Below are 57671 nucleotides of genomic sequence, written 5' to 3' on the forward strand. Positions count from 1 at the left end.
AGTATGCACTAAATTAATTCCGCCAACAGGTTTAGTATAGTTCATGCCGAGTGCATTGCGGCCCTCATCTATCATGGCTTCGAACTCGGGATGTGAGCGTACGTTCTTGCGTGCCTCTTCCAGGCTGTCTTTCAGAAAGCAGTAAATGCGCGGATATTCTTCCGGGATATTCTTGAAGAAAGTGCTGAATGGAGGAGTGGCAAATTGAGGGGTGTCCTCTGTCACCGTAAAACTGTAGGTTGGGCTCCAGGGCATTTCCTCGCCCGACTTGCTGACCGAGCGGAAACGCCAGTACCAAGTGCCGGAGTCAAGTATCTGGTGCGGATTGAATACGCACCAGGGCACCGGTTTTGACAAGATGCTGCGGCTGTCTTTGAACTCTTTGTCCATTGACAGGTTGAACTGTAAGAAATCTGACTGTTTTGAAGCTTTCGGAACCAGCAACGGAGCGGGATTTATATAAATGGTATGTTCCTGTTGCGGATAGGGGATTGTGCGCATAGGGTTATTCGCACATACTTGAGTGAACAATGTGCATAATAAGAACAATGTCGTAAACAGGTTTTTCATAATATAACTTCTGTGTTTTAGTTCATGGGCAAATGTAGAGAATCGGGAGGTAAGGGGCTTCTCGGTTTGTGTGGGCGTGTTTTGATATGGCGCAAAAAGCTTTCAATTACGTCCTGCATGGTTGCACTTTTGTGTAATATGCCTGTTGCGGAGTAGCCGATACCCCTTTCTAAAACGAAATCACCCCTGTCACGGTCTTAAACCTGTGACAGGGGTGATCTTTGTATTGGAGGCGTTTTGCCAAGCCTTTCCGCTGTATTTTCAATCTTGTTGATTCTCTCCTTTCTTTCCGTACTCCGACGGCAGGCAGCCGAAATACTTCTTGAAGCTGGTCGCGAAGTAAGAGGCGGTGTTGAACCCTACCATCGTGCTTACTTCCGATACCGTATATCGTCCTTCTTTCAACAGCTTGCAGGCCTTGTTGAAACGTATCTTCCGGATGAATTCATTGGTAGATTCACCGGTCAGGGCTTTCATTTTCAGATGCAGGTTGGACCGGCTCATAAACATTTCTCGGGCAAACTCGTCGGTAGAGAATCCCACGTCATCCAAATGTTTCTCTACCACCTCTACCGCCTTTTTCAGCAATTCCTCATCCAGCGGATTGAGGGCTACTTTCTCCGGTTCTATTTCCAGGGAGTTGGAATAATGCTCGATGGCGCGATGCCTTGTGCGGAACAGGTTTCTGATTTTGGTCGTAACCAGCGCCATCGAGAAAGGTTTGGGTATGTAATCGTCCGCACCCATCTGCAAGCCCTCTATTTGCTCCTTCAAGTCTGTTTTGGCGGAGAGCATTATCACCGGGATGTGGCAGGTGTACAAATTCTGCTTGATGTGCTTGCACAACTTCAGACCGTCCATAACAGGCATCATCACATCGGTCAGGATAAGGTCTATCTCTTGCTCCTTCAGTATGTTCAGGGCTTCTTCGCCGTTTTCCGCTTCCAGTGTCCGGTAAGATTTCCCGAGTTCGCGGCTCAGGTATTGGCGGATGTCGGCATTGTCCTCCACGATAAGGATGCTTTCACGGTTGGGCTTGCCTGGCTCTTCTGCGAAGCCTTCCGCAGCGCCTTTCGCAGCGGTCTCTTTCGCAGCCGTTTCCGTTTCTCCGGTCTCTGCGTCTGTCATGAACATTTCCACGCTGTTGGCGGAGCGAATGGGCTGTTCGTTTTCCGTATCGGCTTCAGTGGCGAACTCTTCGGTTTTATAAGCCTCCTTGCGGCAGGGCAGATAAATGGTGAAAGTGCTTCCGGTTCCTTCCGCACTTTCCAGCTTGACTTCTCCGTGATGCAATTCCACCAGGCGGTGTACCAGGGAAAGTCCGATGCCGGTGCCGATATGTTCGCTATCCACCTTGTAGAATCGTTCGAAGATTCTGCTTTGCTTGTGCAGGGGAATGCCTTGTCCGGTATCCTTTACTTGCAGCATCAGTCTGTCGTTTTCTTCTTTTAGCGTGACGGTGATGGATTGCCCTTCATTGGTGTATTTGAATGCGTTGGAAATCAGATTATTGGTAATCAGCTCTATATAGTTGGGATCACACAAGACTTCCCGGCCTTCCAATTCGGAGCGGAAGCTGTAAGTGATGTTCCGGCGCAGTGCCGTTCTGTCATAAAGCAGGAAGTTCTTTTTGACTACCTGGTGTATGGAAGTATATCTTACTTTGAGGTGGAACACCCCCAGTTCGGCGCGGCGGTAATCCATCAGTTGGTTGACCAGATGCAGCAAGCGGTTGGTATTCTTCTGTACATGTTCCAGTTGCTTGTGTATCCATCGGTCATTCACTTTGTCGAGTACCTCTTGCAGAGGAGCCAGTATCATGGTAAGTGGGGTACGCAGCTCGTGTGAGATGTTGATGAAGAACTGGAGTTTCATTTCGTTCAGCTCCTGCTGCCGTTTCTTGTCGGCAAGTTCCATACGTATCTGCGCCTGCATGCTCTTGCGCATCCAGAAGTAGTAGAAAACGAAAGCCGTGGTCGCGACGAAGAGGGCTATGAACAACAGGATGGCCCACCAGGTCTTGTACCAGACGGGAAGAACTTTGATTTCCAGCTCCGTGGGAACTTCATTCCATTTTCCGTCACTGTTGGCGGCTTTTACCAGAAAGCGGTAAGTGCCTTGCGGCAGGTTTGAATAGGAGACGATGCGGGAATTGTTGGCATAATACCATTCCCGGTCATACCCTTCCAGCATGTAGGCAAAGGTGTTGTGATTGCCGGATATGTAGTTAGACACCACGAACTCCAATGAGAACATGGACTGTGTGGCAGCCAGCGTAATGCTTTTGGTCTCGTTGATACTTTTTTTCAATATGCCGCTGCCGTCTCCCGGACTGACCGTTTTGTTGAACAGTTTCAGGCGGTTGATGACGGCGGACGGTGTATAGGGATTGTCCGGCAACTGTTCCGGTTGGAAGGCCGTAATCCCGTTGATACCTCCAAAATACATCAGTCCCTCACGGGTGTGGCAATAGGCGTTGTTGGCAAACTGGTTGCTCTGTATGCCGTCATTGCTCGTATAGTTTCTGAACTTCTCTGTCTGCGGTTGGAAACGACTCAGCCCTTTGTCCGTGCTTAGCCAAAGATAGCCGTATGAGTCTTCCATGATGCCATGCACCATGTTGTTGGGAAGCCCTTGTGACGTGGTGTATTGTTTCAGTTCTTGGGTTTTCTCGTCGAAACGGTAGAAGCCGTCACGGGTACCTATCCAGAATACACCGTTCTGTTTGGATTCGCGTACGCAATTGATGATTTTGCGGGTGACGGGAGATTGTTCCGGCAGGATGGGGCAATGCAGCAACTGTCCATCCTTTTCGGTATATACAGCCAGTCCTTTCTCGCCTATCATCCAGAGGCGGCGTTTGCTGTCGCGCAGGATGTCGGTTACTTGGTTATGCTGGAAGGGAGTTCCGTCTGCTTGAGTGTTGACTTGCGTGTATGTCCTGTTCTTAGGGTTGAAACGCAGCAATTGGCTTATTCCGCTCACCCAGAATTCACCGTTTTCTGTAGGCTCGAGTGTGTAGATGTTGTGGCTTTTGGGTTGGTTGATGGTTTCGATATGCCCCGTTTTCCGGTTCAGGATGCTGAGGCCGCCGGTATGCGTGCCTATATACACCAGGTCGTTCTTTTCGTCTATATAGATTGCCTTTATATCGTTGGATCCCAATCCTTCTTTTTTTGTGTAATGCCGGAAGCTGCGGGTACGAGGATTGTAGAAATTCACTCCACCGCTGTTTGTGCCTATCCAGAGGTTTCTTTGTCCATCTTCCCGGATGCATCCTATGATGTTGCAGTTCAGTGAATTTCCTTTGGCGGTGAATTGGATATTGGTGAAACGGTCTTTGAAGGGATGATAATAATTCAATCCTCCGAAATAGGTACCCAGCCACATACCGCCTTGTGCATCCATGAAAATGTCCCGCACGGAGGTTTGTGAGAGGCTGCCGCTTTCCAGCGGGTTGCTGGCATAAACGTAGAAATTGTCGTTTTCCTCGTTATAGATGTTCAGTGAACTCAGCGTTCCTATCCACAATTCGTTTTGCGAGTCGAGGCAAAGCGAGCGGATATAGTTGGAACTGATGGAGTTCTTGCTTTCAGGCTGATGGGTATAGCTCTTTATTTCCCGGGTTTGGGGGTTGATGCGGAACAGCCCGTTTCCTTCGGTCCCTATCCATAGGCTTATGGGAGACTGTTGCAGGATGGAGTATATCTCTTTGCCTTTCAGTGCTTCCGGTGCAAAGCTTTCCAGTTTGCCTGTTTGGGTGGAATATATGAATAGCCCTTGCATGGTGGCTATATAAATATGCTCGTCTTGCCGGTAAATGGTGGTGGGCACAATGGAGGAGAGGGCGGGGGAGGGCAGTTCTTCGGAGAACTGCCGGGTTTTCGTGTCAAACAGCAACAGTCTCTTTTTCCGGATGCAAAGCAGCAGTTTGTCGTCTATTTCCACGATGCTGTTTACCGTAAGTTTTTCTCCTTCCTCCGTGAAGCTGAAGTTCTCGAAGCGATTCATGCCGGCATCATAGAGGGACAACCCTTCGTTGGTTCCTGCCCAGATGCGGCCTTGCCGGTCTGTGATGCAGGTACGGATGACGTCGTTGCCTATGCTGCAAGAATCTTGTTCGTTGTGCTGATAGACGGTAAAGTCGTAGCCGTCGAACTTGTTCAGCCCGTTGTGGGTAGCGAACCACATGTTGCCTTGTTCGTCTTGTGTGATGTCGACTACGGTGCTTTGCGATAATCCCTCGTTGAGTCCGATATGCACAAAATTAATGGGAGCCGGTTTTTGTGCACGGAGTGAGAAAACCAGCAGATTAATCCCTAAAAGGCATAGTAAGATTCTTGTCATTTTACGGTGCGTGTAAAAGTTCTGTCACAAAAGTAGAAATTATCGGGGAGAATGGCAATAAAAAGGTGTTTTATCTTCATTCTTTTCTTCTTTACTTATATGGGATAGAAGATGCCGGCATAGGGGGATTATAAAAAGACAAGAGGAACTTTGGTTTCCGGGAACTATATGCCGATATTGTCTGTGCCCTCACTGCAAGGTTGGTGCATATCATTTGCAAAGTTTTTTAGTGGTAGTACATTGAATGATAATGTATTGACGATGGAAGGAAACCGAATCGATTGCCGGTTTTAAAGGTTAGTGATTGAATCGGCTGCCTGCTTGTGTTTGCTGAGGAAAGCGCAGAGCCGGTCTGCTTGTTGTGCTGATAATACAGAAGAGGCTGTCTTGGTTTTCTATTTTGAAGTGACAGCTTCTTCTGCATTATAAAGGATTAAAGTCTGTTTAGTATCCGTTATTGTTCTTTCCCTCCAGTTTCGGGTTACTTTGTATTTCGGCCAAGGGGATGGGCAGCAGTTCGTGCTTGCCTGTCACGAAATTCTGATAAGCGGGATAGGGTTTGTTATCTTTCTTGTTGACAGAACTCTTCTCGCCAAAAAGTTTCAAAGCATCGGCAAGTACTCCCCAACGAATGAGGTCGAACTTGCGTTGTCCTTCAAAGGAAAGCTCGAAACCGCGTTCCCAGTAGAGGGCGGTGCGGAACTTGCCTTGTGCATCGCCGTCGCTGATGAAAGGCAAGGCATGGGTTTTCTTGCGGGCAGCCATCAGTTCTTCGTAGTTGGCATCGGTGTAGGCGGTGGCTCCGGCACGCTGGCGCACGTTGTTCAACAAGCGCCAGGCTTCAGGAGTACTGCCTGTTTCGTTGTAGGCTTCAGCAGCCATCAGCACTACGTCGGCATAGCGCAGTACACAAAGGTTCACGTCACCATAGTTCATGTTTTTGTTACGTGTTTCGGGAGTCATCCATTCACGTCTCCATTTGCCCGGATACCACGAACCGGCACTCCGTTCTTGTTTCGTATGTTGATTGTTCGCCCATGTATAGCGGTAGGTGCAGATACTTACGTCGCGGCGGGCATCGCTCTCCTCAAAGAAGGCTTTCCATTCGGGCACGGTAATGAAAAAGCCGTTGGCACGTCCCATGTAGTTGTTCGCTTCGGTAGGAGAGATGCCGGTTGGCTCGGCTACCTGCGGTCCGTTATAGATTCCCCATGCGCCACCGTTACGGCTGCCTTGCTGATGGAAGAAAGCTATCTCGAATATGCTTTCCTTGCTATTGAGTACTCCCTCGGAATAGGATTTGAATAGAGCCTCGTAGCCGCCGTCATAGAAACCGTGATAACCGTTCTTCTGAATCTCTTCCCACTCGTTGAGCACGGCTTCAAAGTAGCGCTTGCGAGTGGCATCATCTGGGCGGGTCATTTGCCCGTTTTGCTGCAAGCTGTAGCCGGCACGTTGTAGCCATACACGCATCAGCAAGGCGCGGGCAGCACCCTGCGTAGCCCGTTCGGGCGACGAGGCGGCAGTGGCCCACTCCAAGTTGCTCTTGGCAAAGTTGAGGTCTTCGATAATTTGGTCATAGATAAGCTCACGGTTTACTCTGCCACCGAAAGCGTCGTCATAACCGGAAGAGTAGTCGGTCTTAAAAGGTACGTCACCCCAATACTTCACCAGATCAAAGGCAAGAAAGGCACGCAGGAAGCGGGCTTCGCCTTCCAGGGCATACAGGTTCTTGTTCTCTCCATAACCGTCCATACCTTGAATACCACTGATGGTCATGTTAGCACGGTCGATGCCTTGATATTTCAGCGCCCACAGCCACTTTACCCATTCGTTGGTAGAGCTTGTGGTATAGTGTACCATGTCACAAATCTGGTTGTCCGAACCCGTACGTGCCAGATAGTAAGTGTCGTCTGAAGCGTGTGCGGCCATTTCGTAATACCCGTAGTGGCGGTAGTCTGAAATGGAATTATAAATACCCATGATGGCCATGTCCGCTTTTGCCTCCGTACTGAAGAATCCGTCTTTGTCATAGCTTGAATTAGGCTTTTCAGTCAGCATGTCTTCACATGAAGCAAAGAACACGGTCAGCAGCGTGAGTGCTGTATATAGTAAGTTATACTTTTTCATATCTTGTAATGGTTAAGAGGTTAGTATGCAATGTTTATACCGAAAATGAAGGAACGGCTGCGTGGATAAGCACCGAAGTCCACACCGGGGGTCAACGGACTTCTCATGTTGGACACTTCAGGATCAAATCCTGTATAGGGAGTCCAGACAAAGAGATTGCTTCCGGTTGCATAAAGGCGGATGTTGCTAAGTCCTACTTTCTTAATCATCTGTTTGGGAAATGTGTATCCCAGTGTCACATTGCTCAAACGCAGGTAAGAGGCATCTTCCACTGCCCATGAATGGACATACATGTTGCCTTGTTGGTTGTCGTGCCAGGAGGCGATGGTCTTTCCCGCATTCATGGTGGTCAGGGTTTCGGGGTCGGTCACCTTGTTGCCCTGCGCGTCGATGGTTATCCAGCGGTTGTGGCTGTTCATCATTTCCAGTGCATTGTAGTTCTCGCGTCCCACTTTGGTTGTGACCAGCTTGGTGGCGTTCAGCACCTCGTTGCCGTAGCTGAAGGTGAAGAATACGCTCAAGTCGAATCCCTTGTAGGTGAAATTGTTGTTCAGACCTCCGTAGAACTTCGGAGAGGCATTGCCGATGACGGTCATGTCATTTGCGTCGATTACGCCGTTACCGTCCTGATTCTTGAACTTCCAGTCACCCGGCTGCACGTCCTTGCGGTGGGCGGCGATACCTTCTTTCAATGTGTAGGTCTTGGTAGCGGCATCGTAGTCGAAATCGCTTACTTGATACAGCCCTTCGGTAACATATCCGTAGAACTGGCCGAGTGACTCGCCTACGGCAATGCGGTGCGTGCTACTGTTATAACCGAACTTGGCTTCGTAAAGCTGTATCTGTTCGCCGGTCAGCGCCTCTACGGTATTCTTGTTGTGCGACAAGGTCAGCGTGGTGTTCCAGCTGAAGTTCTTGGTCACGATGTTCTGTGTGTTGATGGATAGGTCGATACCTATGTTCTTGGTTTCGCCGGCATTTACCACCATGGTTTCGTAACCGGAAGACAAGGGCAGCTTGGCGTTCAACAGCAGGTTGCTGCTTCGGTTGATGTAGAATTCCGGAGAGACGGTGATGCGTTGGTTCAGGAATCCGAAGTCAAAACCGAGGTTGAAAGTCTTGTTTGCTTCCCACTTCAAATCATCGTTGGGAATAACAGCCGAGGCATAACCCGGTACCAGACTGCTGCCCATAGCGGTAAGGATGGAGTTGAACAGAGCCAGACTGTTGTAACTGCCGATACGGTTGTTGCCTGCCAGACCATAGCCGATGCGGAATTTCAAGTCGGAGAAGATGTTCAGGTTTTTAATAAACTCTTCTTCGCCCAAACGCCAGGCTGCCGATACGGCAGGAAAGATACCCCACTTGTTGTTCTTGCTGAATTTGGACGATCCGTCGGCACGAAGCGTGGTGCTGAAGAGATACTTGTCTGCATAGTCGTAGTTGACACGTCCGAAGAAAGAGAGCAGGTTGTCGTCGTCGTTCAAGAAAGAGTCGGAGGCAGACGGAGTGCCCAAGCCTATGTCGTCCAGTTGGAAGTCGTCGGTAGGCAGGTCGCTTACCTCGGTATGCACGTAGCGGGTCCAGCGGTGTACATACTCCTGACCCAGTTGGGCGGTCAAATCGTGTTTCTTATTGAAAGTCTTCTCGTAGGTCAATACGTTGGATGTCTGGAAACTGCCTTCCTCGGTATTGCGGATGGAGCCGTAAATGCCGTTACGCTTGCCCATGATGGACTGGTCGCCATAGAACAGTTCGCGACGCTGGGCGCGGTAGCGCATACCGGTGGAATTGCGGAAAGTCAGCCCTTTCATCAGTTTGAAGGTCAGTCCGCCGTTTGCCTGGAAAGTACGGATTTCGCGGTCGTCCTTCTCTTCGGCAGCATTGATAAGCGGGTTCTGCATCGTATTGCCTTGCTCGTCCACCAAAACCGGGTCTTCGCCTTCCAGCAAATCCTGGTCGCTGCCCTGTATGCCGATGGTGGGACGGTATTGCAGAATCTGCGCCATCTTGTTGAAACGTGCATCGGTGTTGCTGCCGCCATCGTTGGTACCGTTGCCGGCAACCCCTGCACCGTAAATGCTGCGCTGGTCGTAAGTGATACGTCCGTTCACGCTCAGGCGGTCGTTCAGTTTGCTGTTCAGATTGAACGAGATGTTATGCTTGTCGCTTCCGCTATGTACCATGGCGCCCTCGTCTTTGTTGTAGTTGTAGGAAAGGCTGTACTTGGTACGGTCGTTTCCGCCACTGAAGGCTGCACGATAGTTCTGTGTCCAGGTGGTGCGTCCCATGGTTTCGTCCAGCCAGTCCAGTCCCGGACGGTTATGGTAGTTCTCGCCTATCTCCAGAAAGCTGCCGTATCTTTTTTGCCAACTGATCATTCCTTCCTCATTGAGAAGATACATGCTGCGTTCGTAGTCTGCCAGCACAAACTCTTCGGGATTAAGTACTTTCAGGGGATTGGCGAGTTTGCGGAAGCCTACGTAGGCATCGAATGTCACGGTTCCCTTGCCGCCATCGTTACTCTTGCCGCCTTTGGTGGTAATCAGGACTACACCATTGGCACCCCGCGCACCATAGATGGCAGTGGCAGAAGCGTCTTTCAGTACGTCGATGCTCTCGATGTCAGCGGGATCAAGGCTTGACATGCCGTCTTCTGTGGGGAATCCGTCAATGACGTAGAGCGGCTCGTTGCTTTGTGTGATAGAGATACCACCGCGCACGCGGATGGATGCTTCGGCACCCGGCTGCCCGTCGGTCTGTATGATTTGTACACCTGCCAGACGGCCTGCCAATGCTTGTGTGGCATCGGCTGTGGGGGTTTTCAACAGTTCGTCGCTCTTGACGGAAGCGACGGAGCCGGTCAGGTCTTTCCGTTTCACGGTGGCATAACCTACCACAACTACTTCCTCCAGCAACAGGTTGTCAGCTTTCATAGTCACATCAATCTTCGTGCGGTTTTTCACAGGTACTTCTATGCTTTGCAATCCGATGTACGAGAATACCAGTACATCTTTCAAGGCATCGTTCACTTGGATAGTATACTGTCCGTTGATGTCGGTCACAGTTCCCGTTCCGCTTACTCCTTTGATGGTTACAGTACCACCAATCACTTCCAGTCCTTCATGGTCTATCACCTTTCCGGTCACCTTCAGGCTTTGTGCCTGCAACGTACCGATGCTGATGAGTAAAGAGAATGTGATAATTAGAAATTTAAAGTTATAGTTCATAAAAACTTTTATTATTAAATTGTATGAAAATTCTGCTGCAAAGATAAAGAACGGTTCTTTTCCAACCGTTTAAATATGTATTCTTTAGCTGGCATTGCTCTCTCGTTTCCTTAAAAAATGTGCGAAACAGTTTCGTTTCTGTGTAAAAACAAGCAATGAGAGGGGGATTTTGCCCCTCATTTGCTTCCCTTTTCCCTCTCTATTGTTGTACTGATTTTGTCAATGCAGGTAGGCAGTCGGTCATTTCTACGGTGTGGTAACTACCATCTGTCTCGTCGTAGAGGAGGGAAGTGGCAGAGCCGTCTGTTCCATAGTCGAAGGTGGCAGGATGGGCTAGACTGCTCACTTTCAGCAAAACAGGTGCCCTAGCATCCAGTTCGGCTTCAATCACCCAGTCGTCTATCCGAAATGTGTTGCCTTCTTGGCGGATGACAGAAATGCCTTCTGCCTCGTCCCTCACTTGCATAATGGCAAGCAGGCGGGTGGCATGGCTGTCGGACACTTGTGCCGTACAGTGCCACTGATTAGGATAGGCTTCACCGGAGATGGCAGGAGGTATCAGAAAGCGGTCGGTAATGTTCAACGTTATTTTCTCTTTGCAAAAGAGTTGCGTGGCAGCGATGAATTGCTTTGCTTCGTTGCGGGAATAGATTATCTGTCCGTCCGTATCGGCCTCAAGAGTAGTGGGGCTGTGGAGCAGCCAGTCCCAGCGTACCGGTTCGGAAGCCTCCAACTCGTCGTAGAGTACGACGATGTCCGGATAGAGCATCAGTACGTGACGGCGGTACTTGGTGAGCGGTGTCTCTCCAAAACCGTTCTCCGGAGTCTGTGCAATACCTGCTTGGGCAAAATAGTTTATCCACATGGGGTCGTTGCTGATGCCACCGTAAGCCATTGAAGCGTCACCCAAGCAATAGCCGATATGACTACCGCCCAGGACACGCGCCACATAACCGTAGCCTTCGGTGGAGTAGGGCTGCCCGATGCCGTTCACCAGAATGGTGTTGTGAGCCCGGCTGTGGCGGTAGGACATCAAGTTGTGGGCATCGGCAAAGTTCTGGTAGTAACCGCTGCTGCGATACACATCTACTCCCCGGAACAACAGATTGAAGGCATTTTGGCTGGCTGTGGTGTGGCTACCCGAACCGAAGGTGCTGGAGCGGAACGAAAGGGCGAGGTTATTCTCCGTTTGACCGGGATGGCTGTGCATGGTTACTTCGCCGATGTCTTTGTACCATAACAGTTTAGGAGTATTCTCAGGTAAAGCAGTGTCATAGTTGCGGTCGGTACACATGCGGTAGAGGCGTAGTTCGTAATCCTGTTGTATCAGCGACCGGCATTCTCCGGCATACCAACCGGCATAGCCGTTGCCGGTTTCGCGTGCCAAGTAGTCGGCAAAGGCGGCAGTGAGTCGGTTGGGAGCATTACCTTTCTCGCTTTTGTCTCCGAAGCCGTTGTTTTTGGAGTTCGGCGGGAAACTGTATACAAGGGCTTTCCCTGCATTTTGGTACCACGGGTGTTGCAGGAAATCCTTGCGGGCAATGTAGGAGAGGAGGGCGGGTATATAGGTCAGTGTCTTGACGTTGGCGCTGAAATAGCCGGTGCCGTTATGCCAGATGCCATCGCGGTTGAAGCCGGAAGTCGGTGCGCGGGCGGTCCAAAGTTCATAATAATATTCTAGTATGGGCAGTATCTCGGCAGTATAGGCAGGTTTGTCATAGAGCATGAAGGCGGCTTGGAAGAGAACACGCATGTTCTGCTGCCAGAAGTGGTTGTCGAAGATGTGGTTTTCCTGATAGCCGCAGTTTTCTTTGTAGAAACGACGTATCACACGCAACATCAGTTGTTCGGCAGCCGTGCGTTCTGCTTCCGAGAGTCTTTGATGGAGCAGGTCGTAGGCTTTGAGGTGGCAGAGGGCGATGTTGGTGGCAGTGAAGTTATCAATAAATAGCTGGCTGTCCGTGGGGGGAACGGCGGTCATGACTTTCAGCAGTTGGTGCAGCTTGGAGGCATACTTCTCCTGCAAGGTCAGATGATAGGCCTGGTAGAGGCAGATAGCGTGTTGTTTGAATTCTTCGGCACGGCTGTAGTCGGGCGTTGTGCTGTAGTCGGCAGACAGGGCGGTGGCGGCACGTGCCTGCAACTGCCGGTATTCGGGGTGTGAAGCGACCTTGCTCCGCGCTTCGTCGATGCGTCCGTTGAGGAAGCAGTAAAGGCGAGGATGGGTGCGAGGGGCGTTTTCGAGGAAGGTGGCGAACGGGGGAGTCAGGAACTCAGGCGTTTCGCTTTTCACTTCGAAGCTGTAGGTCCGGCTCCATTCGCCGGGGGTGCTGCCGTCGGCAGCGGTGGAACGGAAGCGCCAGTACCAGGTACCGGATTCCAACGGGCGGTGCAGATTGTACATGCACCACTCTTGCGGTGCAGTGGTAAGGGTTTCGCTACTGTCGAAGTTTTCCGAACGGGAAAGGGCGAATTGCAGCCTTTCGCCGGTCTTCATGGCTTGCGGTACAATGAGGGGAGCGGGGTTTAGAAACAGCTCATTGTCTGCTTTGGGGTAAGGTTGGGTACGTATCTTGTCCTGATAGGCATCGGGGGATTCTACCGGCGGTTCGGGCGTGGGTGGCTCCGGTTCGGGCAGTGAATCCGAAGAGCAGGCGCTGCAACACATCAATAGGATGACGAGGCGGAAGAGTGTATGAAGTGGGGAGGAGTGTTTCATGGTGAGGATGTTATGGGCAATGTTATAAAAGGGAAGAAAGGCAAGGCGTGGGGGAGCCTTGCCTTTCAAGATGAATGATTAAGGTCGTTGCTGTTTATTGGGATGGGTTATTCTCCAAAAATGGTCAAGCAAGGGAATATAAGTGCAGATGTGGTAGCTCCACAAGCTTCCGTCTTACTTACGACTTCATCGTTTTTTTCATATAAGACACCGCAAACACTGTTGTACGCATTACCTTCCTTGGGTGTGTATTCAGCTACTGAACTTGACAAACAATAATAGTTTGATGAATAGGCTGCCTTTAAATTGGCTTTCAAAGTGGCATTGTCTAAACTCAAAGCATCGTTCAACTGTGTCTTGGAAGGGATATACCATGTGCTCAGATTGGCTCCTGTCAATGTCGGCAGCGTTGCTGAATAATAGGCATTGAGCAATTTAGATTGTTCTGTTGTCAGGTTTCCGCATTTGCCTTTAAGTGCTGTATCGAAAGCGAAACCGCTATATGTAGTTTCATCATCAGCTGTGACCTCTAATGTTAAAGAACTAAGGTCTCCTATTACCAAGCGACTGGTTACTTTATCCAGTGAGATGGCATAAGCTTTGGCTTTCTTGGTATCGGGATAGGTTGAGTTGTCAGCCTTTCCATCAGCCATTGCAAATATCACAGCGACAGCATTTGCAGCATCAGTCACCACTTCACCTGCCGCATTGATATAGCTGCCTACTTTCATTTCACCGGGTACAACCGGTTCTTCAGGTTCGGTAGAGCCGTCGTTTGTAAACTTGTCATCGAAAGAAATTTCCACATCAACCTTGTCGGCAGGAATATTCGGAATATCCATGCTTCCAATCATATTCTCATCGGTTGGAGCAGATGTAGAAGCCGTAAATTTAATAGCAGGTGCATCTGTAGCATCTCCCTCCTTGTATAGCATGATAGGCAATTCCAGCTTTGTATCAGTCTGGTTGCTGGGAGCAAATACAAAGAAGCTGGTCCATTCTCCGGTAGTGGCATCGTTCATGGCAATTCTCTCCCGTTTGATGTTTTTAGCGGCAGAGCAGGTTTTGCTCATTATGTTGTATCCATCGGGGACTGAAAACTCTGCAATTTGTATTTCTTTGCACTCACCAAATGCCTCTTTGTTAGTAGAACCTACCACAATCTTATTGAACGGGCGTTTCAAAACAATACTGGTAGAGCCTCCTTTGGCCATTTTGCCGCAAAAAGCATCACCGGCTGCTGTAAACATGGTGTTTTTATTGTGGGCAAGAGTAACATTAGGCAGTGCTGCGGTGTTGTAGCAGTTGTCCTTAGCAATGCTGGTCACATAGTCTGCCCAAAATACAACAGAGTATTCCCCCTCGGGTTCGGTGAACGAGAAATTCACCTTGTCTCCGGTTACTTCTGTTGTTTGTCTCATTTCTTCGCCCTCAATGGCTGTTCCGTTTTCATCTACTACCTGCATGATGCAACGGCGTGTCATACTTTCTACTTCAGGCATTCCAGCACGGGTAGTAGCGCTGCCCGGCACACCTACACTGACTGTAATCTTACCATTCTCGCTGTTTTCGGAAATAATTTCCTCCTGGCTGCAAGATGCGAGCAATATGACAAAAAGAGCCATTACTGAATACAAAAAATTCTTCTTCATGATTTTCTTAGATTAAAAGATTGTTATTTATTTTTGTTTTTAGTCCTTGAGTCGATTGTTCTTACAGAGGTTTTATCTCTACATCCAAGTCCACCTCGCCATCAAAATCGGGCTCGAAGCCGACACCGTCATCTGACGATACGGTGAGGAATGCACCCTTCACGACACTGTTCTTACTACGTACGCAAGGGATGCGTACCACAGAACCGGCAACGGTCTTGTTCTTGCTATCCACCACCTCTATCTCTACTGGAATATAGGTAGTCTTTTCTCCTGTCTGCACGAATACATAGTCGAATCCCAGACTCAATTCGCGCGTTCCCGCTTCGGGCAGGCTGAAAGTCTTGGAGTATTGCATATAGCGCAACGAGTGTTTGGGAACATCATCCAGCACATTGTAGCCCACAGGCAGATAGTCGTTGTACTTGATACGAGCGGTGAATTTGTCACCGGTAATCTCGCCCGCAGCCACTTTACGCAAAAAGGAAGCTACGTCGTTTGCCACCAGTTCGTAGCGCGCCACCGGGCGGGCAAGTTCCACTTCTACGCTCACCTCGGCATTCCATTGGTTGCTATAAGCGGTCAAATCCAGTGGGACACTGGCGGCAAAAGCATCCTTGTATTCGGTGTTACCGCAGTGCGTGGAACTGACGGGAATCAGCGGTACCAGTTCTTCGGTATCATAGATGAAGTCCTCCGTCGGTGCATCTGCTTTCACGTAATCCGACCACACTACCAGTTGGTAGTTGCGTGCATGAAGTTTCATGTTGACGGGCAGTGATAAGTGGGTGCGGTCGCTCACCTCCTCTACGACAGTCTGACGTGCTACCGGCTGCCGGTTAAGGTATGCCTCTACAATGAAGCGGTGCAGGTAGCCATCCTTCTCGGCTTCGGCACGTGTAAGGGGACGTTCACCCATGTTTATGTTCACATTCAGGTTGGCAGTCAGCAGGACCGACGTAGGGTCTACGCCCACTTCGCCATCGGCGGTCAGTTCCGGCTCTTCGTGCAGGGTACATCCTGCCATCAAGCTTGTCAGGACAAGCAGGCCGGCTGGACGGAACAGTTTCTTCAATATCTTGTTCATGGTATATGCTTATTGATAGTTCTTAAAAACGATAGACCAGCGAAGCTCCCAGGCGGGTGATGCCCCAATAGTGGCGGACGCGCGTATCCAGGCATGCTCCGTTGTCTATATTATAATAGGTGTTGTACTTCATGTTGGCATAGCCCAGTCCGAGGCTGAACTCTGCTCCCCAGTGTTCGCTCAAGGGCAGCTTGTAACCGTAGCTCAGTCCGGCTCCCAACAAGGGGCGTTCCGTATCCTGATAACGTGTATCGTTCCACTTCACGTTGAACCATGCCACGTGGGCATGCAGTCCGAAGTAGTGTCCGTATCCCGTTTCCCGACCCATCCACCAACGTGCTTCCGGCTGGATGGCTACGGTGCGGATGCCGTGTTCCTGCTCGTAGTCCCACAAGCTCCAGATGACAGGCAACTCCACGCTGACCTTCGGTGCTACTTGTATTTCCAACCCCAGATTCATCAGTGCCAATGCGTCGTAGGCCACGTTAGTCTTCAGTGCTACATAGCGTCCGTTCAGGCTCTCCTTGCTTCCACGCTTATTGCCTCGCTTCAAGGATGCCTTGGCGTTTTTGCCGCCTTGTCTGGCCTTAGCTGTTTTATTGTTGTTATTCTTTGTGTTTTTCTCCTCCGGCTTTGCCTTGGCTGTTTTTGAGGCACCACCTTTGGTATTTCCTACAAAGACTGTTGTCTGCTCCGGCTTTGCCGAAGTCTGTACTTTGGGTTTTGCCGGAGTCTGTGCCAGCAGGGTGGTCGAAACCATCAGTCCGGCAACTGCCGTCAATGTACATTTTGGAAATCTGATATGTATCATACGTCGTTTGGTATCTCCTGTTTTCATGATATTCCGATTGTTCGGTTTCTTGTATTTTTTTTCGTATTTCCCGGTAACAAATGTAATAGTTAACTGCTCTCGGATATTTCACCCACGTTGTTTCTTCTGTCAGGACTGTTGAAATTATCTTTATTTTCGTGTATATAACTTTTAAAACTGTCCAATTAAGAAGATTACAACGTGGTCGGTGTTACTTAAATCTCCAGTTCGGGCAAAACGTCAGACATCCGCGTCTCATAGCCATTTTCGTTGACCACTGTTTCTTGCCCTGCCTTGTAGCTGATGCTCACGGATTCTTTGGTGCTGCGGATGAAGAACTGGGCATTTCCTTCTGTCTTCACATTCACACTGATGAGCCAGCCACCCGCTTTGATGCGTCCGTCGGACAGAATCTCCGGCGCTTTGGCAGGATGCTTCAACGCGTGTGTATTGATAATGGTGGCAAAGCGATATACTTTCGACTTCTCCGACTTTGCCATGAAGTGCCAGTGGTTGGGATATTTTTTGAAGTTTCCTTTGTCATCGGCACGCAACCAGTTGTGCGCCGGCACAAAGAAACGGCTGGTAGTGTCGGTCTGCAATGCACCACTGGAGAAAATGTAGGCATCGGATGCTCCGCCACGCCCCGACAATCCCTGTACATGTACATACTTGCCGTTGTTCTGGTCCACGGTCATCGGTTCTGCCACGGTGTGGAGCATGAAGGTGTAGTCTGCAGGTTCGGATGACTCCAGTTCGTCATAGATAAAGATATATCCCGTATTACCCAAATGTACAATGTGGCGGCGGAAGGTTTTCAGGGGAACATCGTCCCAACCGTTTTCCGGTGTATAGGCAACTTCGGACTGTTCGCCGCGCTTCAGCCAAAGCGGGGAAGTGACCTTACCGTAGGCGTTGGAGGCATCTCCCAGCACATAACCAATCTTTTCACCGGCATAGTAGCGGGGAATCCAGCCGTAACCTTCCACACCGATGCGTTGTCCCATACCGTTTATCAGGATGGTGTTATGACCGCGTGTGGCACGGTGGCACAGCATGCTGTGTGCATCGGTGAACTCAATATGATGGCCGCTACTGTAAAAAATGGGTTTTCCACCGTAGAAGGTGTTAAAGGCATTTTGGTTGGCAAGTGCGTGCGAGGTAGAACCGTAGGGACTGCTACGGAAACTCCACATGGCATTGCTGCCCACGCGATCCCAGTTGGTCTGGAAAGAGGCAAGTCCGGTTTCGGGGAAGACATATCCCCAAGGTAGTGCCGTGAGTCCCGGACCTTCGGGCAACGGCTTGTTGCATTGCAGGCGAAACCAAGCCAAGTCGCCGGGTTTGTTCAGCAAAGCTTTCTTCATATAGTCCGGCTCTTTCACCAAGGTGCGGCGTACGAAGTCGGCGGCGTAGGTGTTGCCGGTCAGTTTGGCCAGTGCATCCAAGTAGCCAATGCGGATGCTGTTGGGACGAGCTACGTTCTGGTGCGAGCTTCCGTTGCCTCCTGATTTGGAGAAAGGAGGTTGCTGGAAGATGGTGTACATGACGTTGTTTTCGTACCAAGGGTCGGAAAAGTAGTCGAAACCGGTGAGCCTGCTGTAAAAGTAAGGTACTTCGATGAGCGTACGGGTGTTGACGGTGAAGTAAGAGTCTCCGTTGTGCCATCCGCCGTCCTTGTTCAGTCCCGGGAAACGTGCCAGCCACACGTTGTAGCAGTAGTCTGTCCAGATGTCGGCTTCCGGTAATTCGCCGTAGACGCTGAAAGCAGCCATAGTGAGGATACGCAAGGTCATCTGCCAGATGTGGTTCTCGGCAATGTGGTTTTCCAGATAGTTGTTGAAGTGCTTGTACATATCCGTTCCTTTCTCTTTGATGGCATTGAGCAATTGCTTGCGTTGTGCATCAGAGAGTTGGTCATAGAAGGTGTCATAGGCCATGGAACAGAGCGAGAGCAGTGCGGAAGCATTGAAGTCACCCTTTACATTCTTGTCCTTGTCCCAGTCCATCATGGTGAATACTCGTTTGACGGCAGCATCTGCATATTTCTTTTCTTTGGTGAGAATGTATGCGCGAATAACGGCCTCCGTGTTTGACTCTTCGGCATCAATGATGCGGCGGCTTTCACGAGTGAGGTAAGAGTTGATTTGCATTTGGTTGGTGAGGTTCTTCACCTGACTGGTGTTGATATCCTTCACACTCTTCATGGGAGTGGCCAGTACCTTGTCCGCACGTTCCAAGTACCATTGGCGTTCGGGTTTGTTTATGCTTTGACCGATGAACGAGTGCCAGTTCTCTTTCTCCACCCACACACGCGGATGAGTTTTGGGAACTTTGGCAAGCAAGGCCTTCAACGAAGGTGGGCAGAACTTCTGTTTACTGTCGCCTACGGTGACTTGCAGTACCTTACTCCAAGTGGTCTGTCCGTTGTCCACATAACCATATTGCCAATACCAAATGCCCGGTGTGAGTGGTTTCTCCGGATTGAAGAAGGGCCAGCGGGTGTCTGCCTGCACTAATCCTTTCTTGAAGTCGGCATCTTGTGCGTAACGTATCTTATAAGCCAGTTTGCTTTTATCTACCTTTTTGACCAAGTGCTCAAAGCCGTCCATAGGAGCTCCCTCTGGCCGGGCTTCCAAGGGAAGTGGCCATTGGAATGAGACGAAGCGGTCGTTCACCACCTCTTTATCTAAAGGAGAAGGAGTGGCACGCGACTCATGCATGAGGGAAGTTTCCGTCAGCCGGATGAACGGTGATTGTTGTGCTTGCAACGGCACGGAAGCCGCAAAGAAAAATAATGCAATAAATAAGTTTCTTTTCATGATATTTTTCAGGTTCTTGTTTCTATCGGCAAAGAAATCCGATTATGGCGGAATGCCATTTTTCTCTTGTTTTTTCTTTCTTGAAAAAAGTGCAATTTGCTTTCGATTTTGTTTTTCCGAATTTCAAATTTGTTCATTCCCCTTCCGGCACATCGTTTATTTTCAGCCTTGTAGGACGAATGTGATGTCTTTTCATCCATTGACGGAGGATGTCACGATGTTTCTGAAGCTCCTTCCCATAAGTGCTTTCCACAGCAAGGTTTCGCATCTCACCACGGTCGGCCTGCATATCAAACAACTGCTCACGATAACGTCCTTTGTCGTAAAGTACATATTTATAACGGTCGGTACGAATGCACCATCCTCTGGTCTTTCCACCGTCGAACTGAGTTTCGGTAACGACATATTCTTGATGGGGATTCTGTGGATTGCCAGCTTCCACTATAGCACGGAAAGAGGTTCCATCAATGTATTTAGGGGCAATGGCTTCCGTCCAGTCACAGATGGTGGCGAAGAAATCCACTCCGTTGCTGATGAGTTGCGGAAGTCTTTTACCGGCATGCTTCTTACCGGGTAGGGTAACAATAAGCGGAACATTGGTCACTTCTTCATATAATGCTGACTTTTGGTTCCATTGGTGTGCACCCACTCCGTCACCGTGGTCACTGGAGAATATCACTATTGTATTCTCCCAAAGATTGTATTTGTCAATAGCGTCCACGATTTTCCCGATTTCGGCATCCACCTTTTCTACCAGGCGATAATAGGTGTAGCGATACTTTCGCCAATCATCGGGGGTGAAGCGGGTAGTGGGATATACGTTGTAGTTGTTGTTCCTTTCATGCTCGATGACATCCGCGTCGTATGGATTTTTGGCAAAATTAGCAGGTACACCCGGGCAGTCGCGCAAGTCGGCTTCACCGATGTTGCCATAGGGCAGGTTCTGGCTGCGGGCGTATTCGCAGATGTTATGCGGATTGTCGAAGGAGGCTACCAGGAAGAAAGGTTTCTTGTGTTTACGTGCAAGATATCCGGCACAGGCTTCCGCCAATCCGTCATCATTATGCTCGTAAATATGGTCGAAGCCGTACACCTTGTCCGGAATATCAAGCAATGGGAGATGCCATTTGCCTCCGTATGCACAATCATATCCCGCGCTCTTGACCAATGTCCCCAAAGTCTGCGTTTTCAATGAATCGGGCATTGGCGCACCGTTCACCAGCAGTCCTACTGTTTCCGGATAGTGTCCTGTAAACATGGCGCCTCGTGAAGGTCCGCTGAGAGGGGCGGTGCAATAAGCGTTGCTGAACATCACTCCGGCAGCGGCCAGCCGGTCAAGGTTGGGAGTATGCACATCGGGGTTTCCGGCGCAACTCATGGCTTGAGCCGTTTGTTGGTCGGTGAAGATGTAAATGATGTTGGGACGTTCGGCGGCAGCGGCCATGGAGGAGCATAGCAGCGAAAGACATGCCAGATGCTTCGTGGAAATCTGTTTCATTTTTATTGTTTTTTAGGTATTGAATTTTTGTTGTAAAGGTCTTTTTCTATCAGGGGCTAAATTACACCTTTTTACTTTCACGGGCTTGTCCGTCTGTGCTTTTGATTGCAAGAAATGTACATAAGAATAGCAATCCTGTCCAAAACCCTTTTGTATTTGTGCATTTGCACATTCCTGCGTTTACCTATTCCCGCATTTGCACATTCCCGTGTTTGCACGTTTCCACATCCATACTTTTTCGTACCTTTGCCTCTTGAAATTCAAAATGAGATAAATGATAGTTTGTATTGCCGAAAAGCCCTCTGTGGCGCGTGACATAGCCGATGTATTGGGAGCGAGAGAAAAGAAGGACGGATACATCGAAGGAAACGGATACCAGGTGACCTGGACGTTCGGTCATCTTTGTACCCTGAAAGAACCGCATGAATATACTCCTAACTGGAAGTCGTGGAGCTTGGGAAGCCTGCCTATGATACCGCCGCGCTTCGGCATCAAGCTGATCAGCAATCCTACTTACGAACGTCAGTTCCATACGATTGAAACCCTCATGCAGCATGCCGACATGATTATAAACTGCGGTGATGCCGGGCAGGAGGGAGAGTTGATACAGCGTTGGGTGATGCAGAAGGCCGGAGCACGCTGTCCGGTAAAGCGCCTGTGGATTTCCTCATTGACTGAAGAGGCTATCCGCGAAGGATTTGCCAAGCTGCGCGACGCTTCGGACTTCCAACCTCTATACGAAGCCGGGCTTTCCCGTGCCATCGGTGACTGGCTGCTCGGGATGAATGCCACACGTCTCTATACCATGAAGTACGGGCAAAACAGGCAGGTGCTTTCCATCGGGCGTGTGCAGACACCTACATTGGCACTTATCGTGAACCGTCAGCTTGAAATACAGAATTTTGTTCCCAAACAGTATTGGGAACTGAAGACGGTATATCGTGATACCACCTTTTCTGCTATTCTCAAGAAGAGTGAGGAGGAGCTGGTTTTGGAAGCCGAGAAGCAGAAAGAGGCCATAGCTGCCGGGAAGAAACCTAAAAAGGAAGAGGAGAACCGGGGGATTGAACCCATTGCCGACCGTGAGCGTGGCATGGCATTGCTTGAGCAGATAAAAGACGCTCCTTTTACTATCACCGGCATCACCCGGAAAGAAGGGAAAGAAGCGCCGCTCCGTCTGTTCGACTTGACTTCGTTGCAGGTAGAGTGTAACAAGAAGTTCGCTTTCTCTGCCGATGAGACACTGAAGTTGATCCAGTCTCTGTATGAGAAGAAGGTGGCTACCTATCCCCGTGTGGATACCACTTTCTTGAGCGATGATATTTATCCGAAGTGTCCCGGGATTCTGAAAGGCTTGCGGGATTATGAAACCTTTACAGCCCCGTTGGAAGGCACCACCCTGCTGAAGTCGAAGAAAGTGTTTGATAACTCGAAGGTGACGGATCACCATGCCATCATCCCTACCGGGCAGTATCCGCAAAATCTGACGGATATGGAACGCCGGGTATTTGACTTGATAGCCCGCCGGTTTATAGCCGTATTTTATCCTGACTGTAAGTTTGCCACTACAACCGTATTGGGTGAGGTGGAGAAGATTGAATTCAAGACTTCCGGCAAGCAGATATTGGATCCGGGCTGGCGTGTTGTCTTCGGTACCCCTGCCGCCGGAACCGGACAGGAAGAGAAGGAAGATAAAGAGGGGGAAGGTGAAAATGTGCTTCCGGCATTTGTGAAAGGAGAGAGTGGCCCTCATGTTCCGGATTTGTATGAGAAGTGGACGCAGCCACCCCGGCCTTATACAGAAGCGACTTTGCTTCGGGCCATGGAAACTGCCGGCAAGCTGGTAGATAATGATGAGCTGCGCGATGCTTTGAAAGAAAACGGTATCGGGCGTCCCTCCACCCGTGCGGCCATCATCGAGACTTTGTTCAAACGGAATTATATCCGTAAGGAGAAGAAGAATCTGGTGGCTACTCCTACCGGAGTAGAATTGATACAGATTATCCATGAGGAACTCTTGAAGTCGGCTGAATTGACCGGTATTTGGGAGAAGAAGCTCCGGGAAATAGAAAAGCGTACTTACAATGCCGGACAATTTCTGGAGGAATTGAAGCAGATGGTTTCGGAAGTAGTGATGAGTGTGCTTTCGGATAATAGCAACCGTCATATTACGATACAGATGCCTGCTGCCGAGAAAAACGGTAAGTCCGCCGATAAAGCCGGGACTGCCGGTAAACCGGAAAAAGAACCGAGGAAGAGGACGCCGAGAAAACCGAAGGAAGAGAAGAAAGTGGTAAAGGATTCGGATGCAGCCGTTCTTCCTGTCGAAGGAAATGCGGCCCCTGTACCGGTGGATACTTTTGTGGGGAAGCCTTGTCCTCTGTGCGGAAAAGGTACGGTTATCAAGGGGAAAACGGCTTACGGATGTTCCGAATGGAAAGCCGGATGTACTTTCCGCAAGCCGTTCGAGTAACCTATAACCCGTTTTCAGCCATATATTTCCAAAGGGGAGCTGCCATCAGGGCTTGACGAATATTTCCTTGCCGCAATAACTCTTTCACTTCTTGCAATGAAAGCAGATGCACCGTCAGGCTCTCTGTATCTTCCAAGTGTTGTTCGGAAATCTTTTCCACATCCGTAGCCAGAAAACAATAGGTGATATTGGTATGTGTACCGGGGTTAGGGGAGATTTGCATGTACTCTTTCCAAGTCCCGTTGCCGTAACCGGTTTCTTCCAATAATTCCCGTTGGGCGGAAACCAATGGAGAGGCATCTTCTTCTTCACAGACTCCGGCGCAAAGTTCATAACACGTCTCCTGTATTCCGTGGCGATATTGGCGGATAAACACGAACTGGCCTTCACGGGTGATTGCAAGGGTATTCACCCAGTCGGGATATTCCAATATATAATAGGAAGGGATATGGTTGCCATTTGGCAACACTACATGGTCTTTACGTACGGTAAGCCAAGGTGCCTTATGCAGGTATTCGCTGGAAATTATCTCCCATGCGTCTTCTGGTTTCTTCATGATCCTTAAATGATTTATATTTTGAATGGCACGCTTCCGCGCCGGTTTATTTATAGTTCATGTAGAACTCCACTACCGCTTCGATGCCTCTGCGGAAGATGTCTAAGGGTATATTCTCATTGGGCGAATGGATAGCGTTCGATTCAAGTCCGAAGCCCATCAGTACTGTCTTGATTCCCAATACCTGCTCGAAGGTGGAAATAATGGGAATACTTCCCCCGCGGCGTACGGCCAATGGTTTCTTGCCGAACGCTTTCTCAAATCCTTTTTCCGCTGCCTGATAGGCGGGTAGCGTGATGGGGCATACATAGCCCTGTCCGCCGTGCATAGGCGTAACTTTCACTTTTACTGTATCGGGTGCGATACTTAGGATATAATCGGCAAACAGTTGTGAAATCTTATGATGGTCTTGGTGGGGTACTAACCTGCAAGATACCTTTGCGGTAGCTTTGGAAGGAAGTACGGTTTTAGAGCCCTCCCCTGTATATCCTCCCCAGATGCCGCATACATCAAAAGACGGACGGCAACTGTTGCGTTCCAACGTACTGTAACCTTTTTCGCCGAACAGTGCTTTCACGTCAATGGCTTTCTTATATTTCTCCTCATCGAAAGGAATGTGGGCTATCATGTCCCGTTCAGCTTGCGGCACCTCTTCTACATCGTCGTAAAAACCGGGTACGGTAATACGCCCGTCAGCATCCACCACCTGGCTGATCATCTGACAAAGCACATTGATAGGATTGGCTACAGCGCCGCCAAAGTGTCCGGAATGCAGGTCACGGTTGGGACCTGTAACTTCTATTTCCCAATAAGCCAGTCCGCGCAGTCCGGTGGTCAATGAAGGAAGATCGGCACCGAGCATGCTGGTGTCTGATACTAATATCACATCCGCCTTCAGCAGTTCTTTATGTTCCCGGCAGAAACCTTCGAGGCTTGGAGAGCCGATTTCCTCTTCACCTTCAAAGATGAATTTTACGTTTGTATTCAGCAGATTGTTCTTTACCAGATATTCAAAGGCTTTCACTTGTATGAAAGATTGCCCTTTGTCATCGTCGGCACCCCGTGCCCAGATGTGTCCGTCGCGTATTTCAGGTTCAAACGGCTGGCTTTTCCATAACTCCAGCGGTTCGGCAGGCATTACATCATAATGGGCATATACCAGTACGGTTTTTGCCTTCGGGTCAACGGTCTTTTGTCCGAATACAATCGGATTGCCTGCCGAGGGCATCACGAATGCCTCGTCTGCTCCGGCTTCAAGCAATAATTGCGCCCAACGCCGGGCACAGGCGAGCATGTCGTCGTGATGTTCCGGCTTTGCACTGATGCTGGGGATGCGGATGAGGCTGAACAATTCTTCCAGCATCCGCGGTTCGTTTTCTGTGATGTATTTCTTTATTTCCATAATCATATAAGATTTTTAAAGTTGGGTTGTCCTGTCTATCAGATAATAGTCCAGCAGCGTCAAGGCAGTCATTGCTTCGACAATGGGCACGGCACGGGGCAGCACGCAGGGATCATGGCGTCCGCGGGCTTTCAGGGTGGTATCTACACCGTCAATGTTCACCGTATGCTGTTCCATCAGTACGGTAGCCACCGGCTTGAAGGCTACACGGAAGTAGATGTCTTGTCCGTTGCTGATGCCGCCTTGGATACCTCCGGAATGGTTGGTACGCGTTTCAATGCGTCCGTTGTTGTTATAGAAGACATCGTTCTGCTCAGAGCCTTTTTGCTTCAGCCCCTTGAAACCGTCACCGTATTCAAATGCCTTGGCGGCGTTGATGCTGAGCATGGCTGCGCCCAGTGCGGCATGCAGTTTCCCGTAGATGGGCTGTCCCAATCCTATGGGGCATCCCTTTACAACACAGGTCACTACGCCTCCTATGGTATCTCCTTCACCTTTGATCTTGAAGATGAGGTCCTCCATTTCTTGGGCCTTCTCGGGGTCGGGGCAGCGCACCGGATTGGTTTCGATGAGGTCGAGGTCATATGCCGTATAGTTTTCTTCCAGACGGATAGGACCTACCTGTGAGGTGTATGCCGTGATGTGTATGCCCAACTGGTTTAAGGCCATTTTGGCCAAGGCGCCGGCCACGACGCGCGAGATGGTTTCGCGGGCGGAAGACCGGCCACCTCCCCGGTGGTCGCGGATGCCGTATTTTACTTTATAGGTGTAATCGGCATGTGAAGGACGATATACTTCTTTCAGATTGTTGTAGTCGTCGGAATGCTGGTTCTCATTCCATACAATGAAGCCGATAGGGCAGCCGGTGGATTTGCCTTCGAATATGCCGGAAAGGAATTCCACTTTATCGCCTTCTTTCCGGGCAGTGGTGATTCTTGATTGTCCGGGACGACGACGGTCCAGCTCTTTCTGCACAAAATCCATGTCGATGGTTATCCCTGCGGGAAATCCGTCTATTACACCTCCTATGCCTTTACCGTGTGATTCTCCGAAACTGGTAAGGCGAAGAATATTTCCAAATGAATTGAACATATCAAATGCTTTAAAGGTTTATATATGAAGCTAATGCGCCATCTGTTGCTTGATAATGGAAACTTTTGGCACTATAAAGATAACAATTTCTTTTTAAAAACGTTTTATCTTATATAAGAAATGTGTTTTTGGTGGCTTGGATATAGGGGTTGTAGCGGGAAGTATAAAGAGGAATGCCGGAGATTGGATGTAAGAATCGTATAGTCTATGGGTGTATCTACTAAAAAATAATCGTCCGACAGCTGTTTAATTATCGTCCAACAGTTGTCTAATTATCGTCCGACAACTGTCGGACGAAAAGAAAACGATTGTCGGACGATTAAATATTGGCAAACGCGGCATCAGTCCAAGGTAGTTTGTATAGTATAGATATCCTGGAGAATGAATTAGATAAGACGGAGAGGGGGCGTATGGTGGATATCTCTTCATTAAGGCAACTGTTTGATGTGAAAAAAAGAACATCCTTTTTTTAGAAAAGACCTTGCACAGCAATTTTAAAAGGTGTTATTTTGCACCCTTGATATAAAAAGGGAAATTGATTGCTCTTTAAAGGGCTTTTTATTAACTAAACAAGTACTCATAAAAGTATGAAAAAGAATTTATTTTATTTGTTTGCATTGATTTGTTCAATGGGATTGTTCACGGCTTGTAGTGACGATGACGATGACAAGTCATGTCCTGTTCCTCAAACGGAATTTACTGCTGCCAATGGATTGAAGTTGAATTATAATGGTGAGCAGATGTTAGGCAAGAAGGTAACATTTACCCCGGATGCTTCTGATCCTACCAAGGCTACTTTGATATTATCCGGCAATTTGGATTTGTCGGGCGCGCTTACGTCCAAAGCCGACAATCAGTCTATTGGGGCGGGTGTTTTGCCGGGAAGTCCGGTTGTTACTTTGCCTGTCACTCTGAAGATTCAAAATGGTGAATGTTCTTTTGACGGTACAAGCGAGACAACCTATTGCACTTTCTCTTACGCCGGGAAGGTATCTACTACTGAAATGCAGCTTGATTTGACAAATGTCACTTTGAAGAACAGTGCTTTGGCAGGTACCACTTGGGTGCCTAATCCTTTCGACCCTTATGAAGATGATCAGACCCCGATCCATCTGGTTTGGGATGCGGAGAAGAAGGCTACAATAGAAATATTCCCCGGTTACGAATCGGAAATGCCTATTTCATTCATAATCAACATGGCTATGCACATGGATTTGATTGACATGGGAGAGGGAGAGAAGACAACCGTGCCTGCAATGTTGTGTAATGTGCTGAAAAGTATCACGTTGGGTGCCGACGGTAATATCTCGGCTTCTTATGTTGATGCCGCACAAGGGGGCACTGAGGCGGTAAATACTCCTGCCAATGTTGCGCAGTATGTTTTGCTTGACGACTCTCACATGAAAGTATATCTCAATCTGGATGCCATTTTGGCAAGTGTTGCCAAGGCAGCTTCTATAAATACAAAGGGGGTTGACATGGGTACCGTGTTGGCGCAGGCAATGGAAGTGCTGCTTCCCTTGGTAACGGACGGAGTTCCTTTGACCTATGTAAAGAGCGAGGGTAAACTGACTGCATATTTGGATACTGAATTGCTTCTGCCTATCTTGAAAGGTATCGTAGCTCCTATGTTTGCTGATGAAGAATTCGTTGCTGGTCTTATTGAGATGATGAAGGCCGATCCGGACTTCGGAAGCATGGCCGGCATGGCTGAAGGCTTGTTGAAGTCTTTGTCTGAAATTATCAATACAACTTCTCGCGTGGAGATTGGCTTGAAATTGAATGCTCAGTAACAACTTTCAGCAAGAAGCGGAATTCTGATTATATATGTATGACAGTCCTCCCTGTAACCTAATATTAGGTTACAGGGAGGCTTTTTGTTTTTAAAGCAGCAACTGCTTTGCTTGGTTAAAGATTTTGGCTACTTTTGCATATGAGTTATTTGACAATGGAATGATGCAAAACACCGGATTTGGCATCGTCTCTAACTTGTTTTAAGATATGAATGTAACTAAGTAATATATGATGGGTGAAATAGAAAGACAGCAGATCATCTCTTTGGTCAAATGTGAAGTAATTCCTGCTATTGGGTGTACCGAGCCTATTGCAGTGGCATTGTGTGTGGCAAAAGCCGCGGAAATATTAGGTAAGCGTCCGGAAAAGATAACGGTTCTTTTGAGCGCCAATATTCTGAAGAATGCGATGGGAGTGGGAATTCCGGGTACAGGTATGATTGGATTGCCTATCGCCGTGGCGCTGGGCGCTTTAATCGGTAAGTCGGAATATCAATTGGAAGTACTGAAAGATAGTACGCCTGAAGCTGTGGAAGAAGGCAAACGCTTCATTGATGAAAAGCGGATTCAAATATCATTGAAAGATGGCATAGAGGAAAAGCTTTATATAGAAGTATGCTGTGAGGCCGGGGAAGATAAAGCGACCGCCATTATTGCCGGCGGACATACTTGCTTTATATACGTGGCGCGTAACAATGAAGTGCTGCTCAACAAGCAAACTGAATCTTGCCACCAAACGGAAGAGCATACATTGGAATTGACCTTGCGCAAAGTCTATGATTTTGCTTTGACTGCTCCATTGGACGAAATCCGGTTCATTCTGGAAACCGCCCGTTTGAACAAAGCTGCCGCCGAACGTTCTTTTGAAGGGGATTATGGTCATGGCCTGGGTAAGATTCTGCGAGGTACTTATGAACATAAGATATTGGGAGACAGTATATTCTCTCATATCCTTTCTTATACTTCCGGTGCTTGTGATGCCCGTATGGCAGGTGCCATGATTCCCGTAATGAGTAATTCGGGCAGTGGCAATCAAGGTATATCGGCTACTTTGCCTGTATTGGTCTATGCCGAGGAAAATGGAAAGTCGGAGGAAGAGCTTATCCGTGCATTGATGCTGAGCCATCTGACCGTTATATACATCAAGCAGAGCCTGGGACGTCTTTCGGCCTTATGTGGCTGTGTGGTTGCTGCTACCGGATCCAGCTGCGGGATTACTTGGCTGATGGGAGGTACCTACGAGCAAGTGGCATACGCAGTGCAGAATATGATAGCCAATCTTACAGGCATGATTTGTGACGGTGCCAAGCCCAGTTGTGCATTGAAAGTGACGACCGGCGTTTCTACTGCGGTCCTTTCTGCCATCATGGCAATGGAAAACCGTTATGTTACTTCTGTAGAAGGGATTATCGATGAGGATGTTGACCAAAGTATCCGCAACCTGACGAAGATAGGCTCTAAAGGAATGAATGAGACGGATAAACTGGTGCTTGAAATAATGACGAGCAAGAGCTGAGTGAAGAACGGGAAATGAAGAATGAAGTAGCACTATGCAAACAGGCCGCAAGGCAACTCTTCATTCTTCATTTTTAATTCTTTAGTGGCATCCTCCACATCCGCATCCGTCACCGCAATCTCCGTCGCCGCAATCTCCGCCGCAACTGTCGCATCCGCAACTGCCGCCACTCATCATACGGGCCACTTCGGCAAGTTCCTCATTGGTTGCCGGACGTGATACCATTACTTCACCTGTGAAATTAAGGTCGCATCCGGCCAACGGGTGATTCATGTCCATGACAACAACATCTTCCTTCACTTCTACCACACTGCCGTTGATGCGCTGGCCTTCTGCGGTCATCAAGGGGATGATGGCACCTTCTACAACACGTTCGCTGTCGAATTTTCCCTCGATGATAAATACTTCTTTAGGAAGATCGATGACATGGTCGTTATCATATTCACCGTATGCTCCGGAAGCAGGAATCGTAAAGTCGAACTTGTCACCGGCTTTCAAATCCTTGATCTGTCCTTCAAAAGTTTCTAGAGTCATACCCAATCCGGAGATAAACTGGAACGGGTGTTCGGCATTGGCTTCTTCTACAAAATCTTTTTCTCCGTCTTCTATTGTGTACAGCTTATACGCTACGGTGATGTACTTGTTTTCTACTGTTTCCATTAAATCTTTGTTAATTAATAAATATAGGGTACAAAGATACGATTTTTTTTGGGTAACTGTTGCACAGCTCTTTATCTTTAGTGTCTTTCAATATTTTTTAAACCGGATGTCGTATGCTTTGGTGGCTCCGGCATAAATGCCGCTATCCTTAAAGCTGCATAAGATGGTTTGGGGGGCCTTGGACCGGCCGGGCAGTGTGAGGCTGACCTGTATGTCGGCCTCCGTTTGTCCCGGGTCTGCGATGTGCAGAGCGGCCGTGTGAGGGCCGTTTTCCTTAATCATGAGCACACAGGCCTTATCTACCGCCACCTGGATGTCCCGGTGCTTGAATTCTCCGGCATTGTAGAACACCATTCCCCAGATTCCTAGATCTTTATTCCTGACAACCTGCACGTCTGCCGTATTTGCTGCAATCTCTATATTTCCCTTTTTTCTGTATTTGTTAATTGCTTTGGGAGTGTCTTTTCCGGGAACAACGAGGTAGGCGTAGGTGGCGTCCGACGGTTGTGTCCCGTGGTTGATGCCGAGGGTAAAGACCTCTTTCTGTTGCATTTCTTTGGTGGCAGTCCGGTTGATGTCGTACCAGTTTCCACTTTGCGTCTGTTTGGAGACAAATACATCTGCCTTTTCAGGGAACAGGTAGGCGACTCCATCGTGTAGTATCCACTCGGGGGAATTGTAGCTGAGAGAACCTTCTTCCAAAATGGACCTTTTCCCTTTCGAACAGACAATCGCTTTCTTTTCCCGCGCCGACAGGCATTGGTTGATGCTGGTATTTATTTCTTTGTCTGATGCGGAATGTATATCTGCACCCAGGCAAACCACTTCTTCGTCGAAAAAGAACCATGCTTTTCGGGCACCGGTATGGATACTGTCGTAAGTATCTATATAGGAATAGGCAGAGACGCCATAGAGGCTGTCCGATACCCCGCCTGCAAAAGTGGATGTGCCGGGTGTCTGCCAGTCGCTGGCCGCTTTAGGGATTTCCTGCAATTGGGGGGCGGTTACTCCGGGAATACGTGCCCAGTTCCATACGGGAAAGATGCCGGCATATTCATTGCCTGCCGTTACGATATTGGTACATCCGTCGGACATGAAGTAGGTTTTCAGGTTTTCACCGTTTCCATACTCACAACGGGCTGTCCGTGTAGATACCATACGGACGTCGAATGTGTAGCCCGGACGTATATGCAAGGTATAGTCTCCGCGGAAGTAATGGGTATGTCCTGACTTTAGTTTGTATTCGGCAGGCTGCTTGCCTTCCAGGCGGGCTATGATGGCTTTGAATTCATCGGCATGTGCGCCATCCAGTTCGACCATACGTCTGGCGAACAGTGCAGTGTGGGATTTATCTGTAACTTTGGGACGGCTTACGCCTCTTCCCAAAACATCGAACAGCATGTATTGCCCACGTATGGTGGGATAATATGTTTCGCGCATGAACTTGCTCAGCAGTGCGAGTTTCTCCTGTGGTATGGCATAGCGTGTCCCCCTTGTGTACATGGCAACTTGCGTAATGCCTTTTAGGATTTCATCGCCATACCCTCCGATGTATAGCTGCTGTCCGTGCTGAAAATAACTATTGTCGTGCTGAAAGCCTTCCTTGGTGGTATAGACAATCGGATTATATACATTTTCAAGAGCAGTTTCCAAATCTGTCTCGTTTTGTGAAAGGCAGGCGCGGTATATCCAGTGGAGGGCAATGTCTGTGCGATTGGCACCCGTCCATTTGGCCGGGTCTCCGCCATCCTTTTTGATACGTTCCAGAGTTTTGCTTTCCAGTTCTGCGGGAATCCGCTTGTTGCCCGTACGCAATTGTATCAGCATGACGCCCAAACGTTGCGGTTCGGCAATTTGATTGTACCACCAATTATGGCACCATGGATTCCGCTCGTACCAGTATTCGAGTCCCTTTACTATCCGGGTGAATAGTTTTTCATCTTTATAGTATTTATTTTCGGGCGTGGTATAAGCGAATGCAAAGTCATAGAGACGGTCCACATGTGTAAGCGGTGGCCAGTTGGTACGCTGTATGCTGGCATAGTCCACGTCGGTAAAGGAACCGTCAGCCTCGTTGTAGGTTGCTAATGCTTCTTCAATCTCTTCTGCCGGAGGGTTGATGGCGAAGTCCTGTCTTATTTTCTCCATGAGCAACTGGAAATCGTTGTTTTGGACTTGAGAAGTAGCATGCAGATTTATATGTGTGGAGGTGCACATGATAAATGTAAAAAAAATGATAGTTAGAATGTGTTTTTTCATTAGGGAGTTTGATTTGAAATTTTATATTGGAATGATATCAATTACTTTTCTTCATTATTAAAAAAGTGTGCTGTTAATGTTTGCGAAGGTATTTATTTTTATTTAAACTATAGCAAAAATAGATTGTTATTTTATATGTTATACTTCTGTTTGGAAGATTAATGCTATGTATTGGTATACAGTGTGTTATCTATTTGCTTTGAATTTGAGTAAAAGAAAAGTCTAAAACAGTAAAATCATATATTTTAATACTCATAGTTTTGTGGCATTAATTTTAATGTAGGAATATTAAAGAAGATAAAGCTTTGATATGCAGGATATTTTCCTGTTATCTATGTTGTGAAAATAATCAATTAATCTAATTTATTATGAAAAAGAAAAATTTTATGATGGAATTTGAGAATATTTGTTTTCAGAGACTTTGTCCTTGAAAAATGTTACAAACTATTTGAGTATAATCAGATATTTATTTATACTTCTTTTTTATTGAAACACACAATTATTCTAAATTTAAATCTAAAAAAAATGAATTTTAAGAATTATGTAACGCTTTTATTGTTACTGATCTTTTGTCTGCCTCTGTCTGCACAGGTAGGGGGAAACACGTCTGGTGCGACGATTACGATTAAGGGTCAGGTAGTTGATAATTTGGGTGAACCGATTATCGGAGCTAATGTGCTTGAAGAAGGTACAACCAATGGTGTGATAACGGATATAGATGGTCGTTATACACTGGTTGTAGGTACAAAATCCAATATTCAGATTTCTTATATTGGATATGCCTCACAGACATTGAAGGCAAATGCTATTCCTTCCGTTGTAACGATGAAGGAAGATTCGGAACTTCTACAGGAAGTCGTGGTAGTTGGTTATGGTACAATGAAAAAACAGGATCTGACAGGGGCGGTGGCTTCTCTCAAAGGTGATGCTATTGAAAAGGAGCAGCGTCAGTCTATTCAGGACTTGTTACGTACAGGAGTTGCAGGACTTTCTGTAGGTATGGAGACTGACGCCAAAGGTAATACCTCTATGTTGATTCGTGGTAAAGGAACGATTGCCGCAAGCACTGATCCTTTAATTGTATTGGACGGTGTAATCTACAGTGGACAGATGACCGATATCAATCCCAACGACATAGAGCGGGTGGATGTACTGAAGGATGCCAGTTCTACCGCTGTATATGGTGCTCAAGCAGCCAATGGGGTTGTGTTGATTACTACAAAGAAAGGTACGAGCAGCAAGAAGCCTACTATTAGCTTTAATGGAAGCTGGGGTATTCAAATGGTGAATTCATTGCCTGAAGTATATGAGGGACAGGATTTTGTGAATTTCCGCCAAGCTGTAATGAAAAGTGCTGAGTACGAAAAAGCAGCTACAGGTTATTTTGATAATCCGGCGAATCTAAGTGGTTCTGAACTGGACGAATGGTTGGGAACTGATACAGGTAATCCTACGGAAGTATGGTTGAACCGTCTGCGTATGACTAATACCGAAGTTGATAACTATATGGCTGGCAGAACTGTTGATTGGAAAGATTTGACTCTTCGTACGGCTCTTCGCCAAGACTATACTGTGAGCATTGCTGGCAAAAAAGACGAGATGTCTTATTATTCTTCTATCAATTATCTGAAGAATGAAAGTAATAATAGAGGAAGTGACTATAGTGCTATACGTGCCCGTGTAAATTTGGAAAACAAAGTACAGGAGTTTTTGACTTATGGTGTGAACGCTCAGTTTACGAACCGTGATGAAAGTAGTCTCAATACTACAGATAATGCTGTTTATTCAAGTTGGTCTTCTGTATTGTCTCCCTATGGAAGTGTATATAATGAAGATGGCTCTCTAAAGCTTTATCCGAATGATAATAATAATGCTACCAATCCTCTTTTGAACCAAGTGTATTATAATAAGAAATATGATATCAACAATCTGAATACATCTATTTATCTGAAGGTTGATTTGCCATTTGGGTTTTCGGTACAGACTACCTATTCTCCTCGTTTTGAATGGGTAAATTATATGTTCCATCGTTCGGCTGATCATCCGTCAGCAGGAGATGAAGGGGGATATGTTCACCGTTATGCCCAGAAGGATTTTTATTGGCAATGGGATAATATGTTGAAGTGGAATAAAACTTTTGGTAAACATACTTTTGACTTTACAGGCTTGGTAAATTGGGAAAAATTCCAACGTTGGAAAACTACTGCTAAAAATCAGGCTTTCCAGCCAAGTGACAATCTGGGCTTTGGAGGAATTGGCTATGGAACTTCTCCTTCAGTAGATGCCGGTGATATTTATCGTACCGGGGATGCCTTGATGGGACGTCTGCATTATTCTTACAATAATCGTTATCTGCTGACAGCTACAGTGCGTCGTGATGGATATTCGGCTTTTGGTCAAGCCAATCCACATGCAGTATTTCCTTCTATAGCATTGGGATGGGTATTTACGGAAGAGTCGTTTTGGAAGAACTTAAATGCTGATTGGTTTGAATATGCTAAACTGCGTTTCACTTATGGTGAAAATGGTAACCGTTCTGTTGGGGAGTATGCGGCATTGATGCAACTTGAGCCCCGAAAATATATGTATGTGGATCCTGCCACAGGACAATTGGTGAATATCAATACTTTCTATTGCTATAATATGGCAAATCCTAATTTGAAGTGGGAAACCACGACCTCCTACAATCTCGGTTTAGACTTTACTTTCTTGGGAGGACGCTTGACCGGTAGTATTGATGCTTATCACAAGAGCACTACGGATTTGCTGAATAATCGTCAGTTGCCTAGCTTAATTGGATATAGCAGTGTTAAAGCTAATATCGGTGAAATTTGGAATCGTGGTTTTGAACTTTCTTTGAGTTCTACTAACATAAACAATGATATCTTGACTTGGCGTACTACATTTAATCTTGCTTATAACAAGAACACCATTAAGCATTTATATGGTATTATGGAGGATATTAAAGATGAAACAGGCAAGGTAATCGGACAGAAAGAAGCAGATGATATTACTAACGGATACTTTATAGGTCATGCTTTGGATGAAGTATGGGGATATAAGTTTATTGGCGTATGGCAGGATAATGAGACGGAAGAGGCTGCTAAATACGGACAAAGACCAGGTGACCCGAAGATTTTGGATAAAGACAAGAACTATAAATACGGAAATGAAGATAAAGAGTTCTTAGGCAATACGACTCCGAAAGTGCGTTGGAACATGCGTAATGAATTCACTCTTTTTAAAAACTTTGATATCTCTTTCAGTATGTACTCTTATCTTGGTCATATAAAGACGATGGGACGTTTCACCAATAATAATGCTTTGTTGAATACGGTAAACCAAATTAAACGTGAATATTGGACTCCGGAAAATCCGATTAACGACTATCCTCGTCTGAGTGCGAAGAGTCCAAGCGGTATCAGTTATTCTATATACAAGAAAGCATCTTTTATGCGTATAGACAATCTTTCTTTAGGATATACTTTCCCGAAGAATTTGTTGACACCGTTAAAGCTAGAGGCTTTGCGATTAAACCTGACTGTTAAGAACCTTGGATATTTTACAGGGTGGCCGGCCTATGATCCGGAAAATTCAGACAGCAATACTCCGCGAACAATTACTTTTGGTATTAATATGACTTTATAATAAATACAACAATGAATAAAATTGTAAAATATACATTGGGGCATATCGGTATGCTTGGGCTAATGGTTTCTGCAACGGGATGTTCTGACTGGTTAGATCCTAAACCCCTTTCTTTCTTTACTCCGGAAAATACATTCAATACCTATGAAGGGCTGAAAACAAGTACGGATATGTTGAACCGCGATGTGCGTTATTTTGATTATTATCCAACATCAGGGAGCGCTGACCCTTGTATTATTTCTGAATATTTTTTTTCGGAGATGGGAGTAAACGCTCGTACAGATGCGTCTAATGCACCAGTCGATTTGGTTCGTCAGATTACACCGTCTGCTTCTTTGACAGGAAACGCAACGCAAATAAACAACTATTGGACCTATCTATATAAAGGTATCAAGGATGCTAATACATTGTATGACCGTGCGCAGAATGTAGAGATGACAGAACAGCAGAGGGGAGAAATCGAAGCTTTGGCTTGTTTCCATCGAGCTTTCCGTTATTATCGTTTGGTACACCAATATGGTGATGTTCCTTTTATCGTACATGAGGTGACAGGTCCCCGTTACGATTTCTATACGACTAAGCGTGAGGCTATCTTGCGTTATCTGAAGGAGGATCTTGATCGTACTGCTCCTTACCTCTCCAATAACGTGTATATCGGCATGGTTACTCAAGCTGCTGCCTATCATCTGTTAACCAAAATAAATTTAGCCTTGGGAGAGTTTGAAGATGCTGTAGAATCTGCCAATAAAGTAATAGGTGATGGCGTACATCATTTGATGACTGAGCGTTTCGGGGTAAATAAGAATGATGACACAAAAGATGTAGTTTGGGATTTGCATCAGTCAGATAATAAAGCGTTGCCTGAAAACAAGGAAGTACTTTATATGGTAATTGACCGTTATGATGCAGGCTCAGATATGCGTTCTGCAGCGGGATTGGAAATTAAACGTCAATTAGTACCTTGGTATCCTGCTAGTGGGCAAATTTTGACTCCTGACGGTAAAGCGGCTTTTGTAGATAATAACGAGCAAAAGAATCCCTATTTGCTCCAATATGGTCGTGGTATCTGTACATTACGTTCTACCTGGTATCATCAGTATTCCATTTGGACCTTGGATGATACTGATTGCCGTCATAAGGATGGTAACTGGGTGCATGTTAAAGACTTGACTTATAATAATCCTGCATTAAAAGGTACTTCTGAATGGTATGGAAAAAATGTTAGATTATATAATGATAAGGATGAACAATTGATTCAGGACACCATCCGTTGTTGGAGTGGATGGCCCCACTATAAGTCTAATGTTGCTGACCAGAAAGCAAGTTGGTGGCGTGGAGGTTGGGCAGATTGGTATGTATTCCGTTTAGCGGAGACATATTTACTTCGTGCTGAAGCATATGTATGGCTGGATAAACCGGATTTGGCAGTGGAGGATTTGAATATTGTACGCCGTCGTGCCGGTGCTCGCGAATTGACTGTTAATGAGGTGAACATCAGTCAAGTATTGGATGAGCGTGCTCGTGAACTTTTTTATGAAGAGCCACGTAAGTGTGAGTTGACACGTATTGCTTTCTTATTTGCAAAGACAGGTAAGGCTGATGAAAAAGGACGCACTTATTCCATGGAAGAATTTACGACCAATAATTATTTTTACAACCGTATTATGGATCGTACTGAGTTCTATAATAAAGACGTGAAAAATGCGGTAGGTAATTCCTATACCATTGCTCCTTATAATGTATTGTGGCCTATTGCTGAAAAGGCGATTTCAACAAATGTTGAGGGGCACATTAACCAGACACCGGGATATGCTGGTTCAGAGAATAATATTGAGCCGATGGATATTCCGAATGAGTGACATTGCCGGGATATAGTATATGAATAGTAATCACCACAGATTACGCGAATTTATGTTGATGAAGAGTTCATTAAAACTTGATGCAACAGTTCGTGTAGTCTGTGGTGTTTGTTTTTTATGATTCTCTTTTGTAAGGAAGCAAAATTGAATATGCTATTTTAAATACATGAAAGAAAAAGTGATTAATGAGTGAAGATATCTTTCAATTGATTGATGGAATAGAGCTTGCTTATTGAATTTTTGTTACCTTTGTCCGGACAGTCTAACAGGATAGATTTTATGAAAAGCAGATGTTTGTTACTTTGTGTTTTCCTTTTAAAGTTATTACAGGGAGTTGCAAGTGCAGAAGTGTATAAGTTTAGAACAATGTCACCTGACGGAGGATTTTATTATGATGGAGTAAAAGCGATAGAGCAGGATAAAGAAGGCTTCCTTTGGGTGATGATGGACTATGAACTTTATCGTTTCGATGGCTATCATTATAAAAAGTATTATCCTTATTTTGCCTCAATGGCTCCAACAAAGAGATGGATATTTAATAATATGGCATCTGACTCTTTGGGGTACTTGTATGTGAATACAAATAATGGACTTTATCGTTATGAACAGAGTTCCAACAGATTGGAGAAAATATTTGATGCTGTATCACATGTGAGGATAGATGGCAACAATAATGTTTGGGTTAGGTATCAGAATAAGTGGGGAATATTAGATACGAATACGAGCACACTAAACACGCCGAAATATGATAAAAAAATACCAGATTATGGCAATACCTCTTTTTGTCTGCATAATGAAGATTTATATACGTTTGTTTACCGGAAAGTTTATCGTTTTAATTATGCGGAGAATCGGTTTGTACTTTGTTTGACACTTCCCGATACTGTTAATGGCTATATTCGTTTCGCACAAACGTATATGGGAAAACTGTGGGTATTTGTGGATAAAGATGGATTGTACAAAATAGATTTATCTACTTTCAAAATCGAAGATCATTATGAACCTTTGCCTGAATATGATGGGTATTCGTTAAGATCATTTTATATTGATAAAAAAGGCAATATTTGGTTTGGTACAATAAATGGATTGTATATACTTGATCCTTCTGATAAGAGAATAACACATTATAAGCATTCAATTACGGATCCTTTTAGTCTTCCTAACAATTCTGTTTGGGAGATAAGTGAAGATAGACAATCCAATGTTTGGATAGGAACTTATTCTGGAAAGTTGTGCTATGTCAATATAAATGAGAATAGCGCATTCAAAACTTATCATACTCAAAATAGTGGATTGAATTATGCTCCGGTAAGTGCTTTTGCGGAAGAACAAGATTATATCTGGATAGGTACAGAGGGGGGAGGGATTAACCGAATGGAGAAAGCTACAGGGAAAATTACTTCTTATGCAGATAAGGATAAATTTACTTCCAATAATATAAAATCATTGTTGATAGACAATAACCATAATTTGTGGGTTTCCACGTTTAGGGAAGGTATAGATATGTATGATTCTGAACATCGTAAGGTGAGGAATTATAGGTATTCTAAAAAAGATTCTCTTTCTCTATTGGTAAATAATATTCGTAAAACAATTATTGATGGAGATTCAGGGATGTGGATAGCCTATCAGTATCCTATACCGAAAATATCTTATTTTTCTTTCCATAGTAAAACATTTACTCATTATAGTTTGGACAATACACATAATTATAATTATTTGTTCGACATTTTAAGGCAGGGAGAGAATACATTGTGGGCGATTAGTAATGAAGCTCTTTATCGCATGGATACCCGTACACACGTTGTAGAAAAAATAATACCCAATGATTCTACATATCTGGGATTATTCACATTCTGTTTGGATGATTCTGGTAATATTTGGATAGGCACCATCGGAAATGGTCTCATTAGGTTTGATACAAATACCTCGGACTTTATTTCACAAAAAGGTGCTCTGCGAACAGATATTTATTCTATTTATAGTATTTGCTATGACAAGGGCAATGTCTGGATGGGAACTGACGATGGACTGTGTTGTTATAATATAGAAAGTAACCAACTTATGGAGTTTGATAAAAGAGATAACACACAAGGACAGGTTTATTATCCATTAGCATCTATGAAGGGAAAGGATGGATTGCTGTATTTTGGTGGGACTGATGGCTTCACTGTTGTTGACCCGGAGAAGATGTCTTATAATAATTATAACCCTCAGGCTATTATATCCGATTTTTTTATTGATCACGAGGCTGTACAGCCTAGTTATGTGCAAGATGATTCACTTAAAACTATTGTATTGAATTACGACCAAGTAAATTTTGGTTTTCAGTTTTCTTCTGACAATTATCGAATTCCAGAAAAGAATAGATTCAAATATCGTTTAAAAGGCTATAATGATTCTTGGATTTTTGCAAATGCTCAACAGCGGATGGCTGTTTATTCTAAGGTTCCGGCTGGGACTTACTATTTTGAAGTTTATGCATCCAATAATGACGGTGTCTGGAGTGAACACCCAACTGTGATAAAAGTGGTTAGAAAAACTGCACCTTGGTTCAGTATTCCTGCTTTTATTGTCTATTTATTGAGCGTGATAGGAATCATGTTCTTGATTTTCCGTCATTATGCTGAAAAGAAAAAGTTGAAATTATTATTGTATCAAGAAAGTATAGAGAAAGACAAGAAAGAGCAGATACATCAGGCGCAATTGCGTTTCTTTACCAATATATCTCATGATTTTCGGACTCCGCTATCTCTTATTCTTGCCGCTTTGGATAAACTGAGGCGTGAAGGCCTGAAAGAATATTATTATCGTATATTGAATGGTAATGTACAACGGCTATTGAATTTAGTAAATGAACTGATGGATTTCAGAACGGTAGAGAACGGCATGATGAAATTGGAATTACAATTGCTGGATATTAATTGTCTTGTACGGGAAATTGCTAATGATTTTATAGATTATGCAGGACAGCGAAATATTGATTTTAAGATAAAATGTGACGAAGCATTACCAACCAATATTTATGTTGATAAAAATGTGATTGAAAAAATTGTGATGAACTTGTTGAATAATGCTTTTAAATATACTAGAGATGGGGGAAAAATCCTTTTAGAGATAAGGTCGGGAAAGAATTTTGTGTCTCGGTATAAAAATGGTTATACAGTAGGCGAGGGTATTAGTGATGTTTTCTCTATCATAGTTAGTGATACTGGTGTTGGAATTTCAAGTGAGTCTATACATAGTGTTTTTGAACGATTTTATAAAGTGAATACGGTAAATGCTGATTCTCATCTAGGTACAGGTATCGGGCTGGCACTGGTGAAAAGTTTGGTCTTGTTACATAAAGGTTCTATTTCTATCTACAGCGAGAGGGAGAAAGGAACAGACATGGTTGTTTGTTTGCCTCTTGACTATAAAATTTTTAATGAGGCGGATTTTTTAAAGCGGTTACCTGAAGTCTATACCCAATCAGTAGATAAAGAGAAAGATGATGGTGAGATGAAGAATGTGGAGGAGACATTTTTGCCTTCAACTAAAAAGAAAATATTGATAACTGAGGATAATGAGGATTTGAGAAAACTGATAGCTGAATCTCTTTCGGATGAATTTCAAGTAATGCAGGCAAGTGATGGAATAGAGGCTTTGAAATTGGTAGCAGATGTAGAATTTGATTTGATTATTAGTGACATTATGATGCCTAATAAGGACGGAGTGGCTCTATGCAATGATATAAAGACGAATGTTGACACATCTCATATCCCTGTGATTTTATTGACAGCCAAGACTAGTCTGGAAAGTAAAATTGAAGGGGTTGATTCGGGAGCGGATCTCTATTTTGAGAAGCCGATTGACTTTACTTATTTGAAATTGTCTATTCAGAATATATTTAGAAATCAACAACAGTTGAAAGAGCATTATGCTAAAAACTATTATGCGGATAGTAGTGAGCTGGCTTCCAATGAACAGGATAGTAAATTTCTCAAGAAATTGATAGATTTTATTGAAGCTAATATGGATCAATCGGATATGGACGTTAATCTGATAGCCGAGGAGTTGTTGATGAGTAGAAGCAAACTTTATACGAAGGTTAAGAGCTTAACAGGAAAGTCGGTTGTGGAGTTTGTACTGAATTGTCGTCTGCGTAAGGCGGCTAAATTGATTTTAGAAGGAAATATGACGATGAGGGAAGTGATGATGCAGATAGGAATAGAGAGTCAAGCATATTTTACCAATTCTTTCAAAAAAGTATTTGGCGAAACACCTACAGCATTTGCTGCAAAACATAAAAAATAATTTCAAGGAGCAATTTAGATAAAACAAAAGATAAATTGAGCAAAAGATAAATAGAGAAATCATCTTCCTTTGTAGGCACTTATGAATATTAACGGAACAATATTATGAAAAAGAAATCTTTCTTTATTTTTCTTGCGCTGATTGTTTCTATGTCAATGGTTGCACAACAGAACATAGATAAAGTTGTTTTAAAATCTGTAATGAAACGAGTAGTGGATTGGCAGATTGCAAATCCGGAAAAGATTAAGAAACATGGTGAGTTGGATTGGACGAATGCTGCTCTTTATGTTGGAATGTTAGATTGGGCTGAGTTGACAGAGAAAGAGGATAATGATACTTCTTATTATAAATGGTTGATACGCATTGGTGAAAAGAATGGTTGGCAAATGGCTAAACGTATGTATCATGCTGATGACATAGCGGTGGGACAATGTTTTGCTGATTTGTATGGGAAATATAAAAAAGAAAGAATGATTGTTCCTTTGTTGGCACGTACAGAGTGGGTGGTGAATCATCCATCGAATGGCTCGTTTTTGTTGGATTATCGGGATGGCTCTACTTTGGAACGTTGGACTTGGTGTGATGCATTGTTTATGGCACCTCCTGTTTATATTAAATTGTATCGTTTGACGGGTAACCGTAAATATCTTCAATTCATGGATGAAGAATATAGAGCCACCTATAATTTTTTGTATGATAAAGAAGAATCATTGTTTTATCGTGATTACCGCTATTTTAAACAAAGAGAAGCTAATGGGCAGAAAGTGTTTTGGGGACGTGGTAATGGATGGGTCCTGGGAGGTTTGGCTGAGATGTTGAAAGATTTGCCTAAAGAGGCAGATAATTATGCTTTTTATAAAGATTTGTTTGTGACTTTAGCAACCCGTTTGGCTGGTTTGCAAGGAAAAGATGGTTATTGGCATGCCAGTTTATTGGATCCGGATTCTTACCCTTCACCAGAGACTAGTGCGACAGGATTTATTGTGTATGCTTTAACTTATGGCATCAATGAGGGGTTATTAGATCGTAAACAGTTCTTGCCGGTTGTAATGAGGGGGTGGCAGGCTATGTTTGATGCAGTGGAGCCGGATGGAAAATTAGGATATGTACAGCCTATCGGTGCCGACCCAAGGAAAGTGACTCGTGACATGACCGAAGTATACGGTGTTGGGGCTTTTCTCATGGCAGGATGTGAAATTTATAAATTGATAACCCAATAGCGGAATGAACCTTTGTTTGGGGGATATGTATGTCAAATTCTGTCATGTTGGTTTTTAATTGGAAGTGAGATTGTTTCTATAGTTTATATGGTTTGTGGTAAGATATCTTATGGAAGGAACGGTGATAGTTACAGATTGTAATTTGTCTTTTCTGTTGGAGGTTATAGAACTGTAAATACCCTTTGTCGTCGGCTTATTCGCTTGGACACTGTTGAGAATTGCGATTATTCTTTTCTTAAAAGAGCAAACTGTAAGTTAGTGAGTTAAATGAGAGCTTATGACAAATTGATTTTGAAGAGAGAGTTATATCTTAGTAAGGAATGTAAATTGTGATTTAGAAGTATCTGGAAATGTGTGAGACGTATTTAAAGAACGATTTAGGTAAAACAAAAACTAAATAGAGTAAAAGACTGGAATCTGAAATTCAGTTCTTTGCAAAAAAATAGTAACGTGAAAGAGACATTGTTTATAACTGTTTTATTTTGGGTATTGGGTGTAGAAATCTTTGCCCAAAAACAACCTCAAGTATTGCCTGCCGATCAGGAAATTTCTTTAAAGTATGGCGCCGACCGTTTAGGAAAACGTACGGATGATGCCATGCGAAAATTTCGTGACAATAGATTAGGCGCATTTATACATTGGGGACTTTATGCCATTCCGGGAGGAGAATGGAATGGAAAAGTATATAATGGAGCTGCCGAATGGTTGAAGTCATGGGCAAAAGTACCTGCGGATGAATGGTTGAAATTAATGGATCAATGGAATCCAGAAAAGTTTAACGCTAAAGCTTGGGCAAAGATGGCCAAGAAAATGGGTGTGAAGTATGTGAAAATAACAACTAAGCATCATGAAGGATTTTGCTTGTGGCCGAGTAAGTACAGTAAATATACAGTAGCACAAACACCTTATAAAAAAGATATATTGGGCGAGTTGGTAAAAGCTTACAATGATGAAGGTATTGATGTTCATTTCTATTTCTCTGTGATGGACTGGAGCCATCCAGACTACCGATATGATATTAAGTCGGAAGAGGATGCGGTTGCCTTCAATCGTTTTCTGGAGTTTACGGACAATCAGTTGAAAGAACTTGCTACTCGCTATCCTACTGTAAAGGATTTCTGGTTTGATGGAACTTGGGATGCCAGTATCAAGAAGAATGGTTGGTGGACAGCCCATGTGGAACAGATGTTGAAAGACATGCTGCCGGGAGTTACGATTAATAGCCGTTTGCGCGCTGACGATTATGGTAAAAGACATTTTGACAGCAATGGTCATCTGATGGGTGATTACGAATCCGGTTATGAGCGTCGTTTGCCCGATCCGGTAAAAGACTTGAAAGTAACCCGATGGGATTGGGAAGCCTGTATGACGGTACCTGAAAACCAGTGGGGATATCACAAAGACTGGTCTTTGAGCTATGTGAAAACTCCTTTGGAAGTGTTGGAACGCATTGTACATGCTGTTGCTATGGGAGGCAATATGGTGGTAAACTTTGGCCCTCAGGCTGACGGTGACTTCCGTCCTGAAGAAAAAGAATTGGCTGATGCCATTGGAAAATGGATGCAGAAATATGGTGAATGTATCTATGGTTGTGACTATGCCGGTTGGGATAAACAGTCTTGGGGATATTACACTCGCAAAGGGAAAGATGTATATATGGTTGTCTTTAATCCTCCTTACTCCAAGCATTTGGTGATAAAGACACCTAAAGGAACAAAAGTGGTGAAAGCGGCTTTATTGGATGGAAAAGAAGTTGCTGTAAAAGAGACTGCGCGTAATGAATATAATGTAGATATGCCGGCAAAGGATCCTGAAGGTCCCTTTGTCATCAAATTGCAGATAGAGGAAAATGCGGGCGGTGCAGATAAGTATCGTGATGCGCTGACCTGATTCTTTATGGATGGTTTTATTGGTATTTTTTTGTCTTTAACCTTAAACTGAGAATTCTAACCTTTTAATTATATAATTGTCATGAAGAGGCTTTTCTTTTTTACTTTATTCTTCTTAATAACCGTCATGCAGGTCACTGCACAGACTGATTTTGATAAAACTACCATAAAATCCATCATGAAACAGGTGGCTGACTGGCAGATCGCTAATCCCAACAAGGGTGCCGAACACGATGATTTGGACTGGACGCATGCCGCCCTGTATATGGGTATGTTGGATTGGGCGGAACTTACAGAGAAAGAAGATGGGGATGATTCCTATTATCAATGGTTGATGCGTATCGGACGACGTAACCATTTTCAAGTGGGAAAGTGGATGTATCATGCTGATTTTATTGCCGTAGGACAGCCTTTTATCGACCTTTACGTAAAATATGGCAATAAAAAAATGATAGCTCCAGTTATGGCACGTGCCAATTGGGTTGTAGAGAATCCGGCAGAGACCACTTTGGAGTTGGATTATGGGAAATTGGAAACTTTGGACCGTTGGTCTTGGTGTGATGCTTTATTTATGGCTCCCCCTGTATATGCCAAGCTTTATGCGTTGACCAAGAATAGGAAATACTTGGACTTCTTGAATAAGGAATACAAGGCCACTTATGAATATTTGTACGACAAAGATGAACATTTGTTCTACCGTGACCGCCGGTTCTTTGCCAAACGGGAAGCCAATGGGAAGAAAGTTTTTTGGGGACGCGGCAACGGTTGGGTATTGGGAGGATTGGTAGAGATTCTGCAAGTCTTGCCTCAAGACGAATCTTCACGTACTTTTTATCAGGACTTGTTCGTAACATTGGCTACGCGTGTGGCCGGCTTACAAAGTGAGGATGGATATTGGCATGCCAGTTTATTGGATCCTGCATCTTATCCGTCACCGGAAACAAGCGCAACCGGCTTTATTGTTTATGCATTGGCCTATGGGGTAAATGAGGGATTGCTTGATAAAGCCGCTTTTATCCCGGTCATTGAAAAGGGCTGGAAGGCTTTGGTGGATGCGGTGGAACCGGATGGCAAGTTGGGCTATGTACAACCGATTGGTGCTGATCCGCGCAAGGTAACGCGGGATATGACCGAAGTTTATGGCGTGGGTGCATTTCTGTTGTCCGGATGTCAGATTTATAAAATGGCAGGTAAATAATCTTTCTGTCAGTGGTTGTCGTGGAAAATGAAAGTGAAATAAATCAATTGTCTGATAATGAAAAATAACACATTGTTTTTGTTGGTCGTTTTATTGATGTTGGGTATATCCGGTAAGGTTGACGCTCGTGATGTGACATCATTCAACGATGGTTGGGAATTTAAAAAAGGACCGTTTTCGAAGGATGCCATGCAGTCTGCACGCAAGTGGAATGCTGATTGGAAGGAAGTTACTGTTCCTCATACTTGGAATGCGGAAGATATGCAGAAGAAAGTATCTGCTTTTTATGAGGGTGTGGGTTACTATCGGAAAAAATGTACTTTCCCTGAAAGCATGAAAGGCAAGCGCGTCTTTCTGCGTTTTGAAGGGGTTGGCTCATGTGCCGAGGTTTATATCAACGGCTACCTTGCAGGATCGCATAAGGGTGCTTACTCTGCTTTTGTCTGTGAAATCGGTTCGCAGCTAAAGTTCGGTGAAGAGAATGAAATAATAGTGAAAGCGGACAACACGGCACGTCCCGATGTTATTCCTACCAATCATATTCTGTTTGGTGTTTATGGAGGAATTTATCGTCCTGTATGGTTGGTGGTAACGGAACCTTGCAGCATTGTTGTGAATGATTGCGCTTCTTCCGGCGTGTATATCACTCAGAAGAATGTTTCGAAGAAATCTGCTGAAGTGGCTGTAAAAGTAAAAGTGGATAATGCAACGTTGGCTCCTGTTCCGTTGGTTTTGGAGAACGCTATATATGACGGCAATGGCAAGCTGGTGAAAAAACATAGCCAGTCTTTTGAACTGACCCCACAGGGCGTACAAGACTATTCCTCACAATTTAGATTGAACAATCCTCATTTGTGGCAAGGACGGGAAGATCCTTATCTGTATAAGGTGGTATCACGTCTCATGCAGAACGGCCGTGTGCTGGATGAAGTTGTCCAGCCGCTGGGGCTCCGGAAATATGAAGTGGTGGCAGGCAAGGGATTCTTCTTGAATGGAAAGAAATATCCAATGTATGGTGTAACCCGCCACCAAGATTGGTGGGAGTTGGGCAGTGCCTTGACCAATAAAGAACACGATTTCGATTTGGCGCAGATTATGGATATAGGTGCAACTACTGTCCGCTTTGCGCATTATCAGCAGTCTGATTATATCTATTCCCGTTGTGACACATTGGGTTTGGTGATTTGGGCGGAAATTCCTTTTGTCAATCGGGTAACCGGACAAGAGTGGGACAATGCACATCAGCAAATGCGTGAATTGGTCCGTCAGAGTTTTAATCATCCTTCTATCTATGTATGGGGTATTCATAATGAAGTATATCATCCGCATGGTTATACAGCCGCTCTTACACAATCCATTCACGACCTTTGCAAGCTTGAGGATCCAGACCGTTATACAGTGTCGGTGAACGGTTATGGCAATGCAGACCATCCCGTCAATCAAAATGCAGATATACAGGGCATGAACCGTTATTTCGGCTGGTATGAAAGGAAGATACAGGATATCAAGCCGTGGATAGAGAAAATGGAAAAAGAATATCCTTGGCAACGTCTGATGTTGACAGAATATGGTGCAGATGCCAACATTGCTCATCAGACAGAGATTTTGGGGGATGCGCTGAACTGGACAAGTCCTTTTTACCCGGAAACGTTCCAGACCAAGACACATGAATATCAATGGAGTATTATTGCCCGGCATCCTTATATCGTTGCCTCTTATTTATGGAATATGTTTGACTTTGCAGTGCCAACATCAAAAAGAGGCAGTGTAGATGCGCGCAATATGAAGGGAATGATGACTTTTGACCGCAAGATCAAGAAAGATTCTTATTTTTGGTATAAGGCTAATTGGAGTGAGGAGCCGGTCCTTTACTTGACACAACGCCGCAATGCTTTGCGTGAGAAAAAAGAAACCTCCATTACCGTATATTCTAATATCGGTACTCCAAAGGTATATCTCAATGGACAAGAACTATCCGGTGTCAGGAAAGGCTATACTGATGTACATTATATATTTGACAAGGTATTGTTGAATGATGGCAAGAACGTGTTGAAGGCAGTTGTTTTCCATCAGGGAAAAGAATATACCGATGAAATAGAGTGGACTTATAATGGTGAATGTAACCGGGAGGCAGATTTCTTTGAACATAAGAAAGAGCATGGCAGTTGGTAATTTAAAGAACAAGGCGTAAAAAAGCGCCGGAGTCGAATGATAAATTCTTTCTAACTTGATTAATATCTAAGTTTATCTTTATTGAAAACGTATGAGCCAAGGATTTATTAGTTGATGCCGTGAGGCGACAGGCTAATAAAATCTCCTTGGCTTTGTTTATAGGTGGAATGGCGTACATATAGTAAGAACGGAATATAAGAAAGTGATAAAATAGGATTTTATAGCAATGTTTTCTTACGATTATTCATATTTATCTCAATTTTTTCTTCAATTTGTTTGGAGTTTATAAAAAAGCCTTTACCTTTGCAGCACGATTAAACAAAAGAACAATTAGTTATGAATTTACATACATCTATTAACCTGGCAGTCCTGCATATTATTCGCGTCGTGGTGGTGGCATCAAGAGCGTGAGAAAGGTTATGTATGTATTCGTACGTTAGAAGATAATTTGTTAAGCCTTTCTCACAGTAGTGGGAAAGGCTTTTTCATTAAAAGGAGATTGTAAGATGAAGCATCAGTTACGTAGTTCGTTCAGTACACAAGGTCGCCGTATGGCAGGAGCACGTGCTTTGTGGGTGGCCAATGGCATGAAGAAAGAACAGATGGGAAAGCCCATTGTCGCTATAGTCAATTCTTTTACTCAGTTTGTCCCCGGACATGTGCACTTGCATGAGATCGGTCAGTTTGTCAAGGAAGAGATTGAAAAGCAGGGATGTTTTGCTGCGGAATTCAATACGGTTGCCATTGATGACGGTATCGCTATGGGACATGACGGTATGCTTTATTCACTGCCTTCACGGGATATCATTGCAGATAGTGTGGAATATATGGTAAACGCCCATAAGGCCGATGCGATGGTTTGCATCAGTAATTGCGACAAGATTACCCCGGGCATGCTGATGGCTGCCATGCGGTTGAACATCCCTACCGTTTTTGTTTCCGGTGGTCCTATGGAGGCAGGCAATTGGAATGGGCGGCATCTGGATTTGATCGATGCTATGATCAAGTCGGCCGACGAAAGTGTAAGTGACAAGGAGGTTGCCGAGATAGAGCAACATGCTTGTCCTACTTGTGGTTGTTGTTCGGGGATGTTTACTGCCAATTCGATGAATTGTCTGAATGAAGCAATCGGTTTGGCATTGCCGGGTAACGGTACCATTGTGGCTACTCATGAAAATCGTAAGCAATTGTTTGAGGATGCAGCTAAACTGATTGTGGAAAATGCCTATAAATATTACGAAGAAGGAGATGAGAGCGTGCTTCCGCGAAGTATTGCCACTCGCCAGGCTTTTCTGAATGCAATGACATTGGATATTGCCATGGGAGGCTCCACGAATACAGTACTTCACTTGTTGGCCATCGCTCATGAAGCCGGAGTGGATTTCAGCATGGACGATATTGACAGGTTATCCCGCAAGGCTCCTTGTCTGTGTAAGGTGGCTCCGAATACTCAAAAATATCATGTACAGGATGTGAACCGTGCCGGAGGCATAATTGCCATCATGGCCGAACTGGCAAAAGGTGGTTTGGTAGATACGGGTGTTCGTCGGGTAGATGGCATGACGTTGGCCGAAGCGATAGACCAATATGGTATTACCAGTCCGAACGTATGCAAAAAGGCAATCAAAAAATATTCCAGTGCAGCCGCCGAAAGGTTCAATTTGACATTGGGTTCACAGGACGCTTATTACAAGGAGCTGGATACAGACCGTGCTGGAGGTTGTATCCGTGATTTGGAGCATGCTTATAGTAAAGATGGCGGTCTGGCTGTCTTGAAAGGGAACATTGCCCGGGACGGTTGTGTGGTCAAGACGGCCGGTGTGGACGAAAGTATATGGAAATTTACAGGCCCTGCCAAAGTTTTTGATTCACAGGATGCTGCCTGCGAAGGTATATTGGGAGGAAAAGTGGTCAGTGGTGATGTTGTCGTTATTACCCATGAGGGACCGAAAGGAGGGCCGGGTATGCAGGAAATGCTTTATCCTACCTCTTATATAAAATCCCGTCATTTAGGTAAGGAATGTGCGTTGATTACGGACGGACGTTTCAGCGGTGGCACTTCTGGATTGAGTATCGGACATATTTCTCCCGAAGCCGCTGCCGGTGGTAATATCGGGAAGATACAGGACGGTGATATTATTGAGATCAATATTCCGGAACGTTCTATAAATGTAAAACTGACGGATGAGGAGCTTGTGGCACGTCCCATGACTCCGGTAACCCGTGACCGAACGGTATCAAAAGCACTGAAGGCTTATGCAAGTATGGTAAGTTCTGCAGACAAGGGGGCGGTGAGACTGATTGACTGATTCAGGTGGCTTCCGATTTTTTTAATGAATGAATAAAGATATGGCTGATAACAATAAAAAGAGTAACTCTTCCTCCCTTTCTTTGGGAGAGGGCCGGGGTGAGGCTTTGATAACAGGTGCAGAAGCGTTGATGCGTTCTTTGGAACATCAAGGGGTAAGGACTATCTTTGGTTATCCGGGGGGTAGCATCATGCCGGTATTTGATGCCTTATATGACCACCGGATGAATTTGAATCATATTCTGGTTCGCCATGAGCAGGGAGCAACTCATGCCGCACAAGGCTTTGCGCGTGTATCGGGTGAAGTCGGGGTGTGTCTGGTAACCAGTGGTCCGGGGGCTACCAATACTATAACAGGCATTGCCGATGCCATGATAGACAGTACGCCGATGGTAGTCATTGCCGGTCAGGTAGGGACTAATTTCTTGGGTACGGACGCTTTCCAGGAAGTGGATTTGGTAGGCATCACACAGCCAATCACCAAATGGAGTTATCAGATCCGCCGTGCCGAGGATGTAGCCTGGGCTGTGGCCCGCGCCTTTTATATCGCTAAAAGCGGACGGCCCGGACCGGTGGTATTGGACTTTGCCAAGAATGCCCAAGTAGATAAGACGGGATATGTTCCTACCAAAGTTGATTATATCCGCAGCTATCTTCCTGTTCCGGAAATGGATCCGGAAGCCATTCAGAGGGCGGCGGATATGATAAATGGCGCAGAACGTCCGTTAGTGTTGGTCGGACAGGGAGTAGAGTTGGGAAATGCGCAGCGGGAACTCCGTGCGTTTATAGAGAAAGCGGGGATGCCTGCCGGTTGTACATTATTGGGACTATCGGCCTTGCCTACAGACCATCCGTTGAATAAAGGCATGTTGGGGATGCATGGGAATCTCGGCCCGAACATAAACACGAATAAATGTGATGTACTTATTGCCGTAGGCATGCGTTTTGATGACCGCGTGACGGGTAAGCTTGCGACTTATGCTACACAGGCGAAAGTTATTCATTTCGATATCGACCCTGCCGAGATAGATAAGAATGTAAAGGCTGACATTGCCGTTTTAGGAGATTGCAAAGAGACTTTGGCTGCCGTTACGGAGTTATTGAAACCTGCCGCCCATGAAGAATGGCTGGAGAGCTTTCTCCCATACGAGCAGATGGAAGAAGAAAAAGTGATTCGTCCCGAATTGCATCCTGCCGGCAGCGCATTAAGCATGGGGGAAGTGGTACGGGCTGTCAGCGAAGCGACCGGCCACGAAGCTATTCTTGTAACCGATGTCGGGCAAAATCAGATGATGTCCGCCCGTTATTTTAAATATAGCAAAGAACGCAGCATTGTTACTTCCGGTGGTTTGGGTACAATGGGCTTTGGCCTGCCGGCGGCTATTGGTGCTACTTTCGGACGTCCGGATCGTACGGTCTGTGTATTTATGGGAGATGGCGGCTTGCAGATGAATTTGCAGGAGCTGGGCACTATCATGGAACAGAAAGCTCCGGTAAAAATGATTCTCTTGAACAATAACTTCCTGGGCAATGTTCGTCAATGGCAGGCTATGTTTTTCAACCGCCGGTATTCGTTCACGCCCATGATGAATCCTGATTATATGAAGATAGCGTCTGCGTATGACATTCCGGCACGCCGGGTACTTGCCCGCCAGGATTTGAAGAAAGCGATAGATGAAATGGTTGCTGCCGACGGTCCGTTCTTGTTGGAAGCATGCGTGGTTGAGGAAGGTAATGTATTGCCGATGACACCTCCGGGCGGTTCTGTAAATCAGATGCTGTTGGAATGCTGAAGATCTATAAATCATAAATCTATAAATTAATCCATGAGTGACAAGACATTATATACCATTATCGTTCATTCGGAAAACTTTGCCGGCTTGTTGAATCAAGTGACGGCTGTATTTACCCGTCGGCAAATAAATATCGAGAGTCTGAATGTATCGGCCTCTTCCATCAAGGGAGTACATAAATATACCATTACTGCCTGGACGGATAAAGCTACCATCGAAAAGGTTACCAAACAGATAACCAAGAAGATTGATGTATTGCAGGCTCATTATTTTACGGATGACGAGATATACCAGCACGAAATTGCCCTGTATAAAATAACGACTCCCGTTTTGGAAGAAAAACCGGAAGTATCCAAAATCATCCGTAAATACAATGCGCGTATCGTGGAGGTAAACGCTGTGTTTTCGATTGTGGAGAAAAACGGCATGAGTGAGGAAATCACCAATCTTTATGAGGAATTGCGTGTGTTGGACTGTGTGCTTCAGTTTGTCCGTTCAGGGCGCGTAGCCATAACTACCAGCTGTTTTGAACGTGTCAACGAGTATCTGGCTGACCGCGAAGCGAAATATCGTCAAAGTAAACAAGAAGAATAATGAGTGAGAACAATAAAATAGGTACTTATAAGTTTGTGGCCGAACCGTTCCATGTTGATTTTACCGGACGCCTCACAATGGGGGTTCTTGGGAACCATTTGTTGAACTGTGCCGGATTCCATGCCAGTGACCGTGGTTTTGGTATAGCGACGCTGAACGAAGACAATTACACATGGGTGTTGTCTCGTCTGGCTATCGAACTGGATGAGATGCCTTACCAGTATGAAGATTTTTCTGTTCAGACCTGGGTAGAGAATGTCTATCGTCTTTTCACAGACCGTAATTTTGCCGTTATCAATAAAGAGGGAAAGAAAATAGGTTATGCGCGTTCCGTATGGGCGATGATTAGCATGAATACCCGTAAACCGGCTGATTTGCTGGCGCTTCATGGTGGCAGTATAGTGGATTATGTCTGTGATGAACCTTGCCCGATTGAAAAGCCTTCACGCATCAAGGTATCTTCAAGGGAGCCGGCAGCTATATTGGAGGCCAAGTATAGTGACATTGACATTAACGGACATGTGAACAGCATTCGCTATATTGAGCATATACTCGACCTGTTCCCCATTGAAATGTATAAGGAGAGGCGAATCCGCCGTTTTGAAATGGCGTATGTGGCCGAAAGCTACTATGGTGACGAACTGGCCTTCTATATGGATGATATCGGTGACGGGGTCTATGATGTAGAGGTGAAGAAGAACGCTGCCGAAGTGGTTTGCCGTTCTAAGGTGATATTTACTGAAAAATAAAATCTATTAATCAACGTTGGCGCAAGCCACAAATAAAAACTAAAACAAAAAATGGCACAATTGAATTTTGGCGGTGTTATTGAAAATGTAATGACCCGCGAAGAATTTCCTTTGGAAAAAGCACGTGAGATTTTGAAAGATGAGACAATTGCGGTAATCGGTTATGGAGTACAAGGACCGGGACAGGCTTGTAATTTGCGTGACAATGGTTTCAATGTAATTGTAGGACAGCGTCCGGGCAAGACGTACGAGAAGGCCATTGCTGACGGATGGGTTCCGGGTGAAACTTTGTTCGGCATTGAGGAAGCATGCCAAAAGGGAACGGTTATTATGTGCCTGCTCTCTGATGCGGCAGTCATGTCTGTATGGCCCGTAATGAAACCTTATCTGACAGCCGGAAAGGCACTTTATTTCTCTCATGGTTTTGCCATTACATGGAGCGACCGTACCGGTGTGGTTCCGCCGAAAGATATTGATGTAATCATGGTTGCGCCTAAAGGTTCGGGTACGTCACTTCGTACGATGTTCCTTGAGGGCCGTGGTTTGAACTCATCGTACGCTATCTATCAGGATGCTACGGGCAAGGCATTGGACAGGACACTTGCTTTGGGTATCGGTATCGGTTCCGGTTATCTGTTCGAGACTACTTTCCAGCGTGAGGCTACTTCGGATTTGACCGGAGAACGCGGTTCATTGATGGGAGCCATCCAGGGATTGCTGTTGGCTCAGTATGAAGTATTGCGTGAAAACGGGCATACTCCTTCCGAAGCATTCAATGAAACGGTTGAAGAGCTGACTCAGTCGTTGATGCCGTTGTTTGCAAAGAACGGTATGGACTGGATGTATGCCAATTGTTCGACTACTGCTCAGCGTGGTGCCCTGGATTGGATGACTCCGTTCCATGATGCCATCAAGCCGGTAGTAGAAAAATTGTATGCCAGCGTAAAATCCGGTAATGAAGCCCAAATCTCCATTGACAGCAATTCCAAGCCGGATTATCGTGAAAAACTGAATGCGGAATTGAAAGCACTGCGTGAAAGCGAGATGTGGCAGACTGCCGTTACCGTTCGTAAACTTCGTCCGGAAAATAACTGATCAGGTTTATCATAGACAGTAAAAATGCCTCCTTTTCTTTTTGCGGAAAGGAGGCATTCTTTATTCTTTAGAGATGTATTCCATCAATTTGCGGTAGAAACTGTGATGGCTTAACGTAGCGGCTTCTCCCAGAATAACGAGCTTCATCCTCGCTCTGGTAATAGCCACATTCATTCTGCGCAAATCGTTGAGAAATCCGATCTGTCCTTCTTCATTTGCCCGTACCAGACTGATGAAGATGACGTCGCGCTCTTGTCCTTGGAAGCCGTCCACCGTATTTACGGTCAGCAGGCTGCGGTAGGGCTTCAGCGAAGCGTCCGTTTTTATTTTGTTGCGTAGGTATTGCACTTGCGCTCTATAAGGAGATATAATGCCGAAGTCTATCCGTTCTTCCAGGATGCGGTTGCTGCCGATTCGTGTGATGTAAGATTTTAATTCCTGGAGGAGCAGATTGGCTTCATCCTTGTTGATGCGTCCGAAGGTCTCACCTACAAATTCTTCCTTGAAATCCATATCGGAAGTGTCTATCCAGCTGATAGGTGAGTCCCAATCGAGGATTCCGCGGCAACGTACTTCGGGAGCGGCCTCCAGTTCTCCATTATAGAACCATTGGGAAGAAAATTTCATGATATCTTCGTGCATCCGGTATTGTACTTTCAATAAAGATACGGTAGAAGGCTTGCTGGAAACGACCTTTTCCATCAATGTACGTTCCAATCCGCCGCGTGCGGCTTCATGGCATTTGATGGTAGGCGGCAGTTGGCAGTGGTCGCCTGCCAGTACGACACGGTCTGCTTTCCGGATGGCTATCCAGCAGGCAGCTTCCAGGGCCTGTGCGGCTTCATCTATGAAAAGCGTGCCGAAGCGGTGCCCGTTCAATAGCCGGTGATTGCTGCTGACGAGTGTTGAGGCGATGACATGGGCACCGTCGAACAGGTCTGCATTGATTTGTATCTCCAGAGCTGTGGCACGGTCGCGCAAACGGCTCATACGGTTGCGTATGCCTTCCCTCTCATCGTAGTTGCCGCGGCGGGAACGTCCGCTGAGTTCGCGGAGGTTTTTCCGGATACTCCATAACTCAGTGTAAAGGGGGTGCCCCTCAAAACGTCGTTCGTAGGTAAAGGACAGCATTTTATCGTTGACACGTGTAGGATTTCCGATGCGCAGTACATTGACACCTCTGTCTATCAATTTTTCCGAAATCCAGTCGACGGCAGTATTGCTTTGCGCGCAAACCAGTACTTGGGGTTCCCGATGCAGGGTTTCATAAATGGCTTCTACAAGGGTCGTTGTTTTGCCTGTTCCCGGAGGACCGTGCACGATGGCCACATCCTTGGCGCATAAAACCTTGTTGACGGCAGTCTCCTGTGTGGAATTCAGCCATGGGAAACGGACGGGATAAAGCTCCCGGAAACCGGGTTTTCCCGTGCCCAGCATGATATCCCGTAGTTCGGACAGTCTGTTCCCTTTTGAACGCGACACATCTTCCAGAGCCTCGAACATGGTCCGGTAGGATGTTTCGTCGAAATAGAGCTGTATGCCAAGATTCTCCGCAGCCTGTACCTCCATGACGGCATTTGCACCGGGCATGATGACCGCCATCCGTGTTTCGTCGGCATAGCTGACGGTGGCAATGAAATTCATATAGGTAATTTTTCCATCGGCCGACTGGCGGAAGAAACAGACAGGGCGGCCAAATTCAAAATTGTGTTCTATATCAGTATCTTCTGTATGTGTAATTTCTATTACCAACTGATTCAGGGAATTATAGTAGCTCCGTCCCGGAGAGGCAGGATACCAGCACAGGCCCCGTTTGACTTTTCGGGCCACTCCCATATTCTCTGTTTGCCGCCTGAACTCCTCCTTTTCGAATTCATATTCCATCCGCAGCAGGAGTTGTTGCTGCTGGAGGTGCAGGATAGGGGACTGTATTTCGTGGCTCATTATAAACGGGGATTTTCTTTGCAAAGGTAATCATTCTCTGTTTTCAGTGGAAGAAAAGTTTTGTTTTGTTAAACATTTAGTTCTTTTTGCTTGTTAATAATATTGATTTGTAATCTTTACAATAATGAAAAACTAAAAAATAGAAGGTTATGGTTTATGATTTAACGATGCTCAAGGCGTTTTATGCAAATTACTCAGAGAAAATAGAACGCATACGGACCGTACTGCAACGTCCGCTGACTTTAGCAGAAAAGATTTTGTACGCTCATTTGTATGATGGGAAAGAAGT

32 protein-coding genes (1 of these 32 running past the window's edge) are annotated in these 57671 nt (G+C 45.6%); 16 read left to right on the forward strand and 16 right to left on the reverse strand.

All coding sequences use genetic code 11. From position 1 onward, the window contains the following. From HMPREF9446_RS05085 to HMPREF9446_RS05130, 10 genes are all read right to left on the reverse strand, one after another. Nucleotides 1–570: DUF4962 domain-containing protein (locus HMPREF9446_RS05085; protein ID WP_148345728.1), on the reverse strand; the 570-nt coding region annotated here is incomplete at its 3' end. A 261-nt stretch (nt 571–831) separates the two neighbouring features. Beyond that, complete coding sequence (locus HMPREF9446_RS05090; RefSeq protein WP_009124365.1) at nt 832–4917, reverse strand: hybrid sensor histidine kinase/response regulator transcription factor; 4086 nt, start codon at nt 4915–4917, stop codon at nt 832–834. 444 nt (nt 4918–5361) lie between these two features. Further along, on the reverse strand, nt 5362–7047 hold the full coding sequence (locus tag HMPREF9446_RS05095; protein WP_009124368.1) for a RagB/SusD family nutrient uptake outer membrane protein: 1686 nt from the start codon (nt 7045–7047) through the stop codon (nt 5362–5364). Nucleotides 7048–7067: 20 nt separating this feature from the next. After that, nucleotides 7068–10277: a SusC/RagA family TonB-linked outer membrane protein gene (locus HMPREF9446_RS05100; protein ID WP_009124369.1), complete on the reverse strand. Its 3210-nt coding sequence runs from the start codon at nt 10275–10277 to the stop codon at nt 7068–7070. 199 nt (nt 10278–10476) lie between these two features. Beyond that, on the reverse strand, nt 10477–12996 hold the full coding sequence (locus tag HMPREF9446_RS05105; RefSeq protein ID WP_039968642.1) for a DUF4962 domain-containing protein: 2520 nt from the start codon (nt 12994–12996) through the stop codon (nt 10477–10479). A gap of 107 nt (nt 12997–13103) precedes the next feature. Further along, nucleotides 13104–14648, reverse strand: coding sequence for a DUF6562 domain-containing protein (locus HMPREF9446_RS05110; protein WP_009124372.1), 1545 nt, complete (start codon nt 14646–14648; stop codon nt 13104–13106). 61 nt (nt 14649–14709) lie between these two features. Next, nucleotides 14710–15735 carry a DUF6562 domain-containing protein gene (locus HMPREF9446_RS05115; RefSeq protein ID WP_009124373.1) on the reverse strand — a complete coding sequence of 342 codons (1026 nt, stop codon included), beginning with the start codon at nt 15733–15735 and terminating at the stop codon, nt 14710–14712. A gap of 22 nt (nt 15736–15757) precedes the next feature. Then, nucleotides 15758–16546, reverse strand: coding sequence for a DUF3575 domain-containing protein (locus HMPREF9446_RS05120; RefSeq protein ID WP_039968643.1), 789 nt, complete (start codon nt 16544–16546; stop codon nt 15758–15760). Nucleotides 16547–16761: 215 nt separating this feature from the next. Continuing rightward, a complete protein-coding gene (locus HMPREF9446_RS05125) occupies nt 16762–19368 on the reverse strand; it encodes a DUF4962 domain-containing protein (RefSeq protein WP_009124375.1) in 2607 nt (868 codons plus the stop codon). Between the two features lie 133 nt (nt 19369–19501). Then, nucleotides 19502–20866 (reverse strand): sulfatase family protein, encoded by a 1365-nt coding sequence (locus HMPREF9446_RS05130; protein ID WP_039968619.1) that lies wholly within the window; start codon nt 20864–20866, stop codon nt 19502–19504. Nucleotides 20867–21140: 274 nt separating this feature from the next. Between HMPREF9446_RS05130 and HMPREF9446_RS05135 the strand changes: the two genes are divergently transcribed. Beyond that, nucleotides 21141–23339: a DNA topoisomerase 3 gene (locus HMPREF9446_RS05135; protein ID WP_009124378.1), complete on the forward strand. Its 2199-nt coding sequence runs from the start codon at nt 21141–21143 to the stop codon at nt 23337–23339. Between the two features lies 1 nt (nt 23340). Here HMPREF9446_RS05135 and HMPREF9446_RS05140 read toward each other — a convergent pair whose 3' ends face one another. From HMPREF9446_RS05140 to aroC, 3 genes are read right to left on the reverse strand one after another with little or no spacing between them, the layout of a single operon-like run. Further along, on the reverse strand, nt 23341–23895 hold the full coding sequence (locus tag HMPREF9446_RS05140; RefSeq protein ID WP_009124379.1) for an NUDIX hydrolase: 555 nt from the start codon (nt 23893–23895) through the stop codon (nt 23341–23343). Between the two features lie 46 nt (nt 23896–23941). Continuing rightward, nucleotides 23942–25297, reverse strand: coding sequence for a dipeptidase (locus tag HMPREF9446_RS05145; RefSeq protein ID WP_039968646.1), 1356 nt, complete (start codon nt 25295–25297; stop codon nt 23942–23944). 15 nt (nt 25298–25312) lie between these two features. Beyond that, complete coding sequence (gene aroC, locus HMPREF9446_RS05150) at nt 25313–26389, reverse strand: chorismate synthase (RefSeq protein ID WP_009124381.1); 1077 nt, start codon at nt 26387–26389, stop codon at nt 25313–25315. 587 nt (nt 26390–26976) lie between these two features. Between aroC and HMPREF9446_RS05155 the strand changes: the two genes are divergently transcribed. Together HMPREF9446_RS05155 and HMPREF9446_RS05160 are read left to right on the forward strand one after the other, a co-directional pair. Beyond that, nucleotides 26977–28182 carry a DUF4925 domain-containing protein gene (locus HMPREF9446_RS05155; RefSeq protein WP_009124382.1) on the forward strand — a complete coding sequence of 402 codons (1206 nt, stop codon included), beginning with the start codon at nt 26977–26979 and terminating at the stop codon, nt 28180–28182. A gap of 232 nt (nt 28183–28414) precedes the next feature. Then, nucleotides 28415–29698, forward strand: coding sequence for an L-cysteine desulfidase family protein (locus HMPREF9446_RS05160; RefSeq protein ID WP_039968648.1), 1284 nt, complete (start codon nt 28415–28417; stop codon nt 29696–29698). 81 nt (nt 29699–29779) lie between these two features. Here the strand turns inward: HMPREF9446_RS05160 and HMPREF9446_RS05165 are convergent, their stop codons facing one another. Both HMPREF9446_RS05165 and HMPREF9446_RS05170 read right to left on the reverse strand, forming a co-directional pair. After that, nucleotides 29780–30358 carry an FKBP-type peptidyl-prolyl cis-trans isomerase gene (locus tag HMPREF9446_RS05165; RefSeq protein ID WP_009124384.1) on the reverse strand — a complete coding sequence of 193 codons (579 nt, stop codon included), beginning with the start codon at nt 30356–30358 and terminating at the stop codon, nt 29780–29782. Nucleotides 30359–30445: 87 nt separating this feature from the next. Further along, entirely contained in the window at nt 30446–32575 is a 2130-nt protein-coding gene (locus HMPREF9446_RS05170; RefSeq protein WP_410510772.1) for a polysaccharide lyase 8 family protein, read from the reverse strand. Nucleotides 32576–33172: 597 nt separating this feature from the next. Here HMPREF9446_RS05170 and HMPREF9446_RS05175 point away from each other — a divergent pair. The 12 genes from HMPREF9446_RS05175 (at nt 33173) to ilvC (ending at nt 55438) form a co-directional block, all read left to right on the forward strand. Next, nucleotides 33173–36265 (forward strand): SusC/RagA family TonB-linked outer membrane protein, encoded by a 3093-nt coding sequence (locus HMPREF9446_RS05175; RefSeq protein ID WP_245532245.1) that lies wholly within the window; start codon nt 33173–33175, stop codon nt 36263–36265. An 11-nt stretch (nt 36266–36276) separates the two neighbouring features. Next, entirely contained in the window at nt 36277–38124 is a 1848-nt protein-coding gene (locus HMPREF9446_RS05180) for a RagB/SusD family nutrient uptake outer membrane protein (protein WP_009124387.1), read from the forward strand. 279 nt (nt 38125–38403) lie between these two features. Then, nucleotides 38404–42420 carry a hybrid sensor histidine kinase/response regulator transcription factor gene (locus tag HMPREF9446_RS05185; RefSeq protein WP_009124388.1) on the forward strand — a complete coding sequence of 1339 codons (4017 nt, stop codon included), beginning with the start codon at nt 38404–38406 and terminating at the stop codon, nt 42418–42420. 149 nt (nt 42421–42569) lie between these two features. Then, nucleotides 42570–43640 carry a glycoside hydrolase family 88/105 protein gene (locus HMPREF9446_RS05190; RefSeq protein WP_410510773.1) on the forward strand — a complete coding sequence of 357 codons (1071 nt, stop codon included), beginning with the start codon at nt 42570–42572 and terminating at the stop codon, nt 43638–43640. A 450-nt stretch (nt 43641–44090) separates the two neighbouring features. Continuing rightward, on the forward strand, nt 44091–45530 hold the full coding sequence (locus HMPREF9446_RS05195) for an alpha-L-fucosidase (RefSeq protein WP_009124390.1): 1440 nt from the start codon (nt 44091–44093) through the stop codon (nt 45528–45530). Between the two features lie 81 nt (nt 45531–45611). Further along, a complete protein-coding gene (locus tag HMPREF9446_RS05200; protein WP_009124391.1) occupies nt 45612–46727 on the forward strand; it encodes a glycoside hydrolase family 88/105 protein in 1116 nt (371 codons plus the stop codon). A gap of 57 nt (nt 46728–46784) precedes the next feature. Then, entirely contained in the window at nt 46785–48899 is a 2115-nt protein-coding gene (locus HMPREF9446_RS05205; protein WP_009124392.1) for a glycoside hydrolase family 2 protein, read from the forward strand. Between the two features lie 506 nt (nt 48900–49405). Next, entirely contained in the window at nt 49406–51208 is a 1803-nt protein-coding gene (ilvD, locus tag HMPREF9446_RS05210) for a dihydroxy-acid dehydratase (protein WP_039968621.1), read from the forward strand. A gap of 40 nt (nt 51209–51248) precedes the next feature. Further along, nucleotides 51249–53000: a biosynthetic-type acetolactate synthase large subunit gene (gene ilvB / locus HMPREF9446_RS05215; protein WP_050797281.1), complete on the forward strand. Its 1752-nt coding sequence runs from the start codon at nt 51249–51251 to the stop codon at nt 52998–53000. Between the two features lie 33 nt (nt 53001–53033). Next, entirely contained in the window at nt 53034–53594 is a 561-nt protein-coding gene (gene ilvN / locus HMPREF9446_RS05220; RefSeq protein ID WP_009124395.1) for an acetolactate synthase small subunit, read from the forward strand. After that, nucleotides 53594–54343, forward strand: coding sequence for an acyl-[acyl-carrier-protein] thioesterase (locus HMPREF9446_RS05225; protein ID WP_009124396.1), 750 nt, complete (start codon nt 53594–53596; stop codon nt 54341–54343). The genes ilvN and HMPREF9446_RS05225 overlap by 1 nt, the downstream gene beginning before the upstream one ends. Nucleotides 54344–54394: 51 nt before the next feature. Beyond that, complete coding sequence (gene ilvC / locus HMPREF9446_RS05230) at nt 54395–55438, forward strand: ketol-acid reductoisomerase (protein ID WP_009124397.1); 1044 nt, start codon at nt 54395–54397, stop codon at nt 55436–55438. 60 nt (nt 55439–55498) lie between these two features. Here the strand turns inward: ilvC and HMPREF9446_RS05235 are convergent, their stop codons facing one another. Next, nucleotides 55499–57382: an AAA domain-containing protein gene (locus HMPREF9446_RS05235; RefSeq protein ID WP_009124398.1), complete on the reverse strand. Its 1884-nt coding sequence runs from the start codon at nt 57380–57382 to the stop codon at nt 55499–55501. Between the two features lie 149 nt (nt 57383–57531). Between HMPREF9446_RS05235 and HMPREF9446_RS05240 the strand changes: the two genes are divergently transcribed. Continuing rightward, a protein-coding gene (locus HMPREF9446_RS05240; protein ID WP_009124399.1) for an aconitate hydratase crosses the window boundary here: on the forward strand, nt 57532–57671 show its 5' portion. It continues 2104 nt past the right edge of the window; the window shows 140 of its 2244 coding nt (coding positions 1–140); its start codon is at nt 57532–57534; the stop codon falls past the right edge of the window.

Origin of the sequence: Bacteroides fluxus YIT 12057, assembly GCF_000195635.1 — a bacterium.
GTDB classification, from domain to species: Bacteria; Bacteroidota; Bacteroidia; order Bacteroidales; family Bacteroidaceae; genus Bacteroides; species Bacteroides fluxus.

Excerpts from the sequence above, each read along its gene's own strand:
- HMPREF9446_RS05160 (WP_039968648.1), top strand. The coding sequence starts at position 28,415 with ATGGGTGAAATAGAAAGACAGCAGATCATCTCTTTGGTCAAATGTGAA.
- HMPREF9446_RS05190 (WP_410510773.1), top strand. The coding sequence starts at position 42,570 with ATGTCAATGGTTGCACAACAGAACATAGATAAAGTTGTTTTAAAATCT.
- HMPREF9446_RS05110 (WP_009124372.1), bottom strand. The coding sequence starts at position 14,648 with ATGAAGAAGAATTTTTTGTATTCAGTAATGGCTCTTTTTGTCATATTG.
- HMPREF9446_RS05135 (WP_009124378.1), top strand. The coding sequence starts at position 21,141 with ATGATAGTTTGTATTGCCGAAAAGCCCTCTGTGGCGCGTGACATAGCC.
- aroC (WP_009124381.1), bottom strand. The coding sequence starts at position 26,389 with ATGTTCAATTCATTTGGAAATATTCTTCGCCTTACCAGTTTCGGAGAA.
- ilvN (WP_009124395.1), top strand. The coding sequence starts at position 53,034 with ATGAGTGACAAGACATTATATACCATTATCGTTCATTCGGAAAACTTT.
- HMPREF9446_RS05095 (WP_009124368.1), bottom strand. The coding sequence starts at position 7,047 with ATGAAAAAGTATAACTTACTATATACAGCACTCACGCTGCTGACCGTG.
- HMPREF9446_RS05140 (WP_009124379.1), bottom strand. The coding sequence starts at position 23,895 with ATGAAGAAACCAGAAGACGCATGGGAGATAATTTCCAGCGAATACCTG.
- HMPREF9446_RS05100 (WP_009124369.1), bottom strand. The coding sequence starts at position 10,277 with ATGAACTATAACTTTAAATTTCTAATTATCACATTCTCTTTACTCATC.
- HMPREF9446_RS05090 (WP_009124365.1), bottom strand. The coding sequence starts at position 4,917 with ATGACAAGAATCTTACTATGCCTTTTAGGGATTAATCTGCTGGTTTTC.
- HMPREF9446_RS05145 (WP_039968646.1), bottom strand. The coding sequence starts at position 25,297 with ATGGAAATAAAGAAATACATCACAGAAAACGAACCGCGGATGCTGGAA.
- ilvB (WP_050797281.1), top strand. The coding sequence starts at position 51,249 with ATGGCTGATAACAATAAAAAGAGTAACTCTTCCTCCCTTTCTTTGGGA.
- HMPREF9446_RS05105 (WP_039968642.1), bottom strand. The coding sequence starts at position 12,996 with ATGAAACACTCCTCCCCACTTCATACACTCTTCCGCCTCGTCATCCTA.
- HMPREF9446_RS05130 (WP_039968619.1), bottom strand. The coding sequence starts at position 20,866 with ATGAAACAGATTTCCACGAAGCATCTGGCATGTCTTTCGCTGCTATGC.
- HMPREF9446_RS05185 (WP_009124388.1), top strand. The coding sequence starts at position 38,404 with ATGAAAAGCAGATGTTTGTTACTTTGTGTTTTCCTTTTAAAGTTATTA.
- HMPREF9446_RS05200 (WP_009124391.1), top strand. The coding sequence starts at position 45,612 with ATGAAGAGGCTTTTCTTTTTTACTTTATTCTTCTTAATAACCGTCATG.
- HMPREF9446_RS05120 (WP_039968643.1), bottom strand. The coding sequence starts at position 16,546 with ATGATACATATCAGATTTCCAAAATGTACATTGACGGCAGTTGCCGGA.
- HMPREF9446_RS05165 (WP_009124384.1), bottom strand. The coding sequence starts at position 30,358 with ATGGAAACAGTAGAAAACAAGTACATCACCGTAGCGTATAAGCTGTAC.
- HMPREF9446_RS05205 (WP_009124392.1), top strand. The coding sequence starts at position 46,785 with ATGAAAAATAACACATTGTTTTTGTTGGTCGTTTTATTGATGTTGGGT.
- HMPREF9446_RS05180 (WP_009124387.1), top strand. The coding sequence starts at position 36,277 with ATGAATAAAATTGTAAAATATACATTGGGGCATATCGGTATGCTTGGG.
- HMPREF9446_RS05225 (WP_009124396.1), top strand. The coding sequence starts at position 53,594 with ATGAGTGAGAACAATAAAATAGGTACTTATAAGTTTGTGGCCGAACCG.
- HMPREF9446_RS05235 (WP_009124398.1), bottom strand. The coding sequence starts at position 57,382 with ATGAGCCACGAAATACAGTCCCCTATCCTGCACCTCCAGCAGCAACAA.
- ilvD (WP_039968621.1), top strand. The coding sequence starts at position 49,406 with ATGAAGCATCAGTTACGTAGTTCGTTCAGTACACAAGGTCGCCGTATG.
- HMPREF9446_RS05155 (WP_009124382.1), top strand. The coding sequence starts at position 26,977 with ATGAAAAAGAATTTATTTTATTTGTTTGCATTGATTTGTTCAATGGGA.
- ilvC (WP_009124397.1), top strand. The coding sequence starts at position 54,395 with ATGGCACAATTGAATTTTGGCGGTGTTATTGAAAATGTAATGACCCGC.
- HMPREF9446_RS05125 (WP_009124375.1), bottom strand. The coding sequence starts at position 19,368 with ATGAAAAGAAACTTATTTATTGCATTATTTTTCTTTGCGGCTTCCGTG.
- HMPREF9446_RS05115 (WP_009124373.1), bottom strand. The coding sequence starts at position 15,735 with ATGAACAAGATATTGAAGAAACTGTTCCGTCCAGCCGGCCTGCTTGTC.
- HMPREF9446_RS05170 (WP_410510772.1), bottom strand. The coding sequence starts at position 32,575 with ATGTGCACCTCCACACATATAAATCTGCATGCTACTTCTCAAGTCCAA.